Genomic DNA, 57,671 nt, shown 5'->3' with positions numbered 1-57,671 from the left:
CTGCCTCGATTCCGAGTAAATATTTGTTTTTTTAGCTATTTGGTTTATATTTAGTAGAAAGGCAGTTTCGTGATTTAAAGCAGTGCCGCTATATCACACTATCTGTACATAGCTTATATCTTGCCTACGAACAGGAGGAATTGAGATGAGTAAAGTCGCGAATTTGCAAAAAGAGTCCATGGTCATGTTGAAAGAAACAAGCCGGACTTTTTTCATCCCAATCAATTTTTTAGAACCGACATTGAAAAAAACCGTTGCTTCCGCATACCTTTGCATGCGCGCAATCGACGAAATTGAAGACCATCCCGAAATGGATGACGACATCAAACGGCATTTGCTGCTGACTATCAGTGAAATGCTTCAAACTGATTTCGACCGTGACCGCTATCAGGAACTGATTCGCCCATATCTACATATTTTGCCTCCTGTAACTCAGCGCCTTGCTGACTGGATCAGCGTCTGTCCTGAGGAAATTGTCGGCAAAATCAACCAATCGACCGCTATTATGGCAGGCGGCATGGCCAAGTGGGTAGAGAAAAAATGGGTCATCCACACAAAAGAAGAGCTGGATGACTACACTTACTATGTTGCGGGCCTTGTCGGTACGATGTTGTCCGATTTATGGAAATGGCACGACGGCACGGAAACTGATCCGGAGCTTGCCATTGCTTTCGGGCGCGGGTTGCAGGCTGTTAACATGCTGCGGAACTACGATGAAGATCTTGAACGCGGTGTTACCTTTGTGCCAGACGGCTGGAACCGCGATGATATGTTTAATTACGCCAATAATAATTTGGCCCAAGCAGACCTGTACGTTAAATCCATTAAAAACAAACGCATTTTGATGTTCTGCAAAGTACCGCTCGCACTTGCCCACAGTACGTTGAAAGCGTTGAAATCGGGCAAAGAAAAAATGACCCGCAAAGAGGTTGAAGGCATTGTGGAACAACTGAAGCAAGAAGAAAAAATCGATTAGGCTGTAAAACATCCAACTCTATGTTGGATGTTTTTATTTTCCATATTTTTAAGATTTATTAACTTGATGAAGCGGTCTCTTTCCTTCTTCCTTTCGCCCAAATAGTCTATACTGGTTGTACAGATCTTTTTAATGAATGAGGGAGAACCATGACTGCATCAATCTTAAGTATCCTCACTGCCGCAACGCTTATACTTAATATTTTCCTCGCCGCAGCGCTTGTTTTTCTAGAGCGCCGCGACGCTACTTCTACTTGGGCCTGGATTCTGGTCTTATTTTTCATTCCCATTTTCGGTTTCTTTATCTACCTGCTGTTAGGTAGACGCCTTCGAAAAAAAACGCTCTTCAAATGGGAAGGCCGGGAACGTGTCGGAATTGAAAATTTAATTGCCCACCAGATGAACGACCTTCATGACAACGAATTTCCGTTTAAAGATCCCCAAGTCCAAAATTATCAGGACCTGGTCTATTTGCATTTAAGAAATAACGGCGCTGTATTGACCCAGGATAACGCTGTCCAGGTATTTAATGACGGCCGTGCAAAATTTGATGCATTGATCCAGGATATCGAACAAGCAAAACACCACATACATATCCAATACTATATTTTCCGGCTGGACCAGCTTGGCAATCGGATTATGGATGCTTTGACCGCCAAAGCGAAAGAAGGCGTTAAAGTGCGCTTACTATACGATGATATGGGTTCCCGCCGGATCAGCAAAAGACATTTCAAAGAATTTATCCGGGCAGGCGGAGAAGTGGAAACTTTTTTCCCTTCTATTTTGCCTATCATCAACCCTCGCTTGAACTACCGGAACCACCGAAAAATTGTCGTCATTGATGGCCGAGTAGGCTATATCGGCGGCTTCAATGTGGGAGACGAATACCTGGGCCTAAGCCGGAAATTCGGTTACTGGCGGGACACGCATCTGCGCTTGGAAGGAAGTGCCTTGCACCCGCTGCAAACACGCTTCATCCTGGATTGGAACCAGGCATCCGCAAGAAATGACATTGAATACGACGAAGTCTTCTTTCCGGCACTCCCTAAAAAAGGAGATACGGCTATGCAGATCGTTTCAAGCGGACCTGATGAAGAATGGGAGCAGATAAAAGACGGCTATATAAAAATGATTAATATGGCGGAGGAGTACATCTATATCCAAACGCCTTACTTTATTCCGGATCCCAGCTTTTACGACGCGGTGCGAATCGCGGCGTTGTCAGGAATTGATGTGCGCATCATGATTCCGAACAAACCGGACCATCCATTTGTCTACTGGGCGACCTATTCCTATGCCGGCCAAATGCTGCGAGCGGGTGCCCGCGTATTTATCTACGACAATGGCTTTCTTCACACAAAAATGATTGTCGTGGATGACAAAGTTTCTACGGTCGGCACGGCCAACATTGATGTGCGCAGCTTTAAGCTGAATTTTGAAGTGAATGCTTTTATTTATGACCATAAGGTTTCCAGTGAACTGGCTGATTTGTTTTATCAGGACATGGAGCTTTCGGAAGAGCTGACACTTGGCCTGTACTATGCGCGAACAAGAATGATCAAAACAAAAGAATCGATTGCCCGACTGCTGTCGCCGATTCTCTAAACTTTAAAAAAGATCGTCTCCCGGAGGAGACGATCTTTTAATTTACCCCCAGGTATTCTTCCAAGGTGATTCCCTTGGAATGAATATCAGCGGCCACTTTTTTTCCAACATAACGGTAATGCCAGGATTCGTGCATATAGCCTGTAATTTTTTCTGCGCCTTTTGGATAACGGAGGATGAATCCGTAATTATGGGCATTGTCCTTCAGCCATATTCCGCCTTTGGTATCGCCAAACGAAGACGAAGCCCAATGCTGCTCCTGCCCGGATTCGCCGATATCGAAAGCGAGTCCCGTTTGATGCTCAGAATACCCCGGCCGTGCACTGTAACGGTCAGCGGCTTGCTGGCCGTCTTTTGCTACATAGCCTGCATACAATTCTTTTTGGCGGCCAAAATCACGGTATGTGCTGAAAGCCGTTAAATCGATGCCGGCCTTTAATGCATCCGCCCGCAATGATTCAAATGCGCTTCTTGCCTCTTTCACTTCACCGGGTGCATAAGTCGCAGGCAGCGGATGCTGCTTGTTGGCCAATAAAACACCGGATATAATCGTCGGCTTTGAAGGCAGCGCTAAGTCTTCCGGGTATTGGGTGGCATCCAGCTTATCGCCAGAAGCCGGCTTCTGTTCTGCAGCTTTTTCTTCAGCCGCTTTTTTTTCCGCCGCCTCTTTGGCTGCCTGTTCTTCGGCAGCTTTCTTATCGGCTGCCTCTTTCGCTGCTTTCTCTTTTGCCGCTTGTTCTTCTGCGGCTTTCTCTTTTGCTGCCTGTTCTTCCGCAGCTTTCTCTTTTGCTGCCTGTTCTTCCGCAGCTTTCTCTTTCGCCGCTTGTTCTTCTGCAACTTTCTCTTCCGGTTTTTCTTCCGAAGTCGCCGGTTGCTGGCTTTGGGACGGGGCTGTTGCACTATTCACCGGATCTGTGTTTTTTTCCTGATTATAGAGCCAGAATACTGCAATTAACACGACCAAAGCTGCTGCCGCGATTGATGCCCACTTTATATAGGTTTTTTTGTTTTTTTGATTGATTGGAGAGCGTGATTTCATTATGTGCCTTCTTTCTGTCTAATTCCTTCTTATTCTACCATTTCTTCCAGCGGATTTCTCCCCTAACCATTGGACATTCGATATACTGAAATTAGAAGTTTAATGGAATATGAGGTTATCGATTATGAACAATCAAAAATGGCTTTCACTTAACTTTTTTGCTTTCTTTTTCACTTGGGGCGTATTCCTGCCGTACTGGACTGGCTGGCTCACCAACGAAAAAGGATTGAGTGTTTCAGCTGCAAGCATCATTCTAGGCGCTGGTATGGTTGCCCGGGCCCTTTCCACTTTTTTATTTTTTCCTTTGCTGACTCGTATCCTATCGCTTGGAAAACTTATGCAGCTGCTGGCTATCGCTTCTGTAATCATTATGGCTCTATACATACCGGCAAATTCCTATGTACTGCTCTTTGCCATTACATTCTTTTTTAATATGGTTTACCCGAACATTCTTCCGGGAATGGAAAGCGGGGCTACCGTATTGATGCAGACGGAACGGATCCATTACGGCAAAAGCCGTTCGTATGGTTCGCTCGGATACACAATTGCGCTATTGATTGTGGGAGGCGCTACGGCACTTTGGCAGGAAGGGGCCATCTTATGGGTAATGCTGGCTGGGCTCATTTTTATGGCCATCACCTTATCTGCGACATCCCCTCCCCAATTACAAATCAAACCAAAACCAAAAAGCCTCGACAGCAAATATGCTGCCAGACAATTGCTCAAATCCAAATCCTTTATGACGCTGCTATTGGTGGCAACGCTGCTCCAAGGGGCGCATGCTGCTTATTACAATTTTGGATTTCTGTATCTTCAGGATACAGGCGTCAGCAGCTTTTATATCGGATTCATCTTGAATATCGCCATCTTGTTTGAAATTCTCTTTTTTGCAAAAGCGGATCATGTTTTCAGGAACTGGACGGTATCCTCGATGTTTTTGCTGGCCGGTGCCGGTTCTACTTTGCGCTGGATTCTGGTTTTTCTCTTCCCATCCGTTTGGGTATTCATCTTATCGCAGGCGCTTCATGCTTTGTCGTTCGGCGTAGCTCACTTTGCCTTTATTCAATACATTTCACAAAAACTTGCACCTAGCCAGATGCCAGCAGCCCAAGGCATGTATGCCGCATTTGCTATGAGCCTAAGTGTTGCTCTTTTGACGATTCCCGGCGGCTTCCTATATGAAGTTTCCCCCGGCCTTTCGTTCCTTGGCATGATCAGCTTTTCGTTGCCGGCTATCATCGTCGTGTTAGCGACCCGAAAAAAGTTTCATTATTAATATTCCGACCCCCAAAAGTCCTGAAAAATGTACGAATATCTATGTATATACCAATACAAGGAGCTGGGCAATTTGAAACAAATCTCAGAAAAAGACATCCTAATTCTCATGCGCCAATTGGATGTTTTGCTGGAAGAGCGCCAAAAAGAAAAATTCAAATATACCAAACAAACATCCGCTGTGTGAAAACAGCATTAAACTAATAAAAAACAGCACAAGCCTTAGGCCTGTGCTGTTTTTTCGCGCTTTATATAAGAACCATTGCCAGTACCACTACAAATAATACCGCAAAGATAATGGCCATTCCGAGCATCCATTTTGCTTCCCGGTCCATTCCCCGTTCCTTCATCTGACGGTAACGGAAACTATTGGTGCACACAAAAAGCAAAGTCATAAACAAGACGGCGACCTCAAGATTCCCCATGATCAGAAAAACAAGTGACGCTACACTAAGTGCTGCAATCGCCAATCCTTGGATCAGTTTGTTGTTCAATAAATTCATCTCCAAAAAAAGAAAGCCGGCAGATTTGCCGGCCATTCTTTGTTATTTTTTCTCTTCTACAGATTCCAAAGCCACTTCCGGGTGGTTCGAGTAGAATTTCCGGCCAATGAATGTTTGGATGATCAATAAGATACCGCCGACTGCCCAGTAAACAGGCAAAGCTGCCATCGAACTGAACGATACAAACATAATCATGATCGGTGAAATGTAGATGAACAGCTTCATTTGTTTCTGCTGCTGTTCAGGCATTGTCCATAATGATACACGTGCCTGGAAGAAATAAACCGCTCCGGCAATAAGTGTCATCAGGATATCCGGTGAACCAAGAGTAAACCATAGGAATTCATGGTCTTTTACATAATCTGGTGCATACAGAATGGCAAAGTACAGTCCCATGATAATCGGCATTTGGATGACAACTGGCAAACAGCCCATGTTCAACGGGTTCACGTCATGCTTTTTGTAAAGCCCCATCATTTCCTGCTGGATTTTCATCTGCTCTTCTTTGTCTTTTGTTTCTTTTAAACGTTTTTGAATATCTTCCATTTCCGGGCGCAATTTATCCATTTTCACTTTCATGCCTTGTTGGCGCTTGTACGTGCGCAGCATAAACGGCATCAAGATAAGACGGATCACTACTGTAATCGCTACAATCGCTAAACCATAGCTTCCTCCAAATAAGTCCCCTAAATAAATCAATGAGCTGGCAAATGGTCTTACAAAAATACTATAGAAAAACCCTTCTTGGTTCTCTACTGACGAACAGCCGCTCAATACAAGAACTGCAACTGTCAGCAAGGACAGCAATATCATTTTCTTTTTCACTTTAGTCACCTTCACCTTTTTCAACTATAAAGAAGTATACCTATAAGACGCATAAAATTCAATCAGACACTCCAGAAGCATCTATTTTCTTGCCAGTTGTGACAAAAATACGGCTGCAACTTGACCCCCGCCTGCCAAAGGGCAAGAAAAAAAGGAGAATTGCTTCTCCTTATTTCGCGTTCGGCAAATTATAGCGGAAGTACGGAATATGCTGGCTGTCCCGGAATTGTTTCGGTGTGACAGTCGTATATTTCTTGAAAATCCGTGTGAAATAACTTTGGTTGCAAAAATGAAATTGCTTGGAAATATCTGAAATCCCTTTGTCCGAATGGCGCAGGTAGTACTGGGATTCTTCCACTCGCCGAACATTCAAATATTCTACAAGCGTTATACCGGCATGTTCTCTGAAGATGCGGGACAAATGGCTTGTGGAAATATTGAAATGTTTTGCGATATCTTCCACTGATAGGTCGCGTTCCACCTCATCATTAATAAACATCACAACTTTGTTGACCGTTTGGTGGCCAAAAGAAGGCTGTTTGCGCTCCGAAATAATCGATGTAAAGAACTCGATCAGTTCATCTGCTACGTAGAGAAACTCTGAATCGTTCATGTGTTTTTCCACTAATTCTACACAAGCTACATTAAAAGCGAACGCTTTCTTTGGTGGAACCCGCATTTCAAATAATTTACGCGCCATCACTGATGACAATACAATATAGTAGTTGCGTACTTGCCGGATGGTTTCTTTTCCAGAACGAACAGCAATCAAATCAATCAAGACTCTCAGTGTCTGTTTTGCACGTTCTTTTTCCAAGTGATTGATTTCATAAATCAATTGAGTTTCGATTTCGTAAAACTTTTCTACCCCTTCGAATTGGCTCAACGTCTCGCTTTCATTCATGAAAATCTTGGAAATGGTTTCTTGAATCGTAGGCACTGCGATAATATTCATGTTTTCCCCGTCTTTCTTTGTACAGATTTTGCAGCCGTTAGTTTTACTATATACTGAAATTGATTAGAATAACATAGTTTTTACCATATATTTTAAATTTTTTTGTCATAAACAGTAAGAATTTTTTACCTAAGTCCTTATAAAAAGGAAGTAAATTCCCTAAAACTATACTATATATAACGTATTACTGTTAAAAAGGTTTCACAAAAACTATGTAATTGCCATTTTTTATAAAACAAATTTAAAACCGGCCATCTGAAAATGGCCGGCCATTTTACATTTTTCATTTTATAGTAAACAGTGAAAGCTAAGCGGCGCTTGTGTTTCTTTAAACTTCTAACTCTTTTTTGTCCGGTGGAACTAAGGCACGGATATGGCGGGGCAGTACTTCAATCACGAATGGAGTAGCACAGCCTTCGTCCCCATCAATATTACAGAACATTGGTTCATTTGTCCCGATTGAAACCTTTGTCGTGTGGATTACTTCCACTGCCGGGTCTTTTTCCAGCTTCCCGATCAACATCGCCCCTGCAATTCGGACAAAAGCAGGCAAAGCCGCATTTTTTACAATGTAGACATGCAATAGTCCATCATCGGTCAATGCTTCAGGAGCCAGTTTTTCAAAACCGCCCACTGAATTGGTCAACGCTACCAATACCAGCTTGGCATCGCCTTCCCAATATCCGTGGTCATGTTCCACGGTGAAATATTCTTCGGCATCTGATGTAATAGCTTTAACTCCCTCAATAAAATATGCCAAAGCCCCGAGCCTTGTTTTCTGTTCCGGAGATACTTCATAAGTGGACTCTGCAATTTGGCCAAGCGCCAAAATGTTCATAAAGTACTGCTTGCCGACTTTGGCGATATCCACCCATTTCTCTGTCCCTTTTTTTAACGCTTCGATTGCTTCAGGCGGATCCAGCGAAATGCCAAGCGCCCGTGCAAAGTCGTTCACCGTTCCAAGAGGGATGAGGGAAAAGAGCGGCTGATGCGGCTGCTCAGCGAGTCCGGACACCGCTTCATTGATCGTGCCATCCCCTCCCATGGCTACCACAAAGTCATACTGCTGTTCCGCTGCTTCCCGTGCAAAGTGGGTGGCATCCCCTTGCTTTTCTGTGGCTCTTGTATCGACGGTATATCCCATGGATTCCAGCGTAAAGATGACTTGTTCCCGATAATCGGAAGCTTTCTCTTTTCCTGAAGACGGGTTTAAGATGAACATGGCTTTTTTCATGTAGGTACCTCCGGTGCTATAATGTGGTCATACTTCCTTTTACCCTTCTTTAGGGGGATACTAATCCATGAAGATTTTATTTTTGAAAGTGGGGGCCTTTTGTGCGTTTTTTTATATTGATCATCATTTTCTTCACTTTCTTTGACCTCTTTGCCCAATTGCCGATTATGAGCCCATTTGCGGTTTCACTCGGCGCGACGCCTTTCTTGGCGGGCCTGGCAGTAGGAATGTACTCTTTATCGAATATCATCGGGAATATCTTATCCGGCATTTTTTCTGATAAAAAAGGGCCCTATGCTATTTTGGTGGCCGGTCTCGTAGCCAGCGGCATTTTGCTGTTTACCTATGCGTGGGCAGAGGGCCCGTATAGCCTTCTAGCAGTTCGATTTTTCCATGGACTGGCAGCAGGTTTGACAGTCCCCGCCGCTTTTACCTATATGGCCAACTCGGCCAATAAGAAAAAGCGCGGCAAAAGCGCAGCGGTATCCGGCGCATTCGTCGGGCTTGCTGCCATTATCGGCCCTGCATTCGGCGCCATTTATGCAAGCCGTACGAGCACACCGGAAATGATGGCTTTGACGGGAATGCTTCTATTGGCATTGGGAATCGTCGCTTTTTTCCTTCTAAAAAAACAAAAGGTCTCTGCCCAAACAGCTGCTGCAGAAGCCAGGTCTCCTGTTATATGGAACCGCGGTTTGCTCATTGCTTTTTCAGGAGCTTTTTTCCTGATGTTTTCCCAAGGCGTGCTGGCGTACATGCTGCCTTTAAAAGTGGAAGGATTGAACTACCCTTCTGAAATGAGCGGCTTGCTGCTGAGTACATTTGGCATTTCAGCGATTCTGGTATTTCTGCTGCCCATAAATCGGATTTTCGATAACATCGCTCCGATTCGAACGCTCATTTTCGGATTTTCCGTAATGGGAGCTTCCCTGTTTCTATTGAGCACCGTTTCTGCTGTACCTTGGATGTATGCCACTATGTGCCTCTACGGAATCGGATTTGCCTTTTTATTTCCTTCCATCAACTCGCTGTTGATCGATTCAACCCAAAGCCATTTCCGTGGAAAAGCCTACGGTTACTTTTATGCATTTTTTTCATTGGGAGTAGTAGGGGGATCCAGTTTTACAGGCGCCCTCAAGTTAAATCCAAATGAAGGGTTTATGGTGAGTGGAGGATTATTGCTCATTGCCGCGGCGCTGATTTTGCTGGCAAAAGAAAAATAATGGGCAGCAAAAAGGATGGTTCGAAAACCATCCTTTTTTTATAGATTATCTGTATTGATCCGTTGTTCTGGTGCAAGCGAATCGGTGTTCTCCGCTTTCTCCCAGCTTGTATCGTTTGATGATAGTTTGGTATTTGAGTCTTTGTCTTGTGCATTTTCGTTGTAGTACTGGACACCAGGCTTTGTCGCCTCGGTTACTTTTTCATCTTCACGTGAATCGGTTGTGTTCAATACTGCCTCTGATTTATTGAGTTTGTCCAGGTTTTGCGATTCCATAAATGAATTCACCTTCGTTTTCGCATTGTTAAAAGCGACGGTCGCTTTTTCACGATTTTCCGGTTTCTTGAAATACGAGTAAGCTCCAGCTGCCAATCCTGCAATCAGTAATCCTCTGCCTCTTGCCATCCCATTCACTCCTTTGTATTTTCTACCTTTTTTGTATATACCCGCTTTCCTATAAAATATACACATCATGGCCTTACATTTTATTTTTTGTGAATTTCATGTCGACATGTGGAATGCCATCTTCATCATAGGCATCGGAAATTGGCAGAAAGCCAAATGATTCATAGAAATTTTGGAGATATACTTGTCCTTGAAGTTGAATTTCATTCGCCTGCCACTCTGCTACAATGTAATCCATCGCTTTTGTGATTAATTCCTTCGCTAAACCGCGGCTTCTGGCGGAAGGATGGACAATCACCCGGCCAATTGAAGGCAGTTCATATTTAATCCCTGCCGGAACAAGTCTCGCATACGCCAATGTCTGGCCGTTTTCGGTGTACGCTAAGTGGACGGATCCCTGGTCCAATCCATCCAGTTCCGGATACGGGCAGTTTTGTTCCACTACAAACACATCCACACGCAACTTTAAAAAATCATACAACTTACTCGCTGTCAGCTCATCAAAATGATAGGTCTCCCAGTTCAAAGCATATCTCCTCCTTTTTCTTTCATTATTCCACATCATTGGCTATTCGGGTGATTTTTTGTTATCATTACGTAAAGAATTTTAGAGGTGATCACATTGATTCGCGCAGGCACGATTGAAGATATAGCATCTGTCCAGGAAATAGCTTATGTCAGCTGGCATGACACGTACGAAGGCATTATCCCCTCCCCCGTCCAAAAAAGTTTTTTAGATAAATCCTACTCAACTTCCATGATGGAAATGCGAATAAATAGGACCATTGTGCTTTTGGCCATGCACGAAAATGAACCGATCGGTTTTGCCAACTTCACTAAACTGGATGAGGACGGCGATGCGGAATTGATCGCCATTTATTTGAAACCTCAATACCAGCGCAGCGGATATGGCAAGCAGCTGTTGAACAGCGGCCTTTCCTATCTAATAGAAGGGTCACAGTTATTCGTCTATGTAGAAAGCGAAAATACAAAAGGCCGGAATTTTTATGAGGCGAACGGCTTTGAGTTTGTTGAGGAATTTGAAGAATTATTTGAAGGACATCCTTTGCGGACCGCCAAATATGTATACGACTTAAAAACACCTGCTTTGTAAAAAGCAGGTGTTTTTTGATTCCTATAAAGGTCTGCGCGGTGTGTCATCGCTGTCTTTACGCAGGCGTTCGTCTGCACGGCGTTTTAAATCTTCGCGCTGGACCAGGTCTTCTTTTGAAAGCTGTTCTTCTGTCTGGCGTACTTGGCGCTCTCTTTGAAGCTGTTCTTCTTTTTCGCGCAGCTCGTTTTCTTTTTCACGAAGGCGCTGTTCTTCACGGTGAAGAGCCTGGTTGTCATCACGCAGCCGCTCGTTTTCGTGGCGAGTTGCGCTGTTTCTGTCATCGTCCCGAAGCCCTCTGTTATCATCACGGATGTCTCTGTCGTTGTTGCGCGGTTTGCGGACAAAGCACATGATGGCGGCAATATAGAACAAAATTGAAGTCAGAGACAAAATCCCTGCAAACAGTCCGGCGATAATAAAGAAAATGCCGGCCAACTTCGGATTGCGGTTTCTTCCAAGGCGGGCAACTGCCAGCAGCGCAAAGAGTGTACTAATTGCCAGCAACGCAACAATAATCCATCCTACCACTCCAAAACTTGCCATTACTCCGTCAACAATCATCTGGACTTGTTCCGGGCTGGAAGACATGGTTGGATCATTCATCATCTCGTCTTCCAAGTATTGGCGGAATTCCGCACTATTTTGTACACTGCCAAAGCTCAAAATGGAAAAGATAAGTAGTGCAATCGTTAAAAGGTTAAAAACAATTCCAATAATGCCCAGCGCCTTTTCCGCGCCTCTGCTTACATCGCGTTGATTGTCCATCCAAATCACCTCTTTCATAAATTTCTCCTATTGAGATGCCTCGTTTGCAAAGGAGATTTTGTTTTCATCTATTCAATTCCCTTAAAAAGGTCAACAAAACCTGTTTAATACTATGAGCAACGGGTAATTTATTAATATCAAACATTTGAAAGGGGTTCTACAAAATGGAAAATAAGTTAATCTTTAACCAAGCAGACTTTATGTATGGCGTTGGCGGAGCTTCAATTTTAACAGCAATTGTGTTCTTTATGACAGCCCTATGATGCGGAGGAAAAAAATGAACAGTTACATACTCTCGACATAGAAAAGCAATCCACTATCAGAAAATAGAGGATTGCTTTTTTGGTTGCTTTTATTTTTATACTTTTACGTCGTCGTATTCTTTGTAACGATCGAAAGCCACAACTGCGTAAGAACAGACAGGCTCCATTTTGTATTGGTTTTCCCGTGCGTAATCAGCAGCTTTATCTAATAATTTCTTGGCAATCCCCTGATTTCTCATCGATTCATCCACAAAAGTGTGTTCAATAATCATCACGTTCGCCATTTGCGTCCATGTAATTTCCGCTTTTAAGGTTCCGCCTTCTTCCAGACGGTAAGCAAACTCATCCTGCCCAAGTTCAATTAAATCAAAATTCATATCCGTTCCTCCTCCTCATTACTTGTTAATGGAAAGCGGCCGCAGCGATGCCTCAATTTGCTCGCGTTTCGGTTCTAAAAAAGGCGGCAAAGCCAATTTTTCGCCTAGGCTGTCCATTGGTTCATCTGTTGCAAAGCCCGGCTTATCAGTAGACAGTTCGAACAAAATGCCATTCGGTTCGCGGAAATAGATAGCTTTAAAGTAGTAACGGTCCACTTCCCCGGACGTCATAAAGCCGTTCGAACGCAAGTATTCGTTCCATTTACTGTACTCTTCGTAAGTTTTAACGCGGAAAGCGACGTGGTGGACGCTACCTCTTCCTGGACGTTCCGGCGGCAGGTCTGTGCGCTCCTCTAAATGTACTTCGCCAGCAGGGCCGCCTTTTCCTGTTGAAAACACCAAAATATCTGCCATGCCTTCAATTTTTGATGGATAGGAACCAATTTGTTCAAATCCCATTATGTCTGTCAACACTCTGGCGGTCTTGTCATTTTTGCGTACAGTCAGCCTCACATGCCCGAGCCCAACAATTGCAAACTCTTCCGGCACGCCCGCTTTTGTCCAGGGAATGCCAGGCTCAATGCCTGAGCCGTCGTCTACTACAAGCATCAGCCGAGAGCCCTCAAAGTCCTGAAAAGTTAAAGCCAAACGACCAAAGATTTCCTCAGGCTCGCCATGCGGAACGCCAAATTCTTCAAAGCGCTCGATCCAATACGGTATGGCTTCTTTGCTTAGTATTCGAAATGCGGTATTGCTGATGCTGGAAACTCCCGGGTATGTCCGGCCAGCCATCGGAATATCAAAATACGTCATATCTGTCCCCGGTGTGCCGATTGCATCTGCATAAAACAAATGATAGGACGAAGTGGAGTCCTGGTTGACACTTTTCTTTACAAGGCGCATGCCTAAAATCCGGGTGAAAAAATCATGGTTTTTATCTGCGTTGGCGGTAATCGCCGATACGTGGTGAATGCCTTCTAGTTTCATGTGAGTGCCTCCCTTTAAATTATCTTGAATTCGAGATATTAACTTTATCATAGCATGTTCTTTTTGGGAGCGCAAGAAACTGAAACTGAAAGAATAAGAGGCCCTCCTCTTTTGTATTGGCATAAAAAAACAGGTAAACCCACATTCCTGGGTTCACCTGTTTTTTGTCATCAGCTCACTAAGCCGCGGATTCCGTCGATCAGTTTGTTGAAAAAGTTTTTAACGCTTTGCCAAAAACCTTCGTCGTTAACGACTGTGCCGATTTTGTCTTCGATTGTTTTGCTCAAGTCTTCAAGCTGTGTCGACCATTTTGAAAAATCAATATCAAGCTTGCGGATGCGGTCCATCAAGTCGATCAATAATTGACGGTCTTCCGGGCTCAATTCAATTTGCAGTTTGGTCAATTGTTCTTCCACAATTTTTTGGACTTCTTCTTTTGTTGCCGGATCTTGTTCAGCGATCTGTTTTTTGATTTCCGTTAACAGTTCGCTTACTTTCGCATCTTCTACACCGCTGTCCGCAATTTCAGTCGCAACGGACAATTCATCGTTGGCTACATCCGTGCGCTCAGGATCCAGCTGCTCTCCGTTCACTTCATAAGCTTTGTAAATGCCGACCAGCGCCGAATGGCCCGTTACCGGTTTCGGTGCTGCCACTTCCACTGTTGCGTCTTCGATTCCCGCTGTCAGCATGGCATTGGCGTACATTTCGTTTGTTACTTGCGTAATATTGTCAGGCGTCACAATTTCAATGACCAGCCCTGCCCCTGCATCTTTGCGGGTAATTTTTGCTGAAGAATACATGCGGGCTCTTGAATCGCCGTCTTTAATATAAGTGATCAGGTCCTGGCCCGTCACTTCGATTTCTTCGACTTCAGCTTCTCCGGCTACGTCCAGCTCTTTCGCGACGCTTTCTTTTTCAGCATCGGATAAGTTGCCGCCGTATACCACGATTGGCAAACCGAATTTCTCATTTATCCCTACATTCGCTGAACCGGCCTGCGGCAGCATAAATGCCAATGCGAAAGTTAAAGTAATTCCTGTAATCAATTTTTTCATAGTTTCTTGCTCCCTTCCTCAAATTAATACGCTTTTAATTTGAAAAGGTTGCATTAACCGATCAGTTTTGTCCAGCCTTCTTCTTGGACGATGCGCCGTTCTTTGTACAACCGGCCAAGCGCACGCTTAAATGCCGCTTTGCTCATGCCGAAGATTTCCTGGATTTCGTCCGGTGTGGATTTGTCCGTAAACGGCATTTGGCCGCCTGATTCATTCAAATAGCTCAAAATCATTTCGGCGTCGTCTGATAAGCGCTCCTGTTTCCGCGGCAACAAAGACCCATTTAATGTGCGGTCTTCTTTCACGCCGATAATGCGGACCGTTTTTTCTTCCCCAAGGCGCGGTTCTTCTGTACGTTCTGTTTCGTGTACGAAAATCCGGTACATTTCCGGAACTGACAGCATAAACGAGCCGACCGGCAGCAATCGGTAAGCCCGTGCTTTCAAGTCTTTGTTGAACACTTCTTCCGGAGCAGGAATGCTGAGCTCCTGTACTTTTTCTTCGGTTGCCAAACGCCCGTATAAATCACCGTAGCGGTCTGTGCGCAGCGTCATGAAAATATGGTCGCCCTGATTTGGCCACAATTCTTCAAATTGCGGAAGATCCGCTGGAAGGACATATACTTCTCGGGTGGTGCCGATATCGACAACCAAGCCTTCCCGCGACGATACTTTCAGCACTTTCGCCCAGCCGTAGATGCTCGGCAAAATATGCGGAATCATCGGAGTTGCCGATATTCCGCCTTGGCGGTTGCGGTATAAAAAGACTTCTATAACTTCACCGACTTCTTGTCCTTCTTCCAATTCAGATGCGTTCATCAATACTTCGTCGCCTGAACCGTCCGATAAAACCCATTGTGAACTTGACCGGTCTAAAATGCGTAATGTTGTTTTTACTCCTGGGTGCAATGCCATCATGCAGCCTCCTTCAATTAACTCTCTTTTTGTTCGTTCTTTAATTTTTCCAGTTTCATTAGTAAATCCGGGTTTTCTTCCAGCATCTGAACCAAATCCGCGATGCGGTTAATGGAATTCCAGCTTAAGTGGTGCTCGATGCCTTCCACGTCTTTGTAGATGAGGTCTTCATCAACGCCGATCAATCGAAGAAATTGCTCCAGTAAATCATGCCGTTTCAACAAACGTTTCCCCAGCTTCTGCCCTCGAGGTGTCAGGACAAGCCCGCGGTAGCGCTCATAAATCAGATACCCGTCTTTATCCAGCTTTTGCACCATCTTCGTAACTGAAGAAGGCAGCACGGATAAAGCTTCCGCAATATCTGACACACGTGCATATCCTTTTTGTTCAATTAATGAATAAATGATTTCAATATGGTCTTCCATACTTGGAGTAGGCAAAGTCGGTTCCTCCCTAACGTAACTCTTTTAAGTTTACTATACCCCAACCTCTGAAACAACTTGCCTCCAGGCCCCTTCAGACAGTTCCAATATTCTGGATGTTTGGCGGAAATTATTTAGGGGTAGTTATTACTATCTGGACGGAAAGGATAGGTGAGGAACATGGGACGTATACTTTGGATTATTTTAGCAGTCATTATTGTTATTTGGTTAGTTGGATTTTTAATGGACGTCGCTGGCGGATTGATTCACATCCTTTTGATTATCGCGGCTATCATCTTAGTTATTAACTTAATTTCTGGAAGAAAAGGCGTATAGCCAACTACCAATAAATAAGCCGGGGACACCTTGTCCCCGGCCTTTTTATTCCGCTTCAACGGGCAGTAAAAGCCCAATTGGATCAACTAACAAGCAGTGGGGATGTAATAATCCCACTGCTTGTTAGTTTCTCTTTATTGTTTTATTTTTGCATAGACACAAGTGTCGCGCAGTTTGTTGTCAATTCGTGAAATCGAATCGTTGCGCAAAATGCCTTCCAGTTCAAAGTTCAGGCGTTCGGCAACTGCACGGCTCCGCACATTTTCCGGATCGCACCGAATTTCCACACGGTTCGCCCCCAGTTCTTCAAAAGCAAAGCGTGCGATGCGTTCTACGGCTTCCGTCACGAACCCTTTCCCTTCAAAACGATGGTCTACCCAGTATCCGATTTCAAACTTCCGGACTTCCCAGTCGATGCGGTGCAAACCGGAAGATCCGATGAACTCTCCTGTTTCTTTTGAAAAGAAATGCAGTCTTAAATCTTTGCGCAGCTTAAAATCCGCTTCCGACTCCACCAAATTAGATTCAATTTCCGCAAGCACCGGTTTTTTCTGGGCAAATGGCATCCACGGGCGCAGCGACTCCATTGAACGCAGGATCGCTTCGTAAATGTGGCCGGCATCTTCCCTTCTTGGAGAACGGATTAACAAGCGTTTGGAGTCGAATTCATCCGGAAAATCAAAAAGCACCGGGTTGAAATTCGACTTTTTCTCATTCAGGAATTCATCGTCCCAATGGACAGGCGTAATTACACCTGCTTCCCAGTCTTCCCGTGTCATGCCATAAGTCACCGCATCGTAATAGCGGTTTTCTCTTGGCGAAAACCACGTCTGGCGTATGTGGGCTTCTTTGACAAAACCTGTACGTTCAAATGCTTTGCGCATCGCGAAATTGTCGTGGCGCGTATTGCCTTCCAGCCGAATTTTCTTTTCCGGCAGCGAAAAGACGAAATCCGCAATCATTTTCAATGCTTTCGGCCCGTATCCTTTGCCTCGGTACGGATCGGCAATCCGTAAATCGAAAAGCGGAATGTCATCCTGCAGATCAAAAATCTTCACGACTCCTACTTGTTCGCCTTCATCATTTTCAATCCAAAACGTTCGGACTTGATCCGATTTATAGCCGCCTTCTTCAATCGTCTTTTCAATCAAAGCACGGACCGGATGCTCCTGGCCATGGAATGGCCAGGAATTGTTTGTCATAAATTCAATGAGCTGTTCCTGTTCTTCCATCGTCCACTCTGTCAACTTCAATCCCATATCCCCCAAGCTATTGCTTACTTTTGTATTTTCACAAGCCGCAAGGCATTCATGATGACCAACAGCGTAGCGCCCATGTCTGCGAATATGGCAATCCACAGCGTCAACCAGCCTGGAATAATCAAAAGCAACGCGATAATTTTTAAACCTAACGCGAAAACAATGTTTTCTTTTATTATACGCAAAGTTTTTCGGCTGAGTCGAATTGTATAAGGAAGTTTTTCCAAATCATCAGCCATCAAGGCGATGTCCGCCGTTTCAAGCGCTGCATCGGTTCCTGCACCGCCCATGGCAATGCCGATTGAGGAAGCTGCAAGCGCCGGTGCATCGTTGACGCCGTCTCCAACCATCGCCACACGGCCATACTCTTTTTGAAGGTCTTTAATGGCAGACAATTTGTCTTCCGGCATGAGCCCGGCCCGCACATCTTTCACGCCGATTTGCGAAGCAATGGCGCGCGCCGTCACCGGGTGGTCTCCCGTCAGCATGACGGTTTCTTCGATGCCCATCGCTTTCAGCTTGTGAATGATTTCCGGGCTTTCTGTCCGAATGGCGTCCGCCACCGCAACCGCTCCGATCAATTCCATTTCTGAAAAGACGGCCATGACCGATTTGCCGCTTTCCTGCAACTTCCGGTAGGCTTCCGGAACCGAAAAACCAAATTCTTCGGCCCAGCTCAGGCTCCCTACATAGATGCGCAGGCCATTGATGACAGCATGAGCCCCTTTGCCAGTTACCGAACTGAAATTGGCATAAGGGTAAACTGACTCCGCTTTAAGTGTAATGGCACGGGCTAAGGGATGCTGCGACATCGCTTCGACTGAAGCTGCGATTTTCAGCGCTTCTTCTTTTGTGTAGCCGGATTCTGCATAGACGTCCGTCACTTCCGGATAGCCTTTTGTCAGTGTCCCGGTTTTATCAAAAGCGATGGCGTTGATGCGTCCCGTTTCTTCCAAGTGGATGCCGCCTTTAATCAAAACGCCTTGGCGCGCCGCATTGCCGATTGCGGTAACAATGGCCACCGGTGTCGATACGACCAATGCACACGGACAGCCTACCACAAGCACTGCAAGGCCTTGGTAAACCCATAGTTCCCAGTTGCCGGTTACAAAACCGGGCACCAAGGCTACCAGGAAGGCTATAGCAATGATGGCCGGGGTGTAATATTTCGCGAACCGGTCAACAAATTTTTGCGATGGTGCTTTCTCGGCCTGGGCTTCTTCAACAAGGTGAATAATTTTGGCAATGGTGGTATCTTCCACCCGTTTTGTAACGGTGACTTCAAGTGCCCCTTCTTCGTTGAGCGTTCCGGCAAATACTTCATCGCCCGCTTCTTTTGAGGCCGGAATCGACTCTCCGGTAATCGCCGCCTGGTTAACAGAACTTGCCCCTCTTAAAACCGTCCCGTCCATGGCGATTTTCTGCCCCGGTTTTACGATCAGGATATCCCCAATGCGGATTTCTTCCGTATCGAGCTCCATCAATTCCCCTTGGCGCTGAATCAGCGCGCGCGCCGGCGCCAAATCCATCAAGCCGCGGATCGACTGGCGCGCTTTGTTCATCGAAAAAGATTCCAGCGCTTCACTGACCGCAAACAAGAACACGACGACAGCGCCTTCCCGCCACTCCCCAATAATGACTGCGCCTATAATCGCGATGGTCATCAAGGTTTTCATATCAAATTGAAGTTTTGATAAATTTTGCAGCCCTGTCCAAAACATTCCGTAGCCGCCGACCAAAATTGAACCGCCGAACAAGGCAATCGCCAACGGATCATTTTCTGCGGTCTGAAAAGACACAATGACCCCTGCAATCAGCAAGAGAAGCGAAATCATCGTTTCAATCGATTGGCGCCGCTTATAAAACGGCACGTGTTCGACCTTTTCCTTTTCGGGAAATACCCGAATGTGGTCGAATGCCCCCGCTTTTTCCAATTCTTCAATGGAGACATTGCCATCGACCGTCAGTTTGGATGCGCCAAAATTCAAATTTACATGGTTGATGTCCGGCAGTTCCCGTACATTCTTTTCGAATTTGGCCGCACAGCTCGTACACGATAAATTTTCAAGACGGTATGTCTTTTGCATCCCGTTCACCTTCTTTCGCATGTTCATGGGCAATGGTCACCAGCTGATAAACATGGCTGTCAGACAACGAATAATAAACTTGCTTGCCCTTGCGCACCGATTTGGCGAGCCCCCGCTCTTTCAAATAACGCAGATGATGGGAAGCCGTCGCTGTGGAAGAACCAATGACCGCTGCAATGTCGCATACACACATTTCTTCTTCAATCGTCAACGCATATGCGATATTCAAACGGGTTTCGTCCGCAAGCGCTTTAAACAAACTTGCCACTCCCGTTAAATCCGCCATATGGTGTTGGACGTTTTCCACCACATCCGGATGCACTTTTGTTACTTCGCAAAGTTCTCTCATCAAATCATTCCCACTTTCATTCAAACGTATATTTGATTGTTACCTTCAGTATAAATGTTCAGTTAATTATAGTCAAACGCAGATTTGAATGTTCATCGTATTTACACCGTTGTTATTAAATGCTAAAGTTTTAGCTATTGTTAACACCATGGGACTTCTCTGAGAGTGGGAAGTCAAAAGAAAAGCGCAGGCGGCCATGTAGCCCCGACAAGCGCTGGAGGGCTTGAGGAAATGGTGCTCTCTGCCATTTCCCGAAAGACCGAAGCGACCTCGAGGGGCTGGCCGCCGGAGCTGGACAAGAAGAAAAGCGGAAGTCTGACACTAAAAAAACAAAAGGAAGTGGAATTTTTTGAATACCTTATCATATAAAGAGCAGTGGTTCGGCAATATCCGCGGAGACATTCTTTCCGGCATTGTCGTAGCACTGGCACTAATACCGGAAGCGATTGCGTTTTCCATCATCGCAGGAGTCGATCCGATGGTCGGCTTATACGCTTCGTTTTCTATCGCAGTCATTATTGCTTTTGTCGGAGGGCGTCCTGCCATGATTTCAGCGGCAACCGGCGCTATGGCACTTGCCATGGTGACGCTTGTCCGTGATCACGGGCTTGATTACCTTCTGGCAGCTACAATCTTGACGGGCGTTTTGCAAGTCCTTTTCGGCGTCTTGAAAATCGCCCGTTTTATGAAATTCATTCCAAATGCGGTCATGATCGGCTTTGTCAATTCGCTGGCCATCCTGATTTTCATAGCGCAGGTCCCGTTCATTTTCGGCGTAAACGCCATGACCTATGTATTTGTTGGGGTGACGCTTGCCATTGTTTACATTCTCCCACGGTTCTTTACGGCCATTCCGGCGCCGCTGATTGCCATTTTGGTGTTATCCGGCGTGGTCATGTATACCGGCATCGACATGCAGAATGTCGGGAGCCTCGGCACGATTTCCCAAACCTTGCCCAGCTTTTTCATCCCGGATGTGCCGTTCAATTTCGAGACTTTGCAAATCATTTTCCCAACGGCTCTCGCCTTGTCGATCATCGGCCTGCTGGAGTCGCTGTTGACGGCTTCCATTCTCGACGACGCCACTCAAACGGATTCCGATAAAAATCAGGAAGCCCGCGGCCAAGGCATCGCCAATTTTGTTACCGGATTTTTCGGCGGCATGGCGGGCTGTGCGATGATCGGCCAGTCCGGCATCAATGTCCGTTCCGGCGGACGCGGACGTTTGTCGACTTTTGTGGCGGGTGCGGTGCTGATGTTTTTGATCATCGTCCTCGGCGAATGGGTCGTCCAGATTCCGATGCCTGTTCTCGCCGGCATCATGGTGATGGTCTGCATCGGCACATTCGATTGGGGTTCGTTCAAGTATTTGGTGGCCGCTCCGAAATCCGATGCCATCGTTATGCTTTTGACCGTCGTTGTCGTCGTCTATACCCATGATTTATCAAAAGGCGTATTTGCCGGCGTGATTTTAAGCGCTGTCCTGTTTGCCGCTAAAATTTCCAAAGTGGAAGTCCGCAAAAAAGGAATGGATGCGGGCGCGTCGAATATTTATACCATACATGGCCAATTATTCTTTGCGTCCACACAGGATTTTGTTTCTGCTTTCGACCGCGTCGAACCGGCGGACCACATTGTCCTTGATTTCTCGGATGCCAACGTTTGGGATGAGTCAGGCGTCGGCGCCATCGACCGCGTAATGGGCCGGCTGCAGGCAAAAGCGCACACCGTCGAAATTACCGGCCTCAACGCATCGAGCCGAAAACTCGTCAATACACTTGCCACATATGGAAGCAACGGCGGAAATTCAAGCCAACATTAAGGGGGAACCTAGAATGTATCAAAAGATTCTAGTTGCAGCGGACGGATCCGACCACTCAAAACGCGCAGCACAGGAAGCTGTAAAAATGGCCAAGGCAAACCCGGATGCTGTCGTGACGCTGCTGTACGTCATTGATTACGAAAAAGGCCGAACGGAAGTCCTTCACGGGCAAAGCAGCGAAGAAGTCCATTTGGAACGCCGCAAGCATTTAGTGCCGCTTGAAGAAATTTTCCGTTCCGCCGGAGTGGCTTTTGAAACCAAAACCTTGCACGGGATACCGGGGCCAACGATCGTGAAGCACGCCAACGAAGCCGGCTACGACATTGTTTTTATTGGCAGCCGCGGTTTGAACTCGCTGCAGGAAATGGTGCTCGGCAGCGTCAGCCATAAGGTGGCTAAACGCGTTCAGGCACCTGTTATCATTGTGAAATAAGAAAAGCGAAAGCGGCTTGAGACGCTGGGTGCTGGAGTCCGGGCTATAAAAAAGAGCAATTCCCAAAAGCAATTCTAAGGGAGTTGCTCTTTTGGATATACTCAAATAAAAAGAAAATGGTGATATTAATGGAACAAGGGAAATTGAATTCGATTGCGGATGTAAAAGGCGTGGCTGTCGGCCATGTCACACTGGAAGAAGACCCATCGGAAACAGAAGCCGTCCGCACCGGCGTCACCGCCATCTTGCCGCATGCAGGCAACTGGTTTGAAGAAAAAGTGCCGGCGGCAAGTTTTGTCTTAAACGGCTTCGGCAAAACCGTCGGCCTCGTCCAAATCGATGAGCTTGGCCTTTTGGAATCGCCGATCATGCTGACAAACACATTCAGTGTAGCCGCTGTGCTGCAAGGGACGATGAACTGGATGCTGCGGGAAAATCCGGCAATCGGCGACTCCACCAGCTCCCTTAATTTAGTCGTCGGCGAATGCAATGACAGCTATTTGAATTCAATGCGCCGCATGGCCGTCACACCTCTTCATGCGGAGGAAGCCATTGGCAGTGCGCACACAGACTTTGCGCAAGGTGCAGTCGGGGCCGGAAAAGGCATGATCTGCTACGGCGTTAAAGGCGGCATCGGTTCGTCGTCCCGCGTTGCCCGATCTGGAGAAGACCATTTTACAGTCGGCGTCCTGGCGTTGACCAATTTCGGCCGCAAAGAAGACATCATTCTGACCAACTGGCTGGCTGATAAACCGGCTCCCGATAAGCCGGATGGTTCGGTCATTATCGTCGTTGCCACCGATGCGCCGCTCGACAGCCGGCAGTTGAAGCGCCTGGCTAAACGAGCAGCTATCGGCCTTGGGCGCACCGGCACCTCCATCAGCAACGGCAGCGGCGACATTATCATCGCCTTCTCCAATGCCCGCCGCACTCCGCACCAAGCCAATGAGGCATTTGAAGCATCCAGAATCCTAAGGGATGACCATCCGCTGATGAATGAACTGTTCCAGGCAAGCGTGGAAGCGACGGAAGAAGCGATTTACCAGTCGCTGTTCCACGCAGAAACAACCACGGGGCGGTTGGGGCGAGTGGTCGAAAAAGGTATATTTAATTAAAAAGGAGTTGGCACCCGTTTGGGGCCAACTCCTTTTCCTATAGCAAACTGTATGCCGCACCGAACAACAGAAGTCCAGTCAGCAAGGTGAACACCAAATAGCTGATTCCCTGAAGCCATTTGCCATCTTCAAAATCTTTTACGGCATCCAATGCCATCGTGGAAAATGTAGTGAATGCTCCGAGAAATCCCGTTACCCAGAAAGCCGAATAGTTTTCGGAGCCGATTAGCGCCCCCATTGCGAACGACCCGGCGCTATTGACGAACCAGGTGGCGATTTTCGGGTGCTTCGCCCGGCTTTCTGCCAGCCAGTAAAATCCGTAGCGCGCCATGGCGCCGAAAAATCCGCCTACAGCCACCGCAATCATTGGACACCCCGCCTTCTGCCAATCGCTAATCCGGATGCAGCGGCCATTATGGAAGCCGCCGTCATGGAAACAGCAAATACTGTCCCTTGCCAAAAGGACGTTTCCAGCAAGCGAAACCAGTCAGCGGAAAAAGCCGAGAAGGTTGTAAACGAACCGATTAGGCCGGTGGATAAAAACAGCCGGAATTCAGCTGATTTGTACGAAAAACGGGCTGCAATCCAGCCAATCAGCAAACTGCCGAAAACATTGACCGTCCATAAACCCATGGATGAGGGTACGATTGCATATACACCCGCTCGGAGCAAGGAGCCCACCATTCCACCGAAGCCGACCGCTAAAAGTCGTTTCATGAAAACCGCCCCATATCGTTTTCTCCCAGTGTAACTCAATCAGCCGTTAAAATTAATGTGCTTCCTTCCACCTCTTCCTCGATTTCCGTTTCGTGGTAATCTCCATTTGCCCAATCATCCACTTGGTTATGGAAATAATCCGATTTTAGATGGCCGCTGAGCCCCGGCCCGACAATATGGTAGGCGCTCGACAAATCGCTGAGATCTGCCACAAACCGCCAGGAAGCTCCGTGGTCGACATTGCCTTCTCCATCAAAAGCAGCTGCCTGAACCGTGATGTTCGAACCGCCAATCGGCACCGGTTCCGGATTCAAAAATTGTCCCAGCACCGGAGAGGCGCCCGTTATTGGGTGCGGGAACGTCAATTGATGGTCGTCCCCCCATTTCCACTCGTTAACATCCTTGCCGAATTCTTCTTCTATTTCCCCGAGGCTTGTTTTGAGCGCATCGGTCAACCATTTGCCTGTGCCGCCATACTCCGCGACCCAAGCTCCTTCCTGGCCGCTGAACGCCTCCCGCATCATCTGGTCGGTGATGTGGTTTTTGCCGGGCAGCAATTCGTAGACGTCTTCAGGGAAATCTTTCGCCAGCATCGTTTTCGGCAATTGCTTCATCCATTTATGAAACACAAGCGGCGCTGCCTGATCCTTGCTGTCCACTTGGTCCCATTTCTTCATCATGTTGAACAAGTCATTGTATTCATCCGTTTCCCCTTCAACCGCTGCCATCATGCCATCCAGAAATTCAGCCGCGTATAAATTCTTCTGGTCCATCTGAAGCGCCATCATGTCCTCCGGCGTTAAATCATCCGTGGCTTCAAGCACTTCGGCAATCCGTTCATAGCGGTATGGCTGCGCCCAGAAATCCGTGATGTGGTAAGGATAGGAATCGTCGACCACTTCGTTGTTCGCCGTTGCAATAAACCCGCTTTCCGGATTCACTGCCTTCGGCAATTCATCAAATGGCACATATCCTTCCCAGCCATAATTGGCTGAATCGCCCGGCACCGGCAGCTGGCCATCACCGGATTTGCGCAATGGTATGCGGCCATTCGCTTTATAGGCAATCGTGCCGTCCGTTGAAGCGAATACAAAGTTCTGGGCAGGCGCCTGGAAATCTTCCAATGCCGTTTCAAACTCTTCCCAATTGGACGCTTTATTGAAACTTAGCACGGCTTGCAATTCAAGCGTCGGCTCAAGCGCGGTCCACTGCATTGAGAACAGGGCTCCCGGGTCTTCTTCTTTGTACAGCACATTGGAAATGATCGGGCCGTGGCGAGTGACGACTACCTCAAAGTCTTCGGTTTTTCCGTCTTTTACTCGGATGGGTTCATCCCGCACTTCCGCCTGCTCCCATTTGCCTTCATAACGGAACTGCGTCGGATCATCCGGATTCGGCGTTTCAATGTAGAGATCCTGCACATCCGGCCCGACATTCGTCACGCCCCAGGCAATTTGTTCGTTATGCCCGAGAATAATGCCCGGAATGCCGGCAAAGATGACGCCGCTGACATTTTGCTCAGGCGATTCCAAATGCATCTGATACCAGATGGACGGGGTGCTGAGCCCGAGATGCGGATCGTCCGCGAGCAGCGGTTTTCCGCTTTCGGTTTTATCTCCTGCCACTACCCAGTTGTTGCTGCCGTTGAATTCAGGCGGAATGACCGACGCATCAAATTGTCCCGCGACTTTCACCGGCTGCTCCAAATTCGCTTCGATGATGGACGGCGCATTCTCCGGATATTTAATAAACAGTTCGCGCGCCTTTTCTTCCGGGAACTCATTGAGCGCCCAGTGGCGGATCGCAAGCGTCGACCAGTTGCCGCCGAGGTCATATGCCATGAATTTCCCAATCGTCAAGGAATCGACCGGTGTCCATTCTTCCGGCTCATACCCGAGCAGCGCAAACTCATAGCTCAACGTTCCATCCTTTTTTGCTTCTTCCATATAAGCATTGACGCCATCTGCGTACCATTCAAGCACTTTCTTGGCTTCGTCGTTATAGCCGTCCCATGATTTTTCAGCCGCATCGCGCAAGCTGAATGTCCGGAAGAATTTGTCTGTATCGACAGCTCCCGCTCCCACCACTTCCGCTAAGCGGCCGCTTGCCTGCCGGCGTGACAAATCCATCTGAAACATCCGGTCCTGGGCTTGAACATACCCTTGTGCCCGGTACAGGTCTGCGTCAGAATCCGCTTCGATATGCGGCACACCGATTTCATCGCGCGTGACTTTTACGTCTCCATCCAGTATAGCCATAGTACTTTCGCCTTCAATGACCGGACTGGAATTTCCTATGTAAACGTTTACAAAAACTAGCGCCGCAACTGCCAGCAAGAGCAATACACCCATCGTCCCCAATAACCACTTCAGCCACTTTCTGTTCTTCGGCTTTTCCCCCACCTTTGTTCCCCCTCGTATCCATTGTGTAGTTTATACTCTTATATCTTTTCGACTGCATGCAAAGAAATTCCTTTAACAGGAAAATGAAAAGCATAGTCCTACATAAAAAAAAGCGATGGCCCAAGTATGGGCACATCGCTTTTTTAAATAGAATCTTCTCCGACAATCTTAACTTCCAGTTCCAAGTCAATGCCGAATTTTTCAAAGACAGCTGTTTTGACCATTTCAATCGTTTGGATGTAATCATTTGCCGTTGCATTGTTTTTGTTGACGATAAAACCGGCATGTTTTGTCGAAACTTCCGCTCCGCCAAAGCCTTTGCCCTGAAGCCCGCTTTCCTGAATCAGTTTTCCGGCAAAATTGCCTGGCGGCCGTTTAAAGACACTGCCTGCCGACGGAAATTCAAGCGGCTGCTTGGTTTCGCGCTGAATCGTCAAGTCGCTCATTTTTGCATCAATGGCTGCCTGTTTGCCAAACTCCAATGCGAATTCAGCCGACAAGACATAATAGCCTTTTTTGATAATGATGCTTTTCCGGTAGCCCAGCTCTAAATCTTCCTTAGATAAAACCAATTTTTCCCCTTCACGGGTCAATACAGTAGCCTGGCGGATAATGTCTTTGATTTCTCCGCCGTATGCGCCGGCGTTCATTGCCATAGCGCCGCCGATAGAACCCGGGATGCCGCAGGCGAATTCAAAGCCTGTCAGCCGGTTGGCCGCTGCTATTTTGGAAACTTCCTTAATATTGGCGCCGCCTTGCGCATAAACGGACGTACCATCAATGCGAACTGTGCGGAGGCTTTTCAAGTTCAAGACAATTCCGCGGACGCCGCCGTCACGGACGACCATATTCGAACCATTGCCAAGCAGCAACAGCGGTATTTTGTTTTCATATGCATATTTAACTGCATAAGCAGTTTCATCTTCGGTTGTAGGGGTTACAAAAATATCAGCTGGCCCACCCATTCGTGTTAATGTATGTAAGTGTAGCGGTTCATCCATTTTCACGTGATCATCAGCCAAAAAGCGGCGTAAATCACTTAACCATTGTTCTTTCGTCATTCCAAGCAAATCCCTTCTAACTTTTCGCTTCTATTAGTATCCGATTTTATTGTTGATTTGACAAGTGATAGCCGCATCTTCCGTTCTAAAGACCGATAAAATAATATCTTGAATTCGAGAATTATTAATTAAAACCTATTGACTTTGAGATTTTATGGCGGTATAGTGAAAGTAGATAGAATATTTAGGAGGAATTATACATGAAAAAATGGACAATCGACGCAGCTCACTCTGAAATCGGCTTCTCAGTAAAACACATGATGATCTCTAAAGTAAAAGGCTCTTTCACTTCATTCGACGCGGAAGTTGAAGCGAACGAAGAAGACCTAAACGGCGCTTTGATCGATTTTAAAATCGATGTAGCAAGCATTAACACAAATAACACAGACCGCGACAACCACTTGCGTTCTGCTGATTTCTTTGATGCTGAGTCTCACCCGCATATCACATTCAAAGCAAACGACATCACGAAAAAAGACGATGAATATGAATTGACCGGCGACCTTACCATTAAAGGCATCACCCGCCCTGCTACTTTCGAAGTAGAATACGGCGGAAAAGGCACAAACCCATGGGGCGTAGAGGTTGTAGCTTTCAGCGCAGAAGGCAAAGTAAACCGCAAAGATTTCGGCCTTACATGGAACCAAGCGCTTGAAACAGGCGGCGTAATGGTCGGCGAAGACATCAAAATTGCGCTTGAACTAGAAGCAAACCCTGCATAATAATACGAAAAGCAGAAGCACCTGTTCAGCTCTGAAAGGCATAAGAAAGTCCAGCGAAGTGGCGCTCTTTGCCACACAGCTGGGCTGGCTTATGTCCCGAGGAGCTAGGCGCTGCAGCTGGACATGAAAAGCGGGACCAAAAATCAAAAGCAGTGCGGAGATCTCTCCGCACTGCTTTTTTTAATATTCCTGTTCGATTTTCTTCAGCGGTTTGACAGCTGGCCCATCCAGCACTTCTCCCGTATAAGAAAAACGGGAGCCGTGGCATGGGCAGTCCCAGGAACGTTCAGCGTCGTTCCAATGGGTTTCGCAGCCCATGTGGGTACAGGCTGTATCCACCAGATGCACTTGGCCATATTTGTCTTTATAGCCGCCGGCCTTGCCTTTGCCGTATTTTACTAAGCCGCCTTCATCTTTGCCCAATGTCTCAACTGTTTTGGACGGCATTTTCAACTTCCCTTTGACAAGTTCCTTGGCTACGCCACCGTTGTCTTTTAAGAAGCTCAATGCATCGACTGCTTTCATTTTGGTGCGTGTCGGATCATACAATTCTGCGTAAGGATTCGGGTTTCCGAGGATTTGGTCCGACAGCATCATAGCCGCTACGGCTCCGTTCGACATGCCCCATTTATGGAAACCTGTCGCGACTAGAATATTGTCGTAGCCGGCGGTGATTGTGCCGACATACGGCACTTTATCAAGCGTGGTCATGTCTTGTGCCGACCAGCGGTACGGAATTTCACGGATGCCAAAATACTTTTCGCCGAACTTCTCCAGGTTTTTGTAGTGCTCCATGGTCGGAGATTTGCTTTTGCCGGTTGCATGGCCATCGCCGCCGATCAGCAGAAGCTTTTCCCCGTTTTCATCTGTTGCATAGCGGATAGAGCGCGAAGGCATATCCGCGCTGATGTACATGCCTTCCGGAACTTTCCCGGTCGTGCGGGCTCCAATGACATAAGAACGGTTTATGTTGAGCCGTGTAAAGTAAAAGCCGTCTGAACTATTGAACGGGTAATGAGTCGCAACAATCACTTTATTGCAGGAAAGATGAGACATGTTTTCCGTCTGGATCACCGGATCGTTTTTACTCAAAATCTTGACTGCACGGGTTTGTTCATAAATCTTTCCGCCGAGGCGCTCGATTTCACTGACCAGCTTCGCCAAAAATTTGACCGGATGGAACTGTGCCTGATTTCGCATGACAAGCGCTTCCTGCACTTCAAATGGCAGTTCCACTTCCTCTTTCGCCAAACCGCCGTTGATCCCTAACTGCTCGTAAGCTTCCGCTTCTTTTTGAACCAGCTTGGCTCCAATAGCGGTATTGGCGTAGATAAAGGCATTTTGATGCGAAAAGTCGCAGTCGATGCCAAGTTCAGAAGCCGTTTCTTCGATGTAGTTCAGCCCAGCCATATTTGCATCGTAATACTGGCGCGCTTTTTCCTGCCCCATAATTTTAATCAGCGGGAAGTAAAATACGCCATGCTGGGCCGTGATTTTTGCAGTCGTATAGCCTGTCACGCCATCAATCAGCTTGCCGGCGTCGATCAACGTCACTTTCCGCCCGGCTTTCGCCAGCAGGTAAGCGCTGATTACACCGACAATCCCGCCGCCTATAATTCCAACATCCGTAGACTCGTTTCCTTGAAGCGCAGGGTAACTTGGCACATCCTTATACTCTCTCCAATAAGACTTCTGCTCGTCCGGAACTTGCGTGATATTTTCTTCTTGCCGCATGCTGTCCCTCCTCTAAGGTTTTATTAAATGTGTACCCTGTCACCCGAATTCCTAACCTATAAGAAAAGCCCGAAAGCGGATTTCGCTTTCGGGCTTTCGGGAATACATTCAATTATGCTCTTACGCCTTGAAGAGAGCGAGCTGCTTGTTTTACGCGCTCCATGCCTTCTTCAATAATGGCAGGGGCTGCTTCAGGATCAGCTGCATGCCCTTCAATGATGACTTCGTTGATGTCCTGGATGCCAAAGAAGTTCATGATGTTGCGGATATAAGTAACACTCATTTCAGCAGGGGCTGCTTCCGGTGTTGAGTAAACACCGCCGCGAGCATTCAAAATGATAACTTTTTTATCCGGAACCAGACCAACCGGACCGTTTTCTGTATATTTAAACGTCATGCCTGCGCGGTAAATGTAGTCAATAAATGTTTGCAACGCTGCAGGAATCGTCATGTTCCATAATGGGAAAGCAAATACGACAACGTCTGCTTCCATGAAAGCGTCCATTGCTTTAGCAGAAGCAGTCAAAATGCGCTGTTCTGTTTCAGTCATTGCCTCAGCTTGAGCTGATTTTTGCATCGCATTGAAAAAGTCCTGGCCGAAATACGGCATATCTTCTTCAAATACGTCAAAGGTTTGGATGTTTAACCCTTTATCAATTTCATTCATAAATACTTCGTGCATTTTGCTGGAGATACCTTCAGAAGCCGGACGGTTATTCGCTTTAACAACTAATACATTCATCTTAATACAAAACTCCTCTTATGCTATTTTTACAACTCTCGATTTCAAGACATTATTATCTTACCAAAAAGCAGAGTGGAAATCCACCTCTCTGCTCACATGTCACAAGAGTCTCCTGTGCAATAAGTAGTTTTTTTTCTCCCCAATGGCTTTAAAGCGGGACGGATCCCTTCTTCTTCTCCAATCTGGATCAACGCATCCACAAATGCTTCTACCGGCTGGGCACCGGAAATGGCATATTTTCGGTTAATAACGAAAAACGGTACGCCTTGCACGCCGATTTGGCGGGCTTCCTCAACATCGGTCTGCACTTCGGCTGCAAAGCGTTCCGAAGCCAAAATTGCTTGTGCATCTTCCCTTGGAAGTTCCACTTTCTCAGCAAGGTCCACTAATACGTCGGAATTCCCAACGTTCTTAGCCTCAATAAAATAAGCATGGAGCAATTGTTCTGTCAGTTCGGCATCTTTTTCTAAACTTTCCGCCCATTTCACCAAACGGTGAGCAGCGAATGTATTGGCTTCCACCATGCCGTCAAATTTATATTCAAGGCCCACAGTGCGTGCGTGCTCTGCTACCCCTTTTGTCATTTCTTTCGCTTGTTCGACTGTCTGCCCCATTTTTTTTGCCAGTGATTCGTAAGTTGAAACCGTCGAATCTACCGGTGTATTCGGGTCTAATTGATAGGCTTTGAATGAAATGTCTGCTTGGCTTTCATAGCCTGATCTCTTCAAAGCTTGTTCCAGTGTTCGTTTGCCTATGTAACAAAATGGGCACACATAATCTGACCAAATCTCTATTTTCATTTTATCCACCTCTTGGCATTACTATAACAACGAAAACAACAAGCCTCAATTTTTTTGCTTATACAAAGAAAAGCGGAAGCGCCTGTGTAGGTGCGACAGGCATAAGCCAGACCGGCGAAGTGGCGTCCTCTGCCACATAGCTGGGCTGGCTTATGACCCCGAGCATCTAGGCGCTGCAGCTGGACACTAGGAAAAGCGCAAGCGGCCGTCTAGCCCCGGCAAGCGCTGGAAGCCTTGCCGGTAATGGCGCTTTCCACCATTTTCGCCGACAAGACTGAAACGGCTTATCAGGACAGATTCTCAAGTCTAGATACAAAGACAGGCAATTTATCCGTACCCAGTAATTTTAAACACCCATACTTTCTTAAGAAAAAAGAAAAACTGACTCCTGAAAAGGAGTCAGCTAAGCGCTTCGGTGATGACCGGTACAATTTGTTTTTTGCGCGAAACAACGCCTGGCAAAAGAACGCGGTTGTCAACAACGCTTGATTTGAACGCACCTTCGATGATGTCCGCTCTTCTGCCCAGAACGATGGCGACAGAGTTGTTGTTCAAAATATCGGTTACGACGAACGCAAACAAATCCAATCCTTTTTCAGCGATGATTTGCTGCATCAATACTTCCAATTCTTTTTGACGGGTGATAACATCGTTCACATCAATGGCATTTACTTGAGCCACTTCAAAACGGTGGTCGCCTGCTTCGAATTCTTTGGAATCCAAAGACATCAAATCTTCCAATGTTTTATTGCTTAAATCGGCTCCTGCTTTCAGCATAGCCAGACCGTATTCTTCTGCATCCACTTTTGCAATTTCAGCCAATTCGCGTGCCGCTGCAATGTCTTGAGGCGTGCAGGTCGGTGATTTGAATAGGAGTGAATCTGAAATGATGGCGGACAGCATCAACCCGGCAATGTTCGCTGGAATTTCCACGCCGTTTTCCTTGAACAACTTGAGCAGGATAGTCGTCGTGCAGCCTACAGGCTCTGCCCGGAAATAAAGCGGATCCGTTGTTTCAAAATTGGCGATCCGGTGATGGTCAATCACTTCGATGACCTGGACATCTCCAATATCTTCCGCACTTTGCTGGCGTTCGTTGTGGTCGACCAGGATGACCTGCGACACTTCTTCCGATACACGTTCAACAAGGCGCGGCTGTTCGAAAGCGAATTTTTCCAGTGCATAAATGGTTTCGTTGTTTAACTCGCCTAAACGGATTGGCTCTGCCTGCATTCCAATCTGATTTTTTAAGTAAGCATATGAAATGGCCGAACAAATAGAATCCGTGTCTGGATTCTTGTGACCGAATACAAAAACGTTTGACATGTAATAGCCTCCTGAATAAAGTTGGTTTCCGTGATTATTTTAACACAACTCTGCGCGTTGCCGAAATACAATAAGATATGTGCTGGCAAAAATGCAAAAGCTGCAAAGCTTTGTGGCAGAAGCTCGATGGTGCTTTTATGTTTCTGCAGAAAAACAAGGAAGTAACAGTTTATTAAATAGTCTGATAACACGGCTCTTCATTAGATTTTAAGGACTAAAGTATTATAAAAATAGAAATTTAAGATATTATATACTCATCAATTTCCAGCATTAAAAAAAGTTTTTAGAAAATAGAAATAATTATATACATTTTAATAGGACAAATGGTATAATTCCCATAACCAATCCATTGTGTTTCAAAAAAGGAGCGAATTTAATGACCATAATTCTGGAAAAAAAATACATTCCACTTGCCGATTATTTTGCATCAGCCTCCGCTTCCAAAATTACTTTGTCTTTTAACGAAATTGAACAGATTATGGGTCAACAATTGCCGAATGCCGCCTATTTGAACAAAAGCTGGTGGAAAAAAACGAAACCGCCTGCTAAGCATTTCCATGCTTGGATGGACGCCGGTTATCACGTCAGCGAAATTATCACAAACCGCTACGTCACCTTTGAACGGACGGATACTTCCGGCGCCCATAACGCCAACGACGGCAACGAAGATGTCTTGCTGATCCGGGCTGCGGAACACGGCGACGCCCGCTCCCTTGTATCGCTGCAGCGCCAAGTCGAATCAGAATCCGAATTTATGCTGTACGGACAAAACGAACGGGTTCAGTCTACACAAAGCATGCGCAAGCAAATCATCGACTGGAAGCAAAAAGGCCATTCTGCCATCTTTATTGCTATATTGAACGGCGAACATGTCGGTTACTTGATGCTTATCGGAAATGACGCCAAACGGGCAGCTCACCGGGCAGCCCTGATTCTCGGAGTCCAGAAAAGCGCACAAAATAAAGGCATCGCCACTTCACTGCTGCAAAAAGCCGAAGAATGGTCTGCCGCAAAAGGCGTCACTCGCCTGGAATTGACAGTCGTCGAAGAAAACACCGCTGCCCGCAAACTTTACGATAAATCGGGCTACGAAAAAGAAGGCATCCGCAAAAAATCGCTGATGATCGACGAAAAACCGTACGACGAACTTTATATGGCGAAGTTTCTGGATTAAAAAAAGCTCGCAGTCGCGAGCTTTTTTTTGGAATTGTTTAATTTAAAATAGTGAGCCACAAGTAAAGGCCCGTCAAGGTGATAAACAAAGTTGGCACCGTCAAAATGATGCCGATTTTGAAATAATAGCCCCAGCTGATTGTAACCCCTTTGGCTTTCAAGACATGAAGCCATAAAAGCGTAGCCAAAGAACCAATCGGCGTAATCTTCGGCCCGAGGTCCGAACCGATAACGTTGGCATAGATCAACGCTTCCCGCACCACCCCGGTCGTATTGGTTTCCGCAATGGCAAGCGCATCGATCATGACCGTCGGCATATTGTTCATGAACGACGACAAGATGGCGGCGATAAAGCCCATGCCGATTGTCGCTGCATACAAGCCATGGCTTGAAGTCCATTCGATCGCCGTCGCCAAAACGGAGGTCAAGCCGGCATTGCGCAATCCGTAAACCACTACGTACATTCCGATGGAGAAAAAGACGATATTCCAAGGAGCACCTTTCAATACTGCTTTTGTATGGACCGATTCGCTTCTGCGTGAAATCGCCAAAAACAGAATGGCAACGATGCCGGCAATGAACGATACCGGAATGCCAAATGGGCTGCTGATGAAATAGCCGACCAGCAGAATGCCAAGGACTGCCCAGGAAAGACGGAACAATTTCAAATCTTTAATTGCTGATGCAGGCGCCTTTAAAGCACTGGCATCAAACCCTTTTGGTATGTCTTTTCGGAAATACAAATACAAGACGAGCATGCTCGCAAGGATGCTGAACAAATTAGGAACAATCATATGCAGGGCATACTCGGTAAAACCGATGCCAAAAAAGTCGGCCGATACGATATTGACCAAGTTGCTGACCACAAACGGCAATGACGCCGTATCCGCGATAAACCCGGACGCCATGATGAACGGCAGAATCATGGCATCTTTGAACTTCAATGCCCGTACCATTGCTAGCACAATCGGCGTCAAGATGAGTGCTGCTCCGTCGTTCGCAAACAACGCCGCTACAATGGCGCCGAGCACGATGACCAGGAAAAACATCCGCAAGCCGCTGCCTTTGGCAAAACGCGCCATATGTAAGGCGGCCCATTCAAAAAAGCCGATTTCATCAAGAATCAATGAAATGATAATCAGCGCCACAAACGTCAATGTGGCGTTCCAGACGATGCCAGTCACATCCCACACATCTCCAAAGTCGACGACTCCAACAAGCAGCGCCACAATAGCTCCACCGACCGCCGACCAGCCGATCGATAGATTGCGCGGCTGCGCAATAACCAAAAATAACGTAATAATAAATATAAATCCCGCTAACCAAACTTCCACGGTTCCCTCTCCTTAACTACAAACTACTTTTTTCCCTTCGGCCACCAAGGTTTCAATCGTCCGTTCCGGTTCCGGAAGAAGACTCAATAAATGAATCAGTATCGGGTATTGCGGATGGCGCACATTCAATGCCCAAATGGTCCAGCGGCCCCGCTTTTCTTCTGTAACGAGTTCTGCCTGCTTCAATTTGCGCATATGCTGGCTGATGGCCGGCTGCGTCATGTCTAAAAGCTCGGTGAATTCGCAAATGCACAGCGAATCCTTCGACAGATATTTTAAAATCAGCATTCGGTTATGGTCACTGATCGCTTTTAAATACGATTCCATTTGAAGATAATCCATGTTTTCACCTTCTTCGGCTTAGTCTTGCTTATTATATAAGTGTTCGCTTATTGATTCAATAGGCGATTGTATGGAATCGGGATTTATTCGCGTTCCCCAAGATTTATTTGCGCTGCTCTTTGTTCAACTGATTTTGCACGCAAAAACGAAAGATCTCCCCGAGCCACATCAATTCGTTCGCAACTTTTTTGCGCACAAAAAAACCCGGCAGCCAACCTGCCGGGATTCCTCGTCTTTTAAATTAAGCTAATTGTTCAAGAACGCGCAGTGCTTCACGGTTGAATGCCGGAATGTCGTCAGGCTGGCGGCTCGTTACCAATTGGTCTTGGCATACAGCCACTTCTTCATCGACAAGTTTTGCACCGGCATATTCCATATCCACATGAATAGATTTGTAGCCCGTAGCTTTGCGGCCTTCCAATGCTTTCGCAGTAATCAATAATTGCGGTCCATGGCAAATGGCAAAGACCGGTTTTTTGGCGTCCATGAATGCTTTTGTGAATGCGACAAAGCGGTCATCCGCACGCAATTGGTCCGGTGAAAATCCTCCTGGAAGGAATAACGCATCGTATTCGTCCGGGTTTACGTCATCGATTCCTTTATCGATGGTTACGACGGCTTCGCCTTGCTTGCCCGTCACTTCTTTGCCGGCTTCTTTCTCAATTGTAAAGACTTCATGGCCTGCATCGTTGAATGCTTTCGATGGATCCGTATATTCTACATCCTCAAACATGTCTGTGATTAATGTTGCAATTTTTGCCACTATCTTTCACTCCTTCTGTATAAGTACTCTTTTTTAGTATTCCACACAGAGAGAAGATTAAACACACCACTTACCGAAACTTCGAAACGAATGGATTGTCGCTTTCCCAAAAGCGGTACGGATAATGGACCGCTTCTTCTGAATTGCCGATGCCGACGCGCGGCCCGACTGCCACGGCATGAACCGGATCGCCTTCTGCAATATACAAGGGGCGTTCCGTAAAATGATGGCCGTAATAATTCATTGTAATACCCATCGCTTTTGTCAGTTTCCCGGGGCCGCTCGTCCATTGCTTGATGGGCATATGCTTGCCGCGCAGTTCCGCCATCAAATCGATTCCTTCGACCGGTTCCACTGCGCGGATAAGAATCGCACGCGGCGTATCAACCGGCCCGCTGACTACATTGATCAAGGTATGGGTATGCATTTGATACGTATAAACAAGTCCGGGTTTGCCGAACATCACTTCCGTGCGTTTGGTACGCCGGTTGCCAAAGCTGTGCGCCGCCCGGTCTTCCGCACCCATATAGGCTTCGGTTTCCACGATGCGCCCCGCGACGATTCCTTGCGGCAATTCGTGCACTAGGATCTGGCCAAGGAGACTGCGGGACAGCTCAAGCGTTGGCGCTTCAAAAAAGTCTGCTGAGATTGGCGTAAACATAAAAACATCCCTCCTGATCCGTATTATACCGGATTAAGAGCCGTCACCGCCTGTATGAGCGGTTCGATTTCCCGGATGGTACCGTCCTGGAAAGCCTGGACAATGGCGCTTCCGACGATAAAGCCGTCGACGTCTTCCCGCAGCAGGTCCACGTGCTGCGCTTTTGAAATGCCAAAGCCGGCATAAACCGGCACCGGGCTTTTCTCCCGGACGCGGCGCATAAAGGCCTGGACATCACCCGACATTTCGTCGCGCGCACCGGTAATGCCTTTTACCGTCACCGCGTAAACAAATCCTTCCGCCTCATTCAAAATGGCTTCGAGCCGCTCTTCGGTAGTTGTCAGCGTTACAAGCTGCACCAACGCAATCGCTTCTTTTTTGGCGAACGGTTCGACCAGCTCCTGGTGCTCATAAGGAAGGTCCGGGATGATCAAACCCGAAACCCCCGCTTTTTTGCACTCTTTCACAAAATGCTCCACCCCAACCCGCAAGACCGGATTTAAATACGTCATGATGAGCAGCGGGATTTTCACCTCAAACGTCCAGGTCTTCATTTCATCGATCACTTTTTGCAGCGTTACGCCTTCTTTCAACGCGCGATTGCCTGCCGCTTCGATTGTCGGTCCATCTGCCACCGGATCTGAAAACGGGATGCCGATTTCGATAGCGGTCACGCCTGTTTCCTGCAAGTACTGCACTTGTTCACTCAAACGGCCAAGTCCTCCGTCGCCTGCCATGATATACGCGACAAATGCTTTGCCGCCGGATTCCTTTAAGTTCTGTAATCTCTTCATGACAAGCCCTCCAATCTTTCCGCATATGTTGCCATGTCTTTATCGCCGCGCCCGGAAACGCAGATAACCAATAGTTCATCCGGCTTCATTTCTTTGGCTGTTTTCTCGGCTTGCGCTATGGCATGCGCCGATTCAAGCGCCGGGATGATGCCTTCAAGGCGGGAAAATGTGACCACTGCGTCTAATGCTTCCGCATCGGTAATGGAGACATATTCGACGCGGCCAATGTCTGCAAGGTATGAGTGCTCGGGACCGACTCCCGGATAATCGAGGCCCGCTGAAATCGAGTGGGCTTCCAGCACTTGCCCAGCTTCGTCCTGCAGCAGTTTCATGAATGCACCGTGCAATACGCCTTCTGTGCCTTTTGCCATAGTAGCAGCATGTTTTTCAGTATGCAGCCCTTCACCCGACGCTTCGACACCGATCAGACGGACCGATTCGTCCCCTACAAACGGGTAAAACATGCCGATGGCGTTGCTGCCGCCGCCGATGCAGGCAAGAACCGCATCCGGCAACCGCCCCTCGTGCGCCACAATCTGCCGCTTCGTTTCTTCACCGATAACACTTTGGAAATCGCGCACCATGGTCGGGAAAGGATGAGGCCCAAGCGCTGAACCGATCAGGTAATGCGTATCTTCCACATTCGTTACCCAATAGCGCAGCGCTTCGTTCACCGCATCTTTTAAAGTGGAACTGCCTTTTGTGACGCTTTCCACACGGGCACCGAGCAGCTTCATGCGGAACACATTCAATTGCTGGCGCTTAATGTCTTCTTCGCCCATAAAAATGACGCATTCCAGATCGAACAACGCACAAACCGTCGCTGTTGCCACGCCATGTTGGCCGGCTCCGGTTTCTGCAACAATTTTCCGTTTGCCCATGCGCATCGCAAGCAACGCCTGCCCAAGCGCATTGTTGATTTTATGGGCACCGGTATGGTTCAAGTCTTCCCGTTTCAAATAGACTTTCGGGCCGCCCCACGCATCCGTCAACCGCTTTGCATACGTCAGCGGCTGTTCACGGCCGACGTACTCGGATAAATAATGATGGTATTCGTTTATGAATTCGGGATCCTGCTTGGCTTCTGCGTATGCTTCTTCCAATTCCTTGACCGCTTTCATCAGTGTTTCCGGCACAAACTGCCCGCCGTATTTACCGAAAAACCCAACTTTCTCAACTGCTTGCTGCATCGAACCACCCTTTGCCTGTTTGATAAACTCCTGTATTTTAACCGCATCTTTTCTGCCGTCCGTTTCCACTCCGCTTGATACGTCCACCATATGCGGGTTCGTCTGCCCGATGGCTGCCCGGACATTGACGGGATTCAAGCCGCCTGCCACAATCAGCCGGGAAGTATCCACTTGTGCGCCCTCCAGTAAGCTCCAGTCAAAGACCTTGCCGCTGCCTCCCCGGTAATCCGTTCCAGGAGCATCTACTAAGATATAATCAGCTTTTGAACGCTCCAGCTTCTTCACATCTTCTTTGCTGCGGATCGAAAAAGCTTGAATGACCGGCACTCCAATCGCCTGGACCAATTCATCCGGCTCATCGCCGTGCAGCTGCACCATCGTCAAAGGCACTTTTCCCACCGTCTCCTCAATCTCTTCCAGTGATGCGTTGACAAACACCCCGATTTTATCCGTACTGATTGGCACGTGTTTTGCCAGCTCAGCTGCTTGTTCAACGGAAATTTGCCGCTTGCTTGGCGCAAAAACGAAACCGATGGCATCCGCTCCTTTTGCCGCTTCAATGTGCTGAACTTCTTTAAGTCCACAAATTTTCACCCGCGTCATTCGACCGCCTCCTCAGTTGCCGCTTCCCGGATCCAGTTCCCCGGATCTTCGGAACGCATCAATGCTTCACCGACCAAAATTCCGGAAGCGCCGGAACCAAATACAACAGCCGCGTCTTCTTTCGAATGCAAACCGCTTTCGCTGATCAGCAGCCGGTTGCCGCCAAACGGAAAAGTTTTAGCCAACTCGACTGTGCGATTGACCGACACTTCGAATGTCTTCAAGTCCCGGTTATTGATGCCAATCAATTCGGCATCCAGTTCCAGTGCTTGTGCCAATTCCTGGGCATCATGCACTTCCACCAGCACTTCGAGCCCGAGGTCTGCAGCGTAATCAAACAATCGGTGCAATTCTTCTTTCTCAAGCGCCGCAACAATCAATAAAATAATGGTGGCGCCGGCATGTTTCGCACGGTCAATCTGAATTTCACTAATCATAAAATCTTTGCAAAGCACCGGAATCGAAACGTTTTTTGCCACTTCCCGCAAGTCATCGATGGACCCCTTAAAATACGTTTCATCCGTCAAGACGGAAATGGCCGCTGCTCCTGCTTCTTCGTATTTCTTAGCTTGTGCCACTACGTCGACTTCGGTGCGAATATCCCCTTTTGAAGGCGAAGCCCGCTTGATTTCCGAAATGACGCCTTTTTGGCTGCGCAAACAATCAGCCAATCTTGTTTTCTTCGGAAAAGCCTGGCCGTTTGCCTCCAATTTATCGTACTGTTTGATTTCTATGCGTTTTGTTTCAATGATTTCATCCAGAATCGTCACACCAACACCCCCGAAGCCAAACGATGCAGTTCAAATACTTTGGCCGTATCACCGGACATGATTGATTTCCGGGCTTGATGCACGCCTTCTGCAATTGTCTCGGCACGTCCGCTGACATAAAGCACCGTTCCGGCATTGAGCGCCACCGTATCTAAATACGGGCTTTCTTTTCCTTCAAGCACTTCCAGAAAAATTTCCGCGTTGCGTTTCGGCTCGCCGCCGCGAATGGCGTCAATCGGCGCAGTTTCCAGCCCAACCTCATGCGGATGAATCGTCAGATGGCGTTTTCCGTGTTCATCGAAAACAATCAATTCGTTAACACCCGCAAGCGACAATTCGTCCAGTCCGCCTGCTCCGTGGACGATGGCACCACGTGTTCTGCCTAAGCGCATCAATGCGTCCGCCATCGGCTTCATCATGTCACGGCGGTAAACGCCCGTCATTTGGACGGTAATCGGCAGCGGATTCGCAAGCGGACCCACCAGATTGAAAATTGTCGGTGTGCCGATGCTTTTCCGCACTTCGCGCAATCCTCCAAGCGCCGGGTGAATGGCCGGTGCAAACAAGAAAGCAATGCCTGTTCCGTCCAGCATTTCAGGAATGCGCTCCACTTCCACTTTGGTGGAGATGCCGAGTTCTTCGAGCACATCGGAGCTGCCCGTTTTGCTTGAAACACTGCGATTGCCGTGCTTCGCGACAGTCATGCCGCAACCTGCCAGGACAAATGCCGTCAACGTACTGATGTTGAAACTGTACGAACGGTCGCCGCCTGTACCGCACACATCGACCAATTCGCCGCTTACTTCCGGAAGCGGAACCGCTTTTTCTCTCATGGCTTTAACCATCCCGACCAATTCATCGGCGGTTTCGCCTTTCTCATGAAGAAGCAGCAGGAATTGCTTAAGGTTTTCCTGCTCGATCTTCCCATTCAATAAATCCAATGATTTTTCATACATGCCCTGCTCTGTTAAATTCTCGGCTTTTCTCATGCTATCTCTCCTCAGCTCGTATTGGAATGCAAAAATCCCCGCAACCGGACTGATATCCGGTTGCGGGGACGGGGTTAAACCGCGGTACCACCACGCATTAATGCAAATTTGCACTCACTTAAAACAGGCTCTTCGCCTTTCCCTTTAACGCAGGGCCTACGTCTCCCTTACTCGCTTCCGCTTTCAGGCCAGCTCTCCTAAGTCCATTCGCGCAAGCAATCCAATCAGCTCTCACCAGCCGCTGACTCTCTAAAATGGATCCACTTGCCTACTCGTCTCAATCCTCGATTTACACACTCTTCTATTCTGATCTCTTCTCTGGGCTCTTCTCTCAAATGAACTTGCCGCTCGTCCAACAAGTTGACACTCATATTACAATTGTTTTGTATATTCTGTCAAGTGTTATTGGCTGCAGCATTCACAGAAATACACCAGCAGCCAATCTGTACATTTTTATTTTACTGCTCAATCAAAGCTTTTCTGCTCTTCGTAATGATGATCCAACTCTTTTCGCAATGCGGCTTTCAGAAATTTGCCAACGGATGTTTTCGGCACTTCTTTTAAGAACACAACATCATCCGGTACCCACCACTTCGCAAACTGGCTTTCAAGGTAAGCGAGCAGCTCCGCTTTCGTCTGTTCATTTTCTTCGTAGCCTTCTTTCAACACGACACAGGCAAGCGGACGCTCGAGCCATTTTTCATGCGGAATCGCCACTACTGCTGCTTCAAATACAGCTTCATGCGTCATGAGGGCGTTTTCCAGATCGACAGAAGAAATCCATTCGCCGCCGCTCTTGATCAAATCTTTTGTACGGTCCGTCAATTTGATGTAGCCATCCGGTTCAATGACTGCAATATCTCCCGTATATAGCCAACCGTCCCGGAACGCATCATCCGTGCGTTCATCTTTATAATATTCATCGGCAATCCACGGGCCTTTGACATTCAGTTCCCCCATCGTTTTGCCGTCCCACGGCGCAACGCCTTGTTCATTGACAATGCGCACTTCAAGCCCGGGCATCGGCAGCCCTGCCATCGAACGGCGCTCGATGCGCTCGTCCATTGACAAATCCGCCATCGCCGAAGTCGTTACCGCCAGACTGACAAGCGGCGACGTTTCCGTCATACCGTAGCCAGTCACAAAGGGCACCTTGTATTTTTCTTCGAACGCCCGGATCAAGCCTTTCGGCGACGCTGACCCTCCGCAGATGATCATCCGCAGCGATTCCAAATTGCGCGGATTGGCTTCCAGTTCTTTTAAAACGCCCAGCCAGATGGTCGGAACTCCTGCAGTCAGCGTCACGCCTTCTTGTTCAATCAAGTCCAATAGCATTCCTGGCGCAAATCCCGGCCCCGGCAGTACTTGAGTCGTGCCGAACAGAACCGCTGCAAACGGAAGCCCCCATGCGTTGGCATGGAACATCGGAACAATCGACATCGCAATGTCACGCTCTGACAATCCCATGGAGTCGTTCATCCCCAGTGCAAAACTGTGGAGTACGAGTCCGCGATGCGAATACACGACGCCTTTTGGATTGCCGGTTGTCGCTGATGTATAGCACATGCCGGCCGGTGTGTTCTCATCCAAATCTTCGGGAAATACGTAGCTGCCATCTTCCGCGCTGAGCAGGTCTTCATAGGAATGAACATTTTCCAGAGCCGTTTCCGGAAGATCCATTCCGTCTTTCATGACGACGAAATGCTTGACGGTTTTTAGCTGCGGTGCGATTTTTTCAATCAGCGGAAACAAATCATGGTCCACCAGCAGAATTTCGTCTTCCGCGTGGTTGATGACGTAAATGATGTGTTCAGGAGAAAGGCGGATATTGATCATATGCAAAATCGCACCCGAACCCGGCACACCGAAATACAACTCCAGGTGGCGGTGATGATTCCAAGCGAAACTGCCGACTTTTGTCCCGCGGTCCATGCCGAGTTTTTCCAAGGCACTTGCCAGCTGGCGTGTCCGTTTCGCAAAATCTTTATACGGAATGCGGTGGATCTGCTCGCCTGTCCGCGAAATAATCAGCTTGTCAGGGAAATATTGCTCGGCTCGTTTCACAAAAGAAGATAATAGCAGCGGTGCATTCATCATTGGACATCAGACTCCTTTTTCTTTGCGATTTGGGGTTCACGAAATCTGGTTTAACAGAAATTCACTGCCTGCCGGCGAGCCATAAAATGCGGGTGCTCATGCCGTTCATGCGCTTTCAGGACGGGTGCCAAGCAACAATCAACACTCATAGATACCCGATACCATTCCTGCCAGTCTTTTGATTTGAAAAAATTAGCAACTTCCGTGTATTCGGCACTGCCAATGGTTTTCACATTCCATTTTTGCCAATGCGGCTTTTCCGCAAATTCGCAGAAGTTATGCCAGAATTTTTCTTCGAGTGCTCCTAATGTAACGAACCTTCCGTCTTTTGTCTCGTAAATGGCGTAGCTAATGCGATTTCCTGAAATCTCGGGAATGCCGCAATCCGAAATACCGGCTTGGTGATAGATATCGTGATTGCCTTGGAATTCAGCCATCACTTCTGCCAGTGCAATGTCCAAATAAGCACCTTCGCCGGTGCGGAATTTCCGCAGCAGCGCGGCGGTGATTTTTTCGGATGCCAACAGGCCGCCTGTGTAATCCGCAAATGTATTCGCGGGGTGCACCGGTCGGCCAGTACTATCGGCCATTTGATCCAATGCGCCGGACAAGGCCAAATAATTCAAGTCGTGGCTGCCTAGTTCAGCAAGCGGCCCTTTTTGCCCGTAACCGGACAGTGAACAGTACACCAAATCCGGCTTGACTGCTTTTAAGCTTTCATAATCCAGTCCCAGGTTTTTCATAACGCCCGGCCGGAATGTTTCAATCAGCGCATCCGCTGTTTTGGCCAATTCCAGCATTTGCTCATGGCCTTCCGTTGATTTTAAATCTAAATGGGCGATGGTCTTCCCTTTATTATTTGCTTCGTGCACGTAGCCGCCGCTCATAAAACGTGCCGGGTCGCCCGCCGGCGGCTCGATTTTAATCACTTCCGCACCCATCTCCGCCAGGCGCATACCGGCATAAGGCCCGGGCAAGTAATACGTGACATCCAATACACGAATCCCCGTTAACGCCTTATCCATTTACAAGCCCATCCGTTTGGCGATGATGGTTTTCATGATTTCATTTGAGCCGGCATAGATCGCCGCAACTGGCGTGTCGCGGTAGCGCCGTGCGATTTTGTACTCTTCCATGTAGCCATAGCCGCCGTGCAGCTGCATGCATTCGCCGGCTATTTTTTTAGCCGTATCGGTCAGCCAGTATTTTGCCATGGATACTTTCGAGACAATGTCTTTGCCCGCCATATGGTCTTCAATCAGCGATTCTAAAAATGAATGCCCGAGTTCGATTTCAGTCGCCATTTCGACCAATTTAAACTGGGAATTCTGGAACGATCCAATCGGTTTCCCGAACGCTTTTCTCGATTTGACATATTCAAGCGTCGTTTCCAACATGTCTTCTGAAGCAGTTTGTGCAGCAATCGCCACGACCAGGCGTTCCTGCTGCAATTTTTCCATCAAATATGTAAAGCCTTTGTTTTCATCGCCGATCAGATTTGCAGCCGGTACAACACAGTCTTCAAAATACAATTCCGATGTATCCTGTGCGTGAAGGCCGACTTTATCGAGTTTCCGCCCTTTGGTGAACCCAGGCATGCCTTCTTCAATCATCAAAAGCGAGATGCCGCGATGTTTCGGCTCCGCCTTCGGATCTGTCTTGACAACTACCACTACGTGGGTGCTGTTGATGCCATTGGTAATAAAGGTTTTTTGCCCGTTGACGATGTAGTTGTCTCCGTCCCGCATTGCGGTCGTTGAAATATTTGCCAAATCCGATCCCGCTCCCGGTTCCGTCATGGCAATTGCCGTAATATATTCTCCTGTCACGCAGCCCGGCAGCCAGCGCCGTTTTTGTTCATCTGTTCCGTAAGCTTCAATATAAGGGACCGTGATGTCGTTATGCAGGCCAACCCCGGTCAAGCTGGTGCCGACGCGTTCCATCTCTTCGCCGATGATGACCGCATAGCGAAAATCCAGTCCCAGCCCGCCGTACTCTTCGTCCACTTGCGGGCATAAAAACCCCATGTCGCCCATGCGTTTCCAAAACGATTTGGGAATGATGTGGTCTTTTTCCCATTGGTCATATTGCGGCACGGCTTCTTTTTCCAGGAACTTTCTTAGCGATTTCCGGAACAGCTCATGCTCTTCTTCTTCAAAACGGTATTTCCCCATCTCCCTATTCCCCCTTACTTCGGCTGCATACGGATTGCTCCGTCAAGCCGGATCACTTCGCCGTTCAACATCGGATTTTCAACAATGCTTTGGACCAATTGCGCATATTCCGCCGGATGCCCAAGGCGGGCCGGAAACGGCACAGACGCCGACAGCGACTTCACGGCCGCTTCCGGCAAGCCATCGAACATCGGTGTTTGCATCAGGCCTGGCGCAATAGTCATGACACGGATGCCGTCCCGTGCCAATTCACGGGCAATCGGCAAGGTCATCGATACCACGCCTCCTTTTGAAGCGCTATAGGCAGCCTGTCCAATTTGTCCTTCATAAGCAGCAACCGAAGCGGTTGAAATGATGATGCCCCGTTCCCCTTCTGCATTGGGTTCGTTTTTCTGCATGGCTGCCGCCGCTACCCGAATGACGTTGAAGGTGCCGATCAAGTTGACCCGGATGACTTTTTCAAACTGATCAAGCGCTATCGGTTCGCCTTTTGATACGACTTTGCCCGGAGTGCCGATGCCGGCGCAATTGATGACTCCGGTAAGCCCGCCCCATTTTCCAACCACATTCGCTACATTGTGCGCCACTTGTTCCGCATTGGTCACATCGGTTTCAAAATAACAGACGCTCTCTTCACCAAGTTCATCAATAAGCGAACCGGCGCGTTCTTTGTTCAAATCAAAAATGGCCACTTTCCCTCCATTTTCGGCTATCCGGCGAACCGTCGCTTCACCAAGCCCCGAAGCCCCGCCTGTTACAATTGCTTTCAATTCTGCTATATTCATGCCCAGCCTCCTTTTTCCTTATAACCGTTCAATGATCGTGGCGTTCGCCATGCCCATGCCTTCGCAAATCGCAAGCAAACCGTAGCGCCCTTCGATGCGTTCCAGTTCATGGAGAAGCGATACCAACAGTTTCGTGCCGGTTGCTCCGAGCGGATGCCCCAAAGCAATCGCTCCTCCGTTGACATTCAATTTTTCAGGATCTGCCCCGATATCGTTCAGCCAGGCAAGCGGCACAGGCGCAAACGCTTCGTTGACTTCGTAGCGGTCCATGTCCCCAATTTGGAGGCCCGCTTTTTCCAACACTTTGCGGGTTGCCGCAATCGGCCCCGTCAGCATCAAAGTCGGATCTGAACCGACCACTGCACGCGCCACAATGCGCGCTTTCGGCTTCAAGCCCAGTTCGTCCGCTTTTTCACGCGACATCAACAAGACTGCTGAAGCTCCGTCGCTCATCTGGCTGGCATTCCCCGCCGTGATAACGCCGTTTTCATCAAAGACCGTTTTCAAGCCGCCAAGCACTTCTTCTGTGGTGCCGGGACGGGGGCCTTCATCTACGGAAACCAGCTGTTTTTCTCCATCCGCACTTTCCACTTCAACTGGCACAATTTCGCGTTCGTAATGGCCGTTTTGGATCGCTTGTTGAGCCCGTTCATGGCTCTGGACCGAAAAAGCATCCAGCTGCTCACGGCTGAAATTCCACTTCTCGGCAATGCGTTCAGCTGATAAACCCTGGTTGATGATTTCGTACTGCTCCGTCAATTTCGTGCTCGGTTTGGCGCCCTGCATATTGGAGAACATCGGCACGCGCGTCATGCTTTCTACTCCGCCGGCAATGACAATATCCATGTCGCCAGCCAAAATGGCTTGGGCTCCGAAATGGACCGCTTGCTGGCTTGATCCGCACTGGCGGTCAATCGTCACGCCGGGCACATAATCCGGGAACCCGGCGATCAATGCTGCTGTCCGGGCGACATTGCCGCCTTGTTCAGCCACTTGGGAAACACAGCCCATAATAATGTCTTCCACCGCACCTTTCTCAATGCCTGCCCGGTTCACCAATTCCTCCAACACAAGCGCTGCCAGTTCATCCGGCCGAGTATTGGCATACATTCCTTTCCGTCTTCCAACTGCCGAACGGACTCCTTCTACGATGACTACTTCTCTCATTCCTGACACCCCTTTTATATTTTTCTTCCATTATAATGAAAACGCTTTCAATTTAAAGAATTGAATGACTATTCACTCATTAAAGCAATTGTACAAGAATTCCCAAGCAAATACCATAAGAAAATCCTGCAGATGGCTCTGCAGGATTTAGCGTGTATATAAAAACCATTACGCATGATAGATGGAATAGCACACTAGGCTGGTGGCACTCTCGGATCCTCCGTTTCAACCGGACGCGTTCCGCGGGCTCGCGCAGAACTAACTCGGAACTGGCGTCCCGAGTGGATTTCGGCACTTCGTCGCTACGCTGCCCCGCTGGAGTCGCCGGCTTCCACTTCGGATCCTTAGCGTAGCGGCTACCTAGAGGTGCCGCTTTTCTTCTACAATCAGATGGTTGAGCGTCAACCGGATGATCATTCACTTTTAAATGAAAGTGATACGCTCAACCGGACTGGCTACGAAGACTCCTGTGGGAGCAGTGAAGGAGCAACGCGACGGAGCGACGAGAGCTGAAGACCCCGCAGGCAAGACATTGGCCGAAGGCAGTGAGGTCATGTCTTTGCGACGAAGCTAGCGCAGCGATGCAGGAGCAGCGGGTTTTCGAAGCGACGAGGAGACTGAGGCCGAGCCCACGGAAAGCGAAGTGGCCGGTCCGGTTGGTTTTAGCTATCGCTATTCATTTAATCTGGACTTTGTTTATAGCCCGAAAATCCTGCAGATGGCTCTGCAGGATTCTTTTGTTTATTCTTCTATCAAACCTTGTTCAACCAGGAATTCGCGGGCCACTTCGCTTGCTTCTTCTTTATCCACATCGACACGGGCATTCATCGCGAGCATTTCCTCTTCCGTGATTTGGCCGGCCAATCCCTTCAGCACTTCTTCCAGTTCCGGATATTCTTCAAGCGTTTCCATGCGAACGACGGGCGCTGCGTCGTATTTCGGGAAGAACGACAAATCGTCTTCCGTGGTTTCCAAATCAAACAGCCCAATCCGGCTATCCGTCGTAAATGCCGGAATCACATCCACTTCGCCATTTTTCACAGCTTCGTACATGATGGCAGGATCAAAACTTTCAGTTGCAGAAAACTTAAATGGGTAGGTGGCGATCATATCGTCATAGCCATCGCCTTTCCGTTCATAAAATGGATGCGGAGCGCCAAACGACATATCTTCTGTTTTGGAGATTTCCGCTAAGTCCGAGTACGTTTTGGCATCATAGCCGCTGTCTTTCGAAAACGCCAGCGTATAACCGTTTTCAAATCCAAGCGGCTCCAGCCATGTCGCATTCAACGTTTCTTCATAACCTTTTCGCACACGTTCAAGCACTTCTTCCGAAGACTGGCCCGGTTGTGATTCTTCTTTCAACACGTCTTTTAATCCGGTGCCGGTATATTCCACATACATATCGATATCGCCTTTTTCAAGAGCCGGCGTCAAAATGGACACTTCGCCGAGTCCGTCTTCATACTCTACTGTGTACTCTGAATTCGCTTCAATATATTGCCCTAGAATATGCGGCAATATGTACTGTTCCGTCCACGGCTTGCCGCCAATCACGATGGGATCTTTCCCTTCGCCGCCGCTTCCGCAGCCAGCCAATCCGACAGATGCTGCCAATAAAATGATCATTGCTATTTTTTTCACGGGTATTCCCCCTTAAATTTTTAAGCCTTTCGGCGTCATGCGCTTCTCAATTTGTTTCAGCACTAAGTCGAATCCAATGGCTAGCAAGGCAACCGGCAATGCGCCGGCCAGTACCAAAGCATTATTATAGGATTGAAGGCCACGGTAAATGATGTCGCCAAGCCCTCCGGCTCCGACAAACGTGGCCAGGGTAGCGATGCCGACCGTCAGTACAGTTGCTGTTCGGATGCCGGCCATGATAAACGGCAGCGCCAGCGGCAATTCAATCTGGCGCAGTATTTGTGTTCGCGTCATGCCCATGCCCCGTCCCGCTTCAATTACTGAGCCATCAACACCGGTGATGCCGGTATACGTATTGCGGAGAATCGGCAGCAGCGCATAGATAATCAGCGCTACCAATGCCGTCGGTGAGCCGATGCCTAAGATTGGCACTAAAAAACCGAATAACGCCAAACTAGGTATGGTTTGGAAAATGGCGGTCACTCCGATGATCGGCTCCGCGTAGCGCCGGTAGCGCGCAATCAGAATCCCCGTCGGCAAAGCGATGGCAATGCCAATGGCAACTGCCACAAAAGACAAATAAATATGTTCGAGAAAAGCCGACTGGATCATTTCCTGGCGGCTGATAAACGTATCAATGATCTGACTCAACTGGCTGCACCTTCTTCCTTATGAAGGGCTGCCCGCAGTAAGTCACGGTCGCTGGCATAAGCGATCACATGCTCATCTTCCATTAGCGCCAGACGCGGAAGTCCGCTTGCAGATAATTGTTCCGCCGCTTCAGTGACCGTTGCATCGGCCGAGATTTTTTGGGCATCTCCCCGCCAATCCTTTTCGAACAGCGAAACAAACTCCTTCAGCTTTCTTTCACCGAATGTCCGCTGCCGGCTAATGCGCTCGGCACCGATGAAATTGCGTACAAAGTCATTCGCAGGTTCCGCAACCAATTGCTGCGGCGTCCCTATTTGCTCCACCTGCCCGCTGCGCATCACAATAATGGAATCCGCAATTTTCAATGCTTCATCCATATCATGGGTGACAAAGACAATGGTTTTGCGGATGTTCTTTTGCAAGTTCTGCAGTTCATCCTGCAATTGCTCCCGGCTGATCGGATCCAGTGCGGAAAATGGCTCATCCATCAACACGATGTTCGGGTCTCCTGCGAGCGCCCGCACTACGCCGACACGCTGCTGCTGCCCGCCGCTCAGTTCAAGCGGATAGCGGCGGAGGAACGTATCCGGATCAAGGCCGGTCAATTGCAGCAATTCACGCACCCGTGCATCGATTTTCCCTTTCTCCCACCCCAGCATTTTAGGCACTAAGGAAACATTGTCCGCAATGGTCATATGGGGAAGCAAGCCAATCCGCTGGATAACATAGCCGATAGACCGCCGAAGTTCAATCTCATCCAGCCCCATGATTGGCTTTTCATCAATCAGGACGGTGCCTTCGGTCGGCTTTTCAAGTTTATTGATCATTTTCATAAGCGTGGTTTTCCCGCAGCCGCTCGGTCCAATAATCGCTGTTAATTGACGCGAAGGCAATGTAAGAGACACTTCTTTTAATGCTTCTGTGCCATCAGGAAACCGTTTGGTGACCTTATCAAACTGAATCACAGCACCCACTCCTTTCTCTCTCTTTCGACCTACTTTTTAATTTACCCGAAACGGGAATTATTTACTCTTTTTCCCTGCTTCCTTTACAGAACCAGACGAAATAGCTTTAATGGCTACGGTCAATTCATTGAAACGGCGATCCAATGCTCCATACTCTTTATCTTTTGGCTGCATCAAACTCAGTTTGCCCAGAACAGCTTGGCGTTCTGTCTCCAGCTGCAACAGGTCCACTTGAACATCTCCGTTGGATTTATTGTTCCATTCCGAAAAGCTGCTTTCATACTTGAACAGCTTGCCTTCCTCAAACACCAGCAATTTGTCCGCCAGTTTTTCCATGAAAAAGCGATCATGAGTGGCAACCAGCAAAGTTCCCGGGAAGCTCTCCAAAGTTTTCTCCAATTGTTCGCGGGAAGGCAAATCGAGGTGGTTGGTCGGTTCATCCAATAACAGCACATTGCATTCCGACAGCATAAATTCCATTAACTTCAATTTGACCCGCTCCCCCATGCTCAAGTGGCGAATCGGTTCGGTCCAATGGTGTTTTTCGAATCCCAGGTTGTCCATCAAGGTCCGGATTTTGCCGTTCACTTCGTAGCTTCCTGTTCCAAATAACTCCGCAGGCGTTTTTTGTTCCGGCAAGTCAAAAACATTCTGGCTCAAGTAGCCGATTTTCATGCCGGCAGTCATCCAAATCTCTCCTGAATAATCGGTTTCTTTCCGGAGCATGCTGAAGAAAGTGGATTTGCCGCTGCCGTTTTTACCGACCAGCCCAACGCGTTCGCCGTGCTGCACGGTAAAAGTGGCATTTTCAAAAAGGAGGCGGTCTCCGTAAGCCTTGCTGACCTCCTTCAATTCCATGACGCGTTTCCCTTTTTTATCGGCACTGCCGATTTCAAACTTGATGCCCGCTTCTTCTTTCGGCCGCTCTACCCCCTCCTTTTCTAGTTCTGCTTCCAGCCGTTTCCGCTTGCTGCGCACTTGAACATCCATGCGTTTTGCTTTGGAGCGGTAGAATTCTTTAAAGCCATCTTGTTTCGTCGAGTCTGCATGCGCTTTTCCCGACCAGGACTGCAGTTCGGAAAGCTGCTGTTCCACACGGGCAATTTTCGCCTGCTGCTGATTGTACTTTCTTTGCTGCGTCAGTTTCCGGTGCTCTTTTTCTTCTCTAGAGACGCTGTAATTCCCTTTGTAAACCGTCAATTTTTCGTCTTCAATTTCCCAGATTTGAGTCGCTACTTGATCAATAAAATGCCGGTCATGCGAGACAATCAGCAATGCACCGTCATATTCCGCCAGTTGTTTGACAACGGCTCCGATGCTTTCCGCATCCAAATGATTGGTCGGCTCATCAAGCAGCAGCACTTCCGCATTTTCCGACAACGTCCGTGCCAAACGCATCTTCATCGCTTCGCCCCCGCTTAAGCGGACGCGGACTGACGGCACATGCCATTCCTTTTCAAGCTTTCGGCTAGCGGCATCCGAAACTCCAGCATCCAGCCGTTCCACTTCCTGCTTCATATAAGCGACAGATGGCAATGATCCCATCCATTGGATTCCCGGAGCCCCTTCTGCAATCGCATCCAGCAAGGATGACTTTCCGCTGCCGTTTGCGCCAATCACCGCAATTCGTGCCCCTTTCGGAATATCAGCCTGCGCTTCTCTCAAAACAATCCGCTCTTCAAAACCGATTGTCAGCTTGTTTACTTTTCCTATAACGGCCATAGCCATTCCCCCTAATCGGAGAAATAAAAAAATTCCTCCGAGTTGTATTCGGAAGAATTCGCATACCCAAATAACCTGTTTTCACAGGCTGTTTGTTTTGTTAAAAATGGGCAGACGAATCCAATCTCTTTCACACCAAAATCTTCGGTTGCATAGAAATAGGATCAGTTATCCATCGGCCACCCATCATCCCTTCAGTTTATTGCCTCTACTATAACATATTATTCTGAAAGATCGTCCTCAATTTTCAAATGGACCGGCGTCGCAATTTGCTCAAAGCCGATTTCCTGATAGATCTTATTGGAAGTCGGGTTCTGCAAGTCGGTGTAAAGCATGACAAAATCGTATTCACCGAGCAGCTCTTCAGTCACTTCTGCAACAAGTGTGCGAGCGTATCCTTTGCGGCGATGCTTCATTGGCGTAAAGACGAATGATACCGTAATGCCATGTTTGGATGGCCGGGATTTTTTCATGCAGGACACGACTTCATTGTCCACCTCCCATACATAGACCTCCTTCAGCTCAATAAACGAATCGATTTTCCGTGCCGCTTCCGCTGGTGTCGACATGGCAATGCCTGTTTCCTGTTCAAAAAGCAAAATCCATCCTTCCAGCAAGGACGCATCTTTTTTATTGGCCACACGCCAGGTTCCCGGACTTTTTTCCAGCCGGGTATTTACAGCATCTGCGCGGTAAAGCCCTTGATGCATAAGCACCCGTATTTCCCCGCCAACACGTTGGATCCAAGCATCCGCAAATCCGTGCGCTACGGCCTGGTCGCCGACAACTGCGTCCACCACTAAGCCTGCAGCCAATAACCGGTGCGCTATTTCTCTTTCAATTGCCGGAACCTGTTGAAAAATAACCAGCTGAAATGGATGCGGCGGCGTCATCAAACAAGCCGCTGCCACTTCCCCGTCTTGTTCCATCGTCGCCAGAAAGTATTCTTCGTAGCGCCCATCTTTTATCTGATTCAGTATTCCTAAAAACAAACTATATATGTCTTCGTTTTTATATAACAGCTTTTCCACTTTTTCTGCATAGGCAGCGGGATTTGTGTAAACCATCCAGTCCATTTTGACTCACTCTTTTCCGTCTTGATCTCTGACTATTAAATATTGGCTAAAGGTGGAAAAAACTCCTGCTAAATAAACTTTTTTCTAAAATTTATTTCGGCTGATAAAATGACAAAATCTAAAAAAGGCCCATCCGTTTTAAACGGAGGAGCCCTTTGCACGTTCCTATTCCAGTTCCATTTGTTTCGTTTCCGTTCCAAGAAACGCCACAGCTAACGCCCCAATAATGATCGATACGCAGAAAATCCCAAAGATCCAGCCAATGCCGTATCCAGCCGTCAGCATGAACCCGACCAATAATGGACCTAAGATGCCGCCGATCCGGCCAAATGAAGCGGCCATCCCAGTGCCGGTGCCGCGGATGACAGTCGGGTATTGCTCTGGTGAATACGCATAAAGCGCTCCCCAAGCTCCCAAGTTAAAGAAAGACAGGAAAGCTCCTGCTGCAATCAGCACGGCGATGGTATCGGCGTTTCCAAAAATCAGCGCACTGGCAGCTGTTCCCATCAAGTACGTAACAAGTACAAATTTACGCCCCGCTCTTTCAATGAGCCAAGCCGCGGAGAAATACCCCGGCAGCTGGGCCAGCGTCATAATCAGGACGTAGCCGAAACTTTGAATCATCGTGAAACCTTTTAACACCATAACGCTCGGCAGCCAGAGGAACATGCCGTAATACGAAAAGACGACCGTAAACCAGACGATCCAAAGCATCAATGTCGGACGCCGGTATTTTTTGGACCAGACGTCTTTTATATTGGTTGAAATGGACCGCAGCACATCTTTTTTCGCCGAAAATTGCGGCGAATCCGGCAGCTTGATGCGCAGATACAACGCATACAATGCCGGCAAGGCAGTCAGCAGCAAGGCGACGCGCCAGCCGAACGACGGAATGACAAAGTATGAAATAAGCGCAGCAATCAGCCAGCCGCCGGCCCAGAAACTTTCCAGCAATACAACTACACGGCCACGTTCATTCGCCGGCACGCTTTCGGAAACCAGCGTCGAAGCAACCGGCAGTTCACCGCCAAGCCCCATGCCCACAAAAAATCGCAGAAGCATAAATGCAGCAAGCGATGTCGTTAATGCAGAAATGCCGCTCGCCAATGAAAACAGCAATAAGGTGATGATAAAGATTTTCTTGCGCCCGACCCGGTCAGCATAAATTCCGAAGACAAAGGCGCCGACAGCCATGCCAATTGAATTGACACTGCCGATCCAGCCCATTTGCGAAGCATTTAAATTCCAGTCCACTTGCAAGGCGGCGATGACAAACGATAGGATCCCCACATCCATTGCATCAAAAAGCCAACCCAATCCTGCCACTCCCAGCAATTTGTTTCTTGAAAGCGGAACCGTGTTTTTCTCTGTTAGTGTAGCCATGCCAGCTCTCCCTGTCTTTACACATGTAATATGATGTCTTTACACCATACTATACTCTTTCGGTATAAAGGTGACAAGACAGTTGGGAAAAGTTGAATTTTTCAAACAATTACTGTTAACTGGAGCCGTTATTGGCAGAGGAAGAAATAACGGCGGCGTTGATACTCGCCATCATAGCCGCCTGCTGGGCTTGCATCAACATCTCCAACGAAGTTGAAAATGTGATATCAGAAACTTCACGGGTTTCGATGATGTCTTTCATGCCAAACTGCACGGCTGTTGAAAAAGCGACATCCTTATACCATCTGAACAATTTGCTGTTTTCCAGCTGCCGTGTCTGTTCGACAATCTGCCCGAGTGTGTGTCCGCTCGCTTTTGCCGTTGCGAGCAGTCCCAAAATTGGATACTGGGGCGGCCGTATTTTAATTTTTTCGTTCTGCAGAAATTCACGGGTCGCCAAAACCCGTCCGACCATTTCCGGATCGTATGCCGGCGAATTGAACGTCATAAGCTGAGACAGCCATTGCAAATCATTGCCGATGCTAAAGCCATGTTCGCGGAGTTCCCGGTAGTAGGCGTTCATCGTTGCAGCCCTCTCTTCAGCCGTCCCTTCCCTCCTGCCTAAAAGTACCGCATAAGGCACATCTTCATTGGAAGTGAGGAATTTGTGGTGCTGCCTCATCTGATCGTATAACTCTTTTGCGCGGGCCGCCTCGCCCGTGTCTTCCATCAGCAGCGCAGCCAGATAGGTATAAGGCGATTTGCGGAATCCTGCTTCGTTCAGTTCCAGCTGTTTGGCATTTAATCTTTTCAACCCGTTTTCCGGTTCTCCCTGAAGCGCGAGAAAAGCCGAAGCAATATGGAACATATAATACCGTAATGGGGAAGCCCAGCCTTCTTTTTTCTTGATGATCTCCGCGGCTTCTTCGTGCTCTTTTTTCCAAAATCCCGAGTCCTGCGTCAGATAAAAGGTCGTCACTGCCAGGGCAATCCGCTTATCCACTGACCATCCAAGCGTTTTAGATACTTCTTTAAAAGTCTCTTCCAGTTGCTTTATGTCCATAGAAAACGCCTCCTTATCTCATTCATACGAGACGAGGAGGCGCAAAGTTTCATTTTATACAATCAATACCAGGCTGATAGCCATGACCGCCATCCCTGCCACCAATCCATATATGGACAAATGGGCTTCGTCATACCTTTTGGCAGCAGGCAATAGTTCATCAAGAGAAATGAAAACCATAATGCCGGCTACTCCGGCAAAAATGATGCCGAATAACGTGTCGCTAAGAAAAGGCATTAAGATCAACCAAGCAGCAATGGCCCCGACCGGTTCTGAAACACCGGATAAAAAACTGTACTGGAAAGCTTTTTTCCGGCTGCCTGTTGCGTAGTAGATCGGAACCGATACTGCAATCCCTTCCGGAATGTTATGGATGGCAACGGCGATGGCAATGGCAATCCCCAAAGCCGGATCCTGGATTGCCGACATGAACGTGGCAATGCCTTCCGGAAAGTTATGGATGCCGATCGCGAGCGCTGTAAATATCCCCAGCTTCCGGAGATGGGCGTATTCCGCATTAGTAGGCCCTTCATCCATGTCTTCCACGGTCTTCACTTCATGCGGATTTCCCACTTCCGGCAAAATCCGATCCAATACTGCCATAAAAATCATCCCGCCGAAAAAGCCAGCGAGCGTCAGCCAATATCCAAGCGATTCCCCGTGGGCACCGGTCAAAGCATCTTTCGCTTTGACAAAGATTTCGATCATCGAAACATAAATCATGACGCCGGCTGAGAACCCGAGCGAAATCGAAAGAAATTTAGTATTAGTGCGGGATGCAAAAAAGGCAATCAAGCTACCGATGCCCGTTGCTAATCCGGCAAATAGCGTTAATCCAAGAGCAAACAATACGGTACTGTCCATAACCCTGACTTCCTTCCATTCTTTTGAATAGGGTTATTGTACGTTAAAAGTTTCCTTAACGCAACTTTTATCAATCAAGGAAGATATTCTATTATTCTCCAATTTCCAAATTGTTTTTCAGAGAATCCGCTGGTATGCGAAACACCAAAACCCGTCAGCACTAACCTTTAATGCGCAGCAGCTCTCCAAGCTTCCGCCAATCCTCGTCTTTCAGCTCCCGCACCGGCGGGTTGTAAAAAACACTGGCCGGATGGAAGGTCGGAAAGATATGATACACTTCTTCCGTTTCAGTAAAGGCCTGCTTGTCCTCGTCCCACATTAAAATCGGCGTTTCCATCAGAACGCCGTGCAGCTGCGTCACTTTCGCTTTCGGCCCCACCAAACGCTGCAGCCCGATATTGCCCAGCGTGACAATCAGCGGCGGATGGATATCCCGGATTTCTGTATCCAAAATCGGAGCATGCGCAATAATTTCTTTTTTGGTTGGCGCCCGGTTGTATTTTCGCTCGGTCGTTGTTCCATTGCGTTCTTTTTTGGATCCCCATTTATACGGACGGCTCCGCACTGCACTGGTGATATACACATCTTCTCTGGCTAAGCCGACACTTTCAAGTG

At 47.9% G+C, this 57,671-nt stretch carries 57 protein-coding genes and 1 other annotated feature (1 of these 58 running past the window's edge); of the genes, 11 read left to right on the top strand and 46 right to left on the bottom strand.

What is annotated here, in order from left to right; genetic code table 11:
* Nucleotides 1-145: 145 nt before the first annotated feature.
* Entirely contained in the window at nt 146-976 is an 831-nt protein-coding gene (locus tag QWY22_RS02715) for a squalene/phytoene synthase family protein (RefSeq protein WP_300982895.1), read from the top strand.
* 149 nt (nt 977-1,125) lie between these two features.
* A complete protein-coding gene (gene cls, locus QWY22_RS02710; RefSeq protein ID WP_300982894.1) occupies nt 1,126-2,580 on the top strand; it encodes a cardiolipin synthase in 1,455 nt (484 codons plus the stop codon).
* Between the two features lie 37 nt (nt 2,581-2,617).
* On the opposite strand, the gene QWY22_RS02705 is transcribed toward cls, so the two are convergent.
* On the bottom strand, nt 2,618-3,619 hold the full coding sequence (locus QWY22_RS02705; protein ID WP_300982892.1) for a M15 family metallopeptidase: 1,002 nt from the start codon (nt 3,617-3,619) through the stop codon (nt 2,618-2,620).
* A 124-nt stretch (nt 3,620-3,743) separates the two neighbouring features.
* Between QWY22_RS02705 and QWY22_RS02700 the strand changes: the two genes are divergently transcribed.
* Nucleotides 3,744-4,895 (top strand): 3-phenylpropionate MFS transporter, encoded by a 1,152-nt coding sequence (locus QWY22_RS02700; RefSeq protein WP_300982891.1) that lies wholly within the window; start codon nt 3,744-3,746, stop codon nt 4,893-4,895.
* A 247-nt stretch (nt 4,896-5,142) separates the two neighbouring features.
* On the opposite strand, the gene QWY22_RS02695 is transcribed toward QWY22_RS02700, so the two are convergent.
* From QWY22_RS02695 to QWY22_RS02680, 4 genes are all read right to left on the bottom strand, one after another.
* On the bottom strand, nt 5,143-5,397 hold the full coding sequence (locus QWY22_RS02695) for a hypothetical protein (protein WP_300984315.1): 255 nt from the start codon (nt 5,395-5,397) through the stop codon (nt 5,143-5,145).
* Nucleotides 5,398-5,439: 42 nt separating this feature from the next.
* Entirely contained in the window at nt 5,440-6,222 is a 783-nt protein-coding gene (yidC, locus tag QWY22_RS02690) for a membrane protein insertase YidC (protein ID WP_036807466.1), read from the bottom strand.
* Nucleotides 6,223-6,391: 169 nt separating this feature from the next.
* The gene (locus QWY22_RS02685; RefSeq protein WP_224075630.1) at nt 6,392-7,177 is read right to left on the bottom strand and encodes a helix-turn-helix domain-containing protein; all 786 of its coding nucleotides are present in this window, start codon (nt 7,175-7,177) and stop codon (nt 6,392-6,394) included.
* Between the two features lie 328 nt (nt 7,178-7,505).
* Entirely contained in the window at nt 7,506-8,411 is a 906-nt protein-coding gene (locus tag QWY22_RS02680) for a diacylglycerol/lipid kinase family protein (protein ID WP_300982890.1), read from the bottom strand.
* Nucleotides 8,412-8,512: 101 nt separating this feature from the next.
* Here QWY22_RS02680 and QWY22_RS02675 point away from each other — a divergent pair, with 101 nt between their 5' ends.
* Nucleotides 8,513-9,634, top strand: a complete 1,122-nt coding sequence (locus tag QWY22_RS02675; protein ID WP_300982889.1) for an MFS transporter — start codon at nt 8,513-8,515, stop codon at nt 9,632-9,634.
* 38 nt (nt 9,635-9,672) lie between these two features.
* Here QWY22_RS02675 and QWY22_RS02670 read toward each other — a convergent pair whose 3' ends face one another.
* Nucleotides 9,673-10,038 carry a YbyB family protein gene (locus tag QWY22_RS02670; protein ID WP_300982888.1) on the bottom strand — a complete coding sequence of 122 codons (366 nt, stop codon included), beginning with the start codon at nt 10,036-10,038 and terminating at the stop codon, nt 9,673-9,675.
* A 73-nt stretch (nt 10,039-10,111) separates the two neighbouring features.
* The gene (locus tag QWY22_RS02665; RefSeq protein WP_300982887.1) at nt 10,112-10,564 is read right to left on the bottom strand and encodes a GNAT family N-acetyltransferase; all 453 of its coding nucleotides are present in this window, start codon (nt 10,562-10,564) and stop codon (nt 10,112-10,114) included.
* A gap of 96 nt (nt 10,565-10,660) precedes the next feature.
* On the opposite strand from QWY22_RS02665, the gene QWY22_RS02660 reads away from it, so the two are divergent.
* Nucleotides 10,661-11,152: a GNAT family N-acetyltransferase gene (locus QWY22_RS02660; protein ID WP_300984314.1), complete on the top strand. Its 492-nt coding sequence runs from the start codon at nt 10,661-10,663 to the stop codon at nt 11,150-11,152.
* A gap of 21 nt (nt 11,153-11,173) precedes the next feature.
* Here the strand turns inward: QWY22_RS02660 and QWY22_RS02655 are convergent, their stop codons facing one another.
* The 6 genes from QWY22_RS02655 to mntR all read right to left on the bottom strand — a co-directional run bounded on the left by QWY22_RS02655 (nt 11,174) and on the right by mntR (nt 15,956).
* Complete coding sequence (locus QWY22_RS02655) at nt 11,174-11,917, bottom strand: DUF4064 domain-containing protein (RefSeq protein ID WP_300982886.1); 744 nt, start codon at nt 11,915-11,917, stop codon at nt 11,174-11,176.
* 358 nt (nt 11,918-12,275) lie between these two features.
* Nucleotides 12,276-12,557, bottom strand: a complete 282-nt coding sequence (locus tag QWY22_RS02650) for a GNAT family N-acetyltransferase (protein ID WP_036807491.1) — start codon at nt 12,555-12,557, stop codon at nt 12,276-12,278.
* Between the two features lie 18 nt (nt 12,558-12,575).
* On the bottom strand, nt 12,576-13,544 hold the full coding sequence (locus tag QWY22_RS02645; RefSeq protein ID WP_300982885.1) for a ring-cleaving dioxygenase: 969 nt from the start codon (nt 13,542-13,544) through the stop codon (nt 12,576-12,578).
* Nucleotides 13,545-13,714: 170 nt separating this feature from the next.
* Nucleotides 13,715-14,602 (bottom strand): DUF1002 domain-containing protein, encoded by an 888-nt coding sequence (locus tag QWY22_RS02640; protein ID WP_407072351.1) that lies wholly within the window; start codon nt 14,600-14,602, stop codon nt 13,715-13,717.
* 53 nt (nt 14,603-14,655) lie between these two features.
* Nucleotides 14,656-15,516 carry a CvfB family protein gene (locus tag QWY22_RS02635; RefSeq protein WP_300982884.1) on the bottom strand — a complete coding sequence of 287 codons (861 nt, stop codon included), beginning with the start codon at nt 15,514-15,516 and terminating at the stop codon, nt 14,656-14,658.
* Between the two features lie 17 nt (nt 15,517-15,533).
* Nucleotides 15,534-15,956 (bottom strand): transcriptional regulator MntR, encoded by a 423-nt coding sequence (gene mntR, locus QWY22_RS02630; protein WP_036807501.1) that lies wholly within the window; start codon nt 15,954-15,956, stop codon nt 15,534-15,536.
* A gap of 162 nt (nt 15,957-16,118) precedes the next feature.
* On the opposite strand from mntR, the gene QWY22_RS02625 reads away from it, so the two are divergent.
* Nucleotides 16,119-16,274, top strand: a complete 156-nt coding sequence (locus QWY22_RS02625) for a lmo0937 family membrane protein (RefSeq protein WP_115650567.1) — start codon at nt 16,119-16,121, stop codon at nt 16,272-16,274.
* Nucleotides 16,275-16,408: 134 nt separating this feature from the next.
* Here the strand turns inward: QWY22_RS02625 and QWY22_RS02620 are convergent, their stop codons facing one another.
* From QWY22_RS02620 to QWY22_RS02610, 3 genes are read right to left on the bottom strand one after another with little or no spacing between them, the layout of a single operon-like run.
* Nucleotides 16,409-17,527 carry a GNAT family N-acetyltransferase gene (locus QWY22_RS02620; protein WP_300982883.1) on the bottom strand — a complete coding sequence of 373 codons (1,119 nt, stop codon included), beginning with the start codon at nt 17,525-17,527 and terminating at the stop codon, nt 16,409-16,411.
* A 23-nt stretch (nt 17,528-17,550) separates the two neighbouring features.
* Entirely contained in the window at nt 17,551-19,620 is a 2,070-nt protein-coding gene (locus QWY22_RS02615; RefSeq protein ID WP_300982882.1) for a heavy metal translocating P-type ATPase, read from the bottom strand.
* Complete coding sequence (locus tag QWY22_RS02610; RefSeq protein ID WP_300984312.1) at nt 19,598-19,969, bottom strand: ArsR/SmtB family transcription factor; 372 nt, start codon at nt 19,967-19,969, stop codon at nt 19,598-19,600. The genes QWY22_RS02615 and QWY22_RS02610 overlap by 23 nt, the downstream gene beginning before the upstream one ends.
* Nucleotides 19,970-20,318: 349 nt before the next feature.
* Here QWY22_RS02610 and QWY22_RS02605 point away from each other — a divergent pair, with 349 nt between their 5' ends.
* The 3 genes from QWY22_RS02605 (at nt 20,319) to QWY22_RS02595 (ending at nt 23,339) form a co-directional block, all read left to right on the top strand.
* The gene (locus QWY22_RS02605; protein ID WP_300982881.1) at nt 20,319-21,791 is read left to right on the top strand and encodes a SulP family inorganic anion transporter; all 1,473 of its coding nucleotides are present in this window, start codon (nt 20,319-20,321) and stop codon (nt 21,789-21,791) included.
* Between the two features lie 13 nt (nt 21,792-21,804).
* Entirely contained in the window at nt 21,805-22,224 is a 420-nt protein-coding gene (locus QWY22_RS02600; RefSeq protein ID WP_036807518.1) for a universal stress protein, read from the top strand.
* A 128-nt stretch (nt 22,225-22,352) separates the two neighbouring features.
* On the top strand, nt 22,353-23,339 hold the full coding sequence (locus tag QWY22_RS02595) for a P1 family peptidase (protein ID WP_300982879.1): 987 nt from the start codon (nt 22,353-22,355) through the stop codon (nt 23,337-23,339).
* 37 nt (nt 23,340-23,376) lie between these two features.
* Here QWY22_RS02595 and QWY22_RS02590 read toward each other — a convergent pair whose 3' ends face one another.
* The 4 genes from QWY22_RS02590 to murB form a co-directional block, all read right to left on the bottom strand.
* Nucleotides 23,377-23,706 (bottom strand): fluoride efflux transporter FluC, encoded by a 330-nt coding sequence (locus QWY22_RS02590; protein ID WP_300982873.1) that lies wholly within the window; start codon nt 23,704-23,706, stop codon nt 23,377-23,379.
* Nucleotides 23,703-24,056 carry a fluoride efflux transporter FluC gene (locus QWY22_RS02585; RefSeq protein ID WP_300982866.1) on the bottom strand — a complete coding sequence of 118 codons (354 nt, stop codon included), beginning with the start codon at nt 24,054-24,056 and terminating at the stop codon, nt 23,703-23,705. Before QWY22_RS02585 ends, QWY22_RS02590 begins: the two co-directional genes overlap by 4 nt.
* A 35-nt stretch (nt 24,057-24,091) precedes the next feature.
* Nucleotides 24,092-26,407 (bottom strand): penicillin acylase family protein, encoded by a 2,316-nt coding sequence (locus tag QWY22_RS02580; RefSeq protein ID WP_436836779.1) that lies wholly within the window; start codon nt 26,405-26,407, stop codon nt 24,092-24,094.
* Nucleotides 26,408-26,601: 194 nt separating this feature from the next.
* Nucleotides 26,602-27,519 carry a UDP-N-acetylmuramate dehydrogenase gene (gene murB / locus QWY22_RS02575; protein ID WP_300982855.1) on the bottom strand — a complete coding sequence of 306 codons (918 nt, stop codon included), beginning with the start codon at nt 27,517-27,519 and terminating at the stop codon, nt 26,602-26,604.
* A gap of 200 nt (nt 27,520-27,719) precedes the next feature.
* On the opposite strand from murB, the gene QWY22_RS02570 reads away from it, so the two are divergent.
* Entirely contained in the window at nt 27,720-28,241 is a 522-nt protein-coding gene (locus QWY22_RS02570; RefSeq protein ID WP_300982851.1) for a YceI family protein, read from the top strand.
* Between the two features lie 180 nt (nt 28,242-28,421).
* Here QWY22_RS02570 and QWY22_RS02565 read toward each other — a convergent pair whose 3' ends face one another.
* The 4 genes from QWY22_RS02565 to QWY22_RS02550 all read right to left on the bottom strand — a co-directional run bounded on the left by QWY22_RS02565 (nt 28,422) and on the right by QWY22_RS02550 (nt 32,846).
* Entirely contained in the window at nt 28,422-29,975 is a 1,554-nt protein-coding gene (locus QWY22_RS02565; protein WP_300982848.1) for an FAD-dependent oxidoreductase, read from the bottom strand.
* A 112-nt stretch (nt 29,976-30,087) separates the two neighbouring features.
* A complete protein-coding gene (locus tag QWY22_RS02560; RefSeq protein ID WP_300982847.1) occupies nt 30,088-30,717 on the bottom strand; it encodes an FMN-dependent NADH-azoreductase in 630 nt (209 codons plus the stop codon).
* A gap of 95 nt (nt 30,718-30,812) precedes the next feature.
* Entirely contained in the window at nt 30,813-31,520 is a 708-nt protein-coding gene (locus QWY22_RS02555; RefSeq protein WP_300982845.1) for a DsbA family oxidoreductase, read from the bottom strand.
* Between the two features lie 399 nt (nt 31,521-31,919).
* Nucleotides 31,920-32,846: a manganese-dependent inorganic pyrophosphatase gene (locus tag QWY22_RS02550; protein WP_300982843.1), complete on the bottom strand. Its 927-nt coding sequence runs from the start codon at nt 32,844-32,846 to the stop codon at nt 31,920-31,922.
* Nucleotides 32,847-33,222: 376 nt separating this feature from the next.
* Between QWY22_RS02550 and QWY22_RS02545 the strand changes: the two genes are divergently transcribed.
* On the top strand, nt 33,223-34,020 hold the full coding sequence (locus tag QWY22_RS02545; RefSeq protein WP_300982842.1) for a GNAT family N-acetyltransferase: 798 nt from the start codon (nt 33,223-33,225) through the stop codon (nt 34,018-34,020).
* A 37-nt stretch (nt 34,021-34,057) separates the two neighbouring features.
* Here the strand turns inward: QWY22_RS02545 and QWY22_RS02540 are convergent, their stop codons facing one another.
* From QWY22_RS02540 to QWY22_RS02430, 22 genes are all read right to left on the bottom strand, one after another.
* A complete protein-coding gene (locus tag QWY22_RS02540) occupies nt 34,058-35,353 on the bottom strand; it encodes an arsenic transporter (protein ID WP_300982841.1) in 1,296 nt (431 codons plus the stop codon).
* Between the two features lie 12 nt (nt 35,354-35,365).
* Nucleotides 35,366-35,695, bottom strand: a complete 330-nt coding sequence (locus tag QWY22_RS02535; protein WP_300982833.1) for an ArsR/SmtB family transcription factor — start codon at nt 35,693-35,695, stop codon at nt 35,366-35,368.
* A 241-nt stretch (nt 35,696-35,936) separates the two neighbouring features.
* On the bottom strand, nt 35,937-36,458 hold the full coding sequence (locus tag QWY22_RS02530; protein ID WP_036807556.1) for a type 1 glutamine amidotransferase domain-containing protein: 522 nt from the start codon (nt 36,456-36,458) through the stop codon (nt 35,937-35,939).
* A 70-nt stretch (nt 36,459-36,528) separates the two neighbouring features.
* Nucleotides 36,529-37,119, bottom strand: coding sequence for a DNA-3-methyladenine glycosylase (locus QWY22_RS02525; RefSeq protein ID WP_300982828.1), 591 nt, complete (start codon nt 37,117-37,119; stop codon nt 36,529-36,531).
* A 23-nt stretch (nt 37,120-37,142) separates the two neighbouring features.
* On the bottom strand, nt 37,143-37,913 hold the full coding sequence (gene trpA, locus QWY22_RS02520; RefSeq protein ID WP_300982825.1) for a tryptophan synthase subunit alpha: 771 nt from the start codon (nt 37,911-37,913) through the stop codon (nt 37,143-37,145).
* Nucleotides 37,910-39,706, bottom strand: a complete 1,797-nt coding sequence (gene trpB / locus QWY22_RS02515) for a tryptophan synthase subunit beta (protein WP_367281291.1) — start codon at nt 39,704-39,706, stop codon at nt 37,910-37,912. The genes trpA and trpB overlap by 4 nt, the downstream gene beginning before the upstream one ends.
* On the bottom strand, nt 39,703-40,476 hold the full coding sequence (gene trpC, locus QWY22_RS02505) for an indole-3-glycerol phosphate synthase TrpC (RefSeq protein ID WP_300982822.1): 774 nt from the start codon (nt 40,474-40,476) through the stop codon (nt 39,703-39,705). Before trpC ends, trpB begins: the two co-directional genes overlap by 4 nt.
* Nucleotides 40,473-41,465: an anthranilate phosphoribosyltransferase gene (gene trpD / locus QWY22_RS02500; RefSeq protein ID WP_300982821.1), complete on the bottom strand. Its 993-nt coding sequence runs from the start codon at nt 41,463-41,465 to the stop codon at nt 40,473-40,475. The genes trpC and trpD overlap by 4 nt, the downstream gene beginning before the upstream one ends.
* Before the next feature lie 61 nt (nt 41,466-41,526).
* Nucleotides 41,527-41,759: a binding site (T-box leader), on the bottom strand.
* Nucleotides 41,760-41,930: 171 nt separating this feature from the next.
* On the bottom strand, nt 41,931-43,562 hold the full coding sequence (locus QWY22_RS02495; protein WP_300982817.1) for a long-chain fatty acid--CoA ligase: 1,632 nt from the start codon (nt 43,560-43,562) through the stop codon (nt 41,931-41,933).
* A 50-nt stretch (nt 43,563-43,612) separates the two neighbouring features.
* On the bottom strand, nt 43,613-44,587 hold the full coding sequence (locus tag QWY22_RS02490; RefSeq protein WP_300982815.1) for a CaiB/BaiF CoA transferase family protein: 975 nt from the start codon (nt 44,585-44,587) through the stop codon (nt 43,613-43,615).
* Nucleotides 44,588-45,736, bottom strand: coding sequence for an acyl-CoA dehydrogenase family protein (locus tag QWY22_RS02485; RefSeq protein ID WP_300982814.1), 1,149 nt, complete (start codon nt 45,734-45,736; stop codon nt 44,588-44,590).
* 14 nt (nt 45,737-45,750) lie between these two features.
* Entirely contained in the window at nt 45,751-46,521 is a 771-nt protein-coding gene (locus QWY22_RS02480; protein ID WP_300982812.1) for a 3-hydroxyacyl-CoA dehydrogenase, read from the bottom strand.
* A gap of 18 nt (nt 46,522-46,539) precedes the next feature.
* Complete coding sequence (locus QWY22_RS02475) at nt 46,540-47,688, bottom strand: thiolase family protein (protein ID WP_300982808.1); 1,149 nt, start codon at nt 47,686-47,688, stop codon at nt 46,540-46,542.
* A 741-nt stretch (nt 47,689-48,429) separates the two neighbouring features.
* On the bottom strand, nt 48,430-49,332 hold the full coding sequence (locus tag QWY22_RS02470) for a glycine betaine ABC transporter substrate-binding protein (RefSeq protein WP_300982806.1): 903 nt from the start codon (nt 49,330-49,332) through the stop codon (nt 48,430-48,432).
* A 12-nt stretch (nt 49,333-49,344) separates the two neighbouring features.
* The gene (locus tag QWY22_RS02465; protein ID WP_051413819.1) at nt 49,345-49,944 is read right to left on the bottom strand and encodes an ABC transporter permease; all 600 of its coding nucleotides are present in this window, start codon (nt 49,942-49,944) and stop codon (nt 49,345-49,347) included.
* 35 nt (nt 49,945-49,979) lie between these two features.
* A complete protein-coding gene (locus QWY22_RS02460; protein WP_300982804.1) occupies nt 49,980-50,948 on the bottom strand; it encodes an ABC transporter ATP-binding protein in 969 nt (322 codons plus the stop codon).
* 57 nt (nt 50,949-51,005) lie between these two features.
* Complete coding sequence (gene abc-f, locus QWY22_RS02455; RefSeq protein WP_300982801.1) at nt 51,006-52,670, bottom strand: ribosomal protection-like ABC-F family protein; 1,665 nt, start codon at nt 52,668-52,670, stop codon at nt 51,006-51,008.
* 221 nt (nt 52,671-52,891) lie between these two features.
* Nucleotides 52,892-53,746, bottom strand: coding sequence for a GNAT family N-acetyltransferase (locus QWY22_RS02450; RefSeq protein WP_300982800.1), 855 nt, complete (start codon nt 53,744-53,746; stop codon nt 52,892-52,894).
* 165 nt (nt 53,747-53,911) lie between these two features.
* Nucleotides 53,912-55,129 (bottom strand): MFS transporter, encoded by a 1,218-nt coding sequence (locus QWY22_RS02445; RefSeq protein WP_300982799.1) that lies wholly within the window; start codon nt 55,127-55,129, stop codon nt 53,912-53,914.
* A gap of 115 nt (nt 55,130-55,244) precedes the next feature.
* The gene (locus tag QWY22_RS02440; RefSeq protein ID WP_300982798.1) at nt 55,245-56,192 is read right to left on the bottom strand and encodes a DUF4003 family protein; all 948 of its coding nucleotides are present in this window, start codon (nt 56,190-56,192) and stop codon (nt 55,245-55,247) included.
* Between the two features lie 54 nt (nt 56,193-56,246).
* Nucleotides 56,247-57,056: a zinc transporter ZupT gene (zupT, locus tag QWY22_RS02435; protein ID WP_300982797.1), complete on the bottom strand. Its 810-nt coding sequence runs from the start codon at nt 57,054-57,056 to the stop codon at nt 56,247-56,249.
* A 160-nt stretch (nt 57,057-57,216) separates the two neighbouring features.
* A protein-coding gene (locus QWY22_RS02430; RefSeq protein ID WP_300982796.1) for a uracil-DNA glycosylase crosses the window boundary here: on the bottom strand, nt 57,217-57,671 show its 3' portion. It continues 190 nt past the right edge of the window; the window shows 455 of its 645 coding nt (coding positions 191-645); the start codon falls outside the window, past its right edge; it ends in the stop codon at nt 57,217-57,219.

This window comes from Planococcus liqunii (assembly GCF_030413595.1).
Taxonomy (GTDB): Bacteria; Bacillota; Bacilli; order Bacillales_A; family Planococcaceae; genus Planococcus; species Planococcus liqunii.
The sequence above is the reverse complement of the archived record's forward strand: the minus strand, read 5'-3'. Positions and strand labels throughout refer to the sequence as shown.

Coding starts and splice junctions, on each gene's coding strand:
- QWY22_RS02715 (WP_300982895.1), top strand. CDS start 146: ATGAGTAAAGTCGCGAATTTGCAAAAAGAGTCCATGGTCATGTTGAAA.
- cls (WP_300982894.1), top strand. CDS start 1,126: ATGACTGCATCAATCTTAAGTATCCTCACTGCCGCAACGCTTATACTT.
- QWY22_RS02705 (WP_300982892.1), bottom strand. CDS start 3,619: ATGAAATCACGCTCTCCAATCAATCAAAAAAACAAAAAAACCTATATA.
- QWY22_RS02700 (WP_300982891.1), top strand. CDS start 3,744: ATGAACAATCAAAAATGGCTTTCACTTAACTTTTTTGCTTTCTTTTTC.
- QWY22_RS02695 (WP_300984315.1), bottom strand. CDS start 5,397: ATGAATTTATTGAACAACAAACTGATCCAAGGATTGGCGATTGCAGCA.
- QWY22_RS02685 (WP_224075630.1), bottom strand. CDS start 7,177: ATGAATATTATCGCAGTGCCTACGATTCAAGAAACCATTTCCAAGATT.
- QWY22_RS02680 (WP_300982890.1), bottom strand. CDS start 8,411: ATGAAAAAAGCCATGTTCATCTTAAACCCGTCTTCAGGAAAAGAGAAA.
- QWY22_RS02670 (WP_300982888.1), bottom strand. CDS start 10,038: ATGGCAAGAGGCAGAGGATTACTGATTGCAGGATTGGCAGCTGGAGCT.
- QWY22_RS02655 (WP_300982886.1), bottom strand. CDS start 11,917: ATGGACAATCAACGCGATGTAAGCAGAGGCGCGGAAAAGGCGCTGGGC.
- QWY22_RS02650 (WP_036807491.1), bottom strand. CDS start 12,557: ATGAATTTTGATTTAATTGAACTTGGGCAGGATGAGTTTGCTTACCGT.
- QWY22_RS02645 (WP_300982885.1), bottom strand. CDS start 13,544: ATGAAACTAGAAGGCATTCACCACGTATCGGCGATTACCGCCAACGCA.
- QWY22_RS02640 (WP_407072351.1), bottom strand. CDS start 14,602: ATGAAAAAATTGATTACAGGAATTACTTTAACTTTCGCATTGGCATTT.
- QWY22_RS02635 (WP_300982884.1), bottom strand. CDS start 15,516: ATGGCATTGCACCCAGGAGTAAAAACAACATTACGCATTTTAGACCGG.
- QWY22_RS02625 (WP_115650567.1), top strand. CDS start 16,119: ATGGGACGTATACTTTGGATTATTTTAGCAGTCATTATTGTTATTTGG.
- QWY22_RS02615 (WP_300982882.1), bottom strand. CDS start 19,620: ATGCAAAAGACATACCGTCTTGAAAATTTATCGTGTACGAGCTGTGCG.
- QWY22_RS02610 (WP_300984312.1), bottom strand. CDS start 19,969: ATGAGAGAACTTTGCGAAGTAACAAAAGTGCATCCGGATGTGGTGGAA.
- QWY22_RS02600 (WP_036807518.1), top strand. CDS start 21,805: ATGTATCAAAAGATTCTAGTTGCAGCGGACGGATCCGACCACTCAAAA.
- QWY22_RS02595 (WP_300982879.1), top strand. CDS start 22,353: ATGGAACAAGGGAAATTGAATTCGATTGCGGATGTAAAAGGCGTGGCT.
- QWY22_RS02590 (WP_300982873.1), bottom strand. CDS start 23,706: ATGATTGCGGTGGCTGTAGGCGGATTTTTCGGCGCCATGGCGCGCTAC.
- QWY22_RS02585 (WP_300982866.1), bottom strand. CDS start 24,056: ATGAAACGACTTTTAGCGGTCGGCTTCGGTGGAATGGTGGGCTCCTTG.
- QWY22_RS02580 (WP_436836779.1), bottom strand. CDS start 26,407: ATGGGTGTATTGCTCTTGCTGGCAGTTGCGGCGCTAGTTTTTGTAAAC.
- murB (WP_300982855.1), bottom strand. CDS start 27,519: ATGACGAAAGAACAATGGTTAAGTGATTTACGCCGCTTTTTGGCTGAT.
- QWY22_RS02570 (WP_300982851.1), top strand. CDS start 27,720: ATGAAAAAATGGACAATCGACGCAGCTCACTCTGAAATCGGCTTCTCA.
- QWY22_RS02565 (WP_300982848.1), bottom strand. CDS start 29,975: ATGCGGCAAGAAGAAAATATCACGCAAGTTCCGGACGAGCAGAAGTCT.
- QWY22_RS02560 (WP_300982847.1), bottom strand. CDS start 30,717: ATGAATGTATTAGTTGTTAAAGCGAATAACCGTCCGGCTTCTGAAGGT.
- QWY22_RS02555 (WP_300982845.1), bottom strand. CDS start 31,520: ATGAAAATAGAGATTTGGTCAGATTATGTGTGCCCATTTTGTTACATA.
- QWY22_RS02550 (WP_300982843.1), bottom strand. CDS start 32,846: ATGTCAAACGTTTTTGTATTCGGTCACAAGAATCCAGACACGGATTCT.
- QWY22_RS02545 (WP_300982842.1), top strand. CDS start 33,223: ATGACCATAATTCTGGAAAAAAAATACATTCCACTTGCCGATTATTTT.
- QWY22_RS02535 (WP_300982833.1), bottom strand. CDS start 35,695: ATGGATTATCTTCAAATGGAATCGTATTTAAAAGCGATCAGTGACCAT.
- QWY22_RS02525 (WP_300982828.1), bottom strand. CDS start 37,119: ATGTTTACGCCAATCTCAGCAGACTTTTTTGAAGCGCCAACGCTTGAG.
- trpA (WP_300982825.1), bottom strand. CDS start 37,913: ATGAAGAGATTACAGAACTTAAAGGAATCCGGCGGCAAAGCATTTGTC.
- trpB (WP_367281291.1), bottom strand. CDS start 39,706: ATGACGCGGGTGAAAATTTGTGGACTTAAAGAAGTTCAGCACATTGAA.
- trpD (WP_300982821.1), bottom strand. CDS start 41,465: ATGAGAAAAGCCGAGAATTTAACAGAGCAGGGCATGTATGAAAAATCA.
- QWY22_RS02495 (WP_300982817.1), bottom strand. CDS start 43,562: ATGATGAATGCACCGCTGCTATTATCTTCTTTTGTGAAACGAGCCGAG.
- QWY22_RS02490 (WP_300982815.1), bottom strand. CDS start 44,587: ATGGATAAGGCGTTAACGGGGATTCGTGTATTGGATGTCACGTATTAC.
- QWY22_RS02485 (WP_300982814.1), bottom strand. CDS start 45,736: ATGGGGAAATACCGTTTTGAAGAAGAAGAGCATGAGCTGTTCCGGAAA.
- QWY22_RS02480 (WP_300982812.1), bottom strand. CDS start 46,521: ATGAATATAGCAGAATTGAAAGCAATTGTAACAGGCGGGGCTTCGGGG.
- QWY22_RS02475 (WP_300982808.1), bottom strand. CDS start 47,688: ATGAGAGAAGTAGTCATCGTAGAAGGAGTCCGTTCGGCAGTTGGAAGA.
- QWY22_RS02465 (WP_051413819.1), bottom strand. CDS start 49,944: ATGATCCAGTCGGCTTTTCTCGAACATATTTATTTGTCTTTTGTGGCA.
- abc-f (WP_300982801.1), bottom strand. CDS start 52,670: ATGGCCGTTATAGGAAAAGTAAACAAGCTGACAATCGGTTTTGAAGAG.
- QWY22_RS02450 (WP_300982800.1), bottom strand. CDS start 53,746: ATGGACTGGATGGTTTACACAAATCCCGCTGCCTATGCAGAAAAAGTG.
- QWY22_RS02445 (WP_300982799.1), bottom strand. CDS start 55,129: ATGGCTACACTAACAGAGAAAAACACGGTTCCGCTTTCAAGAAACAAA.
- QWY22_RS02440 (WP_300982798.1), bottom strand. CDS start 56,192: ATGGACATAAAGCAACTGGAAGAGACTTTTAAAGAAGTATCTAAAACG.
- zupT (WP_300982797.1), bottom strand. CDS start 57,056: ATGGACAGTACCGTATTGTTTGCTCTTGGATTAACGCTATTTGCCGGA.